Origin of the sequence: Parapedobacter brassicae (assembly GCF_051400755.1) — a bacterium.
GTDB lineage: Bacteria > Bacteroidota > Bacteroidia > Sphingobacteriales > Sphingobacteriaceae > Parapedobacter.
Genome location: NZ_JBLFFL010000003.1, coordinates 601,774 through 659,444 on the forward strand (window position 1 = coordinate 601,774; position 57,671 = coordinate 659,444).

The 57,671-nt window shown below is 53.2% G+C and carries 48 protein-coding genes and 1 riboswitch (2 of these 49 only partly in view); of the genes, 25 read left to right on the forward strand and 23 right to left on the reverse strand.

The window, feature by feature from the left end; all coding sequences use genetic code 11:
- Positions 1-1,489, reverse strand: the 5' portion of a protein-coding gene (uvrB, locus tag ACMGDE_RS11870) for an excinuclease ABC subunit UvrB (RefSeq protein ID WP_436833000.1). Its footprint begins 548 nt before the window's first position; only the first 1,489 of its 2,037 coding nucleotides appear in the window; its start codon is at positions 1,487-1,489; the stop codon falls past the left edge of the window.
- A 111-nt stretch (positions 1,490-1,600) separates the two neighbouring features.
- On the opposite strand from uvrB, the gene upp reads away from it, so the two are divergent.
- The 6 genes from upp (at position 1,601) to ACMGDE_RS11900 (ending at position 4,632) form a co-directional block, all read left to right on the forward strand.
- Positions 1,601-2,248, forward strand: coding sequence for a uracil phosphoribosyltransferase (gene upp, locus ACMGDE_RS11875; protein ID WP_436833001.1), 648 nt, complete (start codon positions 1,601-1,603; stop codon positions 2,246-2,248).
- 2 nt (positions 2,249-2,250) lie between these two features.
- Complete coding sequence (locus ACMGDE_RS11880; RefSeq protein WP_436833002.1) at positions 2,251-2,664, forward strand: hypothetical protein; 414 nt, start codon at positions 2,251-2,253, stop codon at positions 2,662-2,664.
- Positions 2,661-3,281, forward strand: a complete 621-nt coding sequence (locus tag ACMGDE_RS11885) for an outer membrane beta-barrel protein (RefSeq protein ID WP_436833003.1) — start codon at positions 2,661-2,663, stop codon at positions 3,279-3,281. The genes ACMGDE_RS11880 and ACMGDE_RS11885 overlap by 4 nt, the downstream gene beginning before the upstream one ends.
- A 167-nt stretch (positions 3,282-3,448) precedes the next feature.
- Complete coding sequence (locus tag ACMGDE_RS11890; protein ID WP_436833004.1) at positions 3,449-3,922, forward strand: ribonuclease H-like YkuK family protein; 474 nt, start codon at positions 3,449-3,451, stop codon at positions 3,920-3,922.
- Positions 3,923-4,085: 163 nt separating this feature from the next.
- Positions 4,086-4,307 carry a hypothetical protein gene (locus ACMGDE_RS11895; protein ID WP_436833005.1) on the forward strand — a complete coding sequence of 74 codons (222 nt, stop codon included), beginning with the start codon at positions 4,086-4,088 and terminating at the stop codon, positions 4,305-4,307.
- Positions 4,297-4,632 (forward strand): hypothetical protein, encoded by a 336-nt coding sequence (locus tag ACMGDE_RS11900; protein WP_436833006.1) that lies wholly within the window; start codon positions 4,297-4,299, stop codon positions 4,630-4,632. The genes ACMGDE_RS11895 and ACMGDE_RS11900 overlap by 11 nt, the downstream gene beginning before the upstream one ends.
- Positions 4,633-4,636: 4 nt before the next feature.
- Here the strand turns inward: ACMGDE_RS11900 and ACMGDE_RS11905 are convergent, their stop codons facing one another.
- From ACMGDE_RS11905 to ACMGDE_RS11950, 10 genes are all read right to left on the reverse strand, one after another.
- Positions 4,637-6,031 (reverse strand): sulfatase family protein, encoded by a 1,395-nt coding sequence (locus ACMGDE_RS11905; RefSeq protein ID WP_436833007.1) that lies wholly within the window; start codon positions 6,029-6,031, stop codon positions 4,637-4,639.
- The gene (locus ACMGDE_RS11910) at positions 6,031-7,005 is read right to left on the reverse strand and encodes a sugar phosphate isomerase/epimerase family protein (protein WP_436833008.1); all 975 of its coding nucleotides are present in this window, start codon (positions 7,003-7,005) and stop codon (positions 6,031-6,033) included. The genes ACMGDE_RS11905 and ACMGDE_RS11910 overlap by 1 nt, the downstream gene beginning before the upstream one ends.
- A 39-nt stretch (positions 7,006-7,044) precedes the next feature.
- Complete coding sequence (locus ACMGDE_RS11915; RefSeq protein WP_436833009.1) at positions 7,045-8,652, reverse strand: sulfatase; 1,608 nt, start codon at positions 8,650-8,652, stop codon at positions 7,045-7,047.
- A gap of 103 nt (positions 8,653-8,755) precedes the next feature.
- Positions 8,756-10,273, reverse strand: a complete 1,518-nt coding sequence (locus ACMGDE_RS11920) for a sulfatase family protein (RefSeq protein ID WP_436833010.1) — start codon at positions 10,271-10,273, stop codon at positions 8,756-8,758.
- Positions 10,270-12,096, reverse strand: coding sequence for a sulfatase-like hydrolase/transferase (locus ACMGDE_RS11925; protein ID WP_436833011.1), 1,827 nt, complete (start codon positions 12,094-12,096; stop codon positions 10,270-10,272). The genes ACMGDE_RS11920 and ACMGDE_RS11925 overlap by 4 nt, the downstream gene beginning before the upstream one ends.
- A 45-nt stretch (positions 12,097-12,141) precedes the next feature.
- Positions 12,142-13,590: a RagB/SusD family nutrient uptake outer membrane protein gene (locus ACMGDE_RS11930; RefSeq protein WP_436833012.1), complete on the reverse strand. Its 1,449-nt coding sequence runs from the start codon at positions 13,588-13,590 to the stop codon at positions 12,142-12,144.
- A gap of 18 nt (positions 13,591-13,608) precedes the next feature.
- Positions 13,609-16,869: a TonB-dependent receptor gene (locus ACMGDE_RS11935; protein ID WP_436833013.1), complete on the reverse strand. Its 3,261-nt coding sequence runs from the start codon at positions 16,867-16,869 to the stop codon at positions 13,609-13,611.
- A gap of 355 nt (positions 16,870-17,224) precedes the next feature.
- Positions 17,225-18,370: a FecR family protein gene (locus ACMGDE_RS11940; RefSeq protein ID WP_436833014.1), complete on the reverse strand. Its 1,146-nt coding sequence runs from the start codon at positions 18,368-18,370 to the stop codon at positions 17,225-17,227.
- A gap of 85 nt (positions 18,371-18,455) precedes the next feature.
- Positions 18,456-19,055, reverse strand: coding sequence for an RNA polymerase sigma factor (locus tag ACMGDE_RS11945; protein WP_436833015.1), 600 nt, complete (start codon positions 19,053-19,055; stop codon positions 18,456-18,458).
- A gap of 72 nt (positions 19,056-19,127) precedes the next feature.
- The gene (locus ACMGDE_RS11950; protein ID WP_436833016.1) at positions 19,128-19,706 is read right to left on the reverse strand and encodes an RNA polymerase sigma factor; all 579 of its coding nucleotides are present in this window, start codon (positions 19,704-19,706) and stop codon (positions 19,128-19,130) included.
- A 194-nt stretch (positions 19,707-19,900) separates the two neighbouring features.
- Between ACMGDE_RS11950 and ACMGDE_RS11955 the strand changes: the two genes are divergently transcribed.
- From ACMGDE_RS11955 to ACMGDE_RS11975, 5 genes are all read left to right on the forward strand, one after another.
- Positions 19,901-21,049 carry a FecR family protein gene (locus ACMGDE_RS11955; protein WP_436833017.1) on the forward strand — a complete coding sequence of 383 codons (1,149 nt, stop codon included), beginning with the start codon at positions 19,901-19,903 and terminating at the stop codon, positions 21,047-21,049.
- 196 nt (positions 21,050-21,245) lie between these two features.
- Positions 21,246-24,548, forward strand: a complete 3,303-nt coding sequence (locus ACMGDE_RS11960) for a TonB-dependent receptor (RefSeq protein ID WP_436833018.1) — start codon at positions 21,246-21,248, stop codon at positions 24,546-24,548.
- Positions 24,549-24,576: 28 nt separating this feature from the next.
- Positions 24,577-26,220: a RagB/SusD family nutrient uptake outer membrane protein gene (locus ACMGDE_RS11965; protein WP_436833019.1), complete on the forward strand. Its 1,644-nt coding sequence runs from the start codon at positions 24,577-24,579 to the stop codon at positions 26,218-26,220.
- Positions 26,221-26,227: 7 nt separating this feature from the next.
- Entirely contained in the window at positions 26,228-27,724 is a 1,497-nt protein-coding gene (locus tag ACMGDE_RS11970) for an arylsulfatase (RefSeq protein WP_436833020.1), read from the forward strand.
- A gap of 20 nt (positions 27,725-27,744) precedes the next feature.
- Positions 27,745-28,644: a glycerophosphodiester phosphodiesterase family protein gene (locus tag ACMGDE_RS11975; RefSeq protein ID WP_436833021.1), complete on the forward strand. Its 900-nt coding sequence runs from the start codon at positions 27,745-27,747 to the stop codon at positions 28,642-28,644.
- Here the strand turns inward: ACMGDE_RS11975 and ACMGDE_RS11980 are convergent.
- Positions 28,641-30,908: a glycoside hydrolase family 20 protein gene (locus tag ACMGDE_RS11980; RefSeq protein ID WP_436833022.1), complete on the reverse strand. Its 2,268-nt coding sequence runs from the start codon at positions 30,906-30,908 to the stop codon at positions 28,641-28,643. The two genes, ACMGDE_RS11975 and ACMGDE_RS11980, sit on opposite strands and share 4 nt — an antisense overlap.
- 120 nt (positions 30,909-31,028) lie before the next feature.
- Here ACMGDE_RS11980 and ACMGDE_RS11985 point away from each other — a divergent pair, with 120 nt between their 5' ends.
- Together ACMGDE_RS11985 and lipA are read left to right on the forward strand one after the other, a co-directional pair.
- Positions 31,029-31,865, forward strand: coding sequence for a glycoside hydrolase family 16 protein (locus tag ACMGDE_RS11985; RefSeq protein ID WP_436833023.1), 837 nt, complete (start codon positions 31,029-31,031; stop codon positions 31,863-31,865).
- A 10-nt stretch (positions 31,866-31,875) separates the two neighbouring features.
- Positions 31,876-32,757, forward strand: a complete 882-nt coding sequence (gene lipA, locus ACMGDE_RS11990) for a lipoyl synthase (protein WP_436833024.1) — start codon at positions 31,876-31,878, stop codon at positions 32,755-32,757.
- A 26-nt stretch (positions 32,758-32,783) separates the two neighbouring features.
- On the opposite strand, the gene ACMGDE_RS11995 is transcribed toward lipA, so the two are convergent.
- Positions 32,784-33,665 (reverse strand): bestrophin family protein, encoded by an 882-nt coding sequence (locus ACMGDE_RS11995; protein ID WP_436833025.1) that lies wholly within the window; start codon positions 33,663-33,665, stop codon positions 32,784-32,786.
- Positions 33,666-33,794: 129 nt separating this feature from the next.
- On the opposite strand from ACMGDE_RS11995, the gene ACMGDE_RS12000 reads away from it, so the two are divergent.
- Positions 33,795-33,965, forward strand: coding sequence for a hypothetical protein (locus ACMGDE_RS12000; protein WP_436833026.1), 171 nt, complete (start codon positions 33,795-33,797; stop codon positions 33,963-33,965).
- 3 nt (positions 33,966-33,968) lie between these two features.
- Here ACMGDE_RS12000 and ACMGDE_RS12005 read toward each other — a convergent pair whose 3' ends face one another.
- Entirely contained in the window at positions 33,969-34,601 is a 633-nt protein-coding gene (locus ACMGDE_RS12005) for a DUF6266 family protein (RefSeq protein WP_436833027.1), read from the reverse strand.
- Between the two features lie 291 nt (positions 34,602-34,892).
- Between ACMGDE_RS12005 and ACMGDE_RS12010 the strand changes: the two genes are divergently transcribed.
- The 5 genes from ACMGDE_RS12010 to ACMGDE_RS12030 all read left to right on the forward strand — a co-directional run bounded on the left by ACMGDE_RS12010 (position 34,893) and on the right by ACMGDE_RS12030 (position 42,768).
- Positions 34,893-35,786 (forward strand): Fic family protein, encoded by an 894-nt coding sequence (locus tag ACMGDE_RS12010; RefSeq protein ID WP_436833028.1) that lies wholly within the window; start codon positions 34,893-34,895, stop codon positions 35,784-35,786.
- A gap of 13 nt (positions 35,787-35,799) precedes the next feature.
- A complete protein-coding gene (locus ACMGDE_RS12015; RefSeq protein WP_436833029.1) occupies positions 35,800-39,114 on the forward strand; it encodes a UvrD-helicase domain-containing protein in 3,315 nt (1,104 codons plus the stop codon).
- A gap of 75 nt (positions 39,115-39,189) precedes the next feature.
- Positions 39,190-39,438: a DUF6364 family protein gene (locus ACMGDE_RS12020; RefSeq protein WP_436833030.1), complete on the forward strand. Its 249-nt coding sequence runs from the start codon at positions 39,190-39,192 to the stop codon at positions 39,436-39,438.
- Entirely contained in the window at positions 39,438-39,854 is a 417-nt protein-coding gene (locus ACMGDE_RS12025) for a type II toxin-antitoxin system VapC family toxin (protein WP_436833031.1), read from the forward strand. The genes ACMGDE_RS12020 and ACMGDE_RS12025 overlap by 1 nt, the downstream gene beginning before the upstream one ends.
- Before the next feature lie 4 nt (positions 39,855-39,858).
- Entirely contained in the window at positions 39,859-42,768 is a 2,910-nt protein-coding gene (locus ACMGDE_RS12030; protein ID WP_436833032.1) for a PD-(D/E)XK nuclease family protein, read from the forward strand.
- A gap of 5 nt (positions 42,769-42,773) precedes the next feature.
- On the opposite strand, the gene ACMGDE_RS12035 is transcribed toward ACMGDE_RS12030, so the two are convergent.
- From ACMGDE_RS12035 to ACMGDE_RS12070, 8 genes are all read right to left on the reverse strand, one after another.
- Positions 42,774-43,808, reverse strand: a complete 1,035-nt coding sequence (locus ACMGDE_RS12035) for a ThiF family adenylyltransferase (RefSeq protein ID WP_436833033.1) — start codon at positions 43,806-43,808, stop codon at positions 42,774-42,776.
- A 70-nt stretch (positions 43,809-43,878) separates the two neighbouring features.
- A complete protein-coding gene (gene thiH, locus ACMGDE_RS12040) occupies positions 43,879-44,991 on the reverse strand; it encodes a 2-iminoacetate synthase ThiH (protein ID WP_436833034.1) in 1,113 nt (370 codons plus the stop codon).
- 45 nt (positions 44,992-45,036) lie between these two features.
- Positions 45,037-45,825, reverse strand: coding sequence for a thiazole synthase (locus ACMGDE_RS12045; RefSeq protein ID WP_436833035.1), 789 nt, complete (start codon positions 45,823-45,825; stop codon positions 45,037-45,039).
- Between the two features lies 1 nt (position 45,826).
- Positions 45,827-46,552: a thiamine phosphate synthase gene (locus ACMGDE_RS12050; RefSeq protein WP_436833036.1), complete on the reverse strand. Its 726-nt coding sequence runs from the start codon at positions 46,550-46,552 to the stop codon at positions 45,827-45,829.
- Positions 46,549-47,142 (reverse strand): thiamine phosphate synthase, encoded by a 594-nt coding sequence (locus ACMGDE_RS12055; RefSeq protein ID WP_436833037.1) that lies wholly within the window; start codon positions 47,140-47,142, stop codon positions 46,549-46,551. Before ACMGDE_RS12055 ends, ACMGDE_RS12050 begins: the two co-directional genes overlap by 4 nt.
- A 9-nt stretch (positions 47,143-47,151) precedes the next feature.
- The gene (gene thiC / locus ACMGDE_RS12060; protein WP_436833038.1) at positions 47,152-49,020 is read right to left on the reverse strand and encodes a phosphomethylpyrimidine synthase ThiC; all 1,869 of its coding nucleotides are present in this window, start codon (positions 49,018-49,020) and stop codon (positions 47,152-47,154) included.
- 68 nt (positions 49,021-49,088) lie between these two features.
- A complete protein-coding gene (thiS, locus tag ACMGDE_RS12065; RefSeq protein WP_436833039.1) occupies positions 49,089-49,292 on the reverse strand; it encodes a sulfur carrier protein ThiS in 204 nt (67 codons plus the stop codon).
- Positions 49,293-49,337: 45 nt separating this feature from the next.
- Positions 49,338-49,441: riboswitch (TPP riboswitch) on the reverse strand.
- A gap of 274 nt (positions 49,442-49,715) precedes the next feature.
- Positions 49,716-50,777: an Mrp/NBP35 family ATP-binding protein gene (locus ACMGDE_RS12070; RefSeq protein WP_436833040.1), complete on the reverse strand. Its 1,062-nt coding sequence runs from the start codon at positions 50,775-50,777 to the stop codon at positions 49,716-49,718.
- A 123-nt stretch (positions 50,778-50,900) separates the two neighbouring features.
- On the opposite strand from ACMGDE_RS12070, the gene ACMGDE_RS12075 reads away from it, so the two are divergent.
- Both ACMGDE_RS12075 and hpt read left to right on the forward strand, forming a co-directional pair.
- The gene (locus tag ACMGDE_RS12075; protein WP_436833041.1) at positions 50,901-52,988 is read left to right on the forward strand and encodes a transglycosylase domain-containing protein; all 2,088 of its coding nucleotides are present in this window, start codon (positions 50,901-50,903) and stop codon (positions 52,986-52,988) included.
- Positions 52,985-53,518, forward strand: coding sequence for a hypoxanthine phosphoribosyltransferase (gene hpt / locus ACMGDE_RS12080; protein WP_436833042.1), 534 nt, complete (start codon positions 52,985-52,987; stop codon positions 53,516-53,518). The genes ACMGDE_RS12075 and hpt overlap by 4 nt, the downstream gene beginning before the upstream one ends.
- Here hpt and ACMGDE_RS12085 read toward each other — a convergent pair.
- Positions 53,503-53,856: an MGMT family protein gene (locus ACMGDE_RS12085; protein ID WP_436833043.1), complete on the reverse strand. Its 354-nt coding sequence runs from the start codon at positions 53,854-53,856 to the stop codon at positions 53,503-53,505. The genes hpt and ACMGDE_RS12085 overlap by 16 nt on opposite strands.
- A gap of 135 nt (positions 53,857-53,991) precedes the next feature.
- On the opposite strand from ACMGDE_RS12085, the gene ACMGDE_RS12090 reads away from it, so the two are divergent.
- The 4 genes from ACMGDE_RS12090 to porK form a co-directional block, all read left to right on the forward strand.
- Entirely contained in the window at positions 53,992-55,389 is a 1,398-nt protein-coding gene (locus tag ACMGDE_RS12090; RefSeq protein WP_436833044.1) for a 3-keto-disaccharide hydrolase, read from the forward strand.
- Positions 55,390-55,438: 49 nt separating this feature from the next.
- Positions 55,439-56,455 (forward strand): DUF4271 domain-containing protein, encoded by a 1,017-nt coding sequence (locus ACMGDE_RS12095; RefSeq protein ID WP_436833045.1) that lies wholly within the window; start codon positions 55,439-55,441, stop codon positions 56,453-56,455.
- Positions 56,456-56,465: 10 nt separating this feature from the next.
- Positions 56,466-57,239 carry a uroporphyrinogen-III synthase gene (locus tag ACMGDE_RS12100; protein WP_436833046.1) on the forward strand — a complete coding sequence of 258 codons (774 nt, stop codon included), beginning with the start codon at positions 56,466-56,468 and terminating at the stop codon, positions 57,237-57,239.
- A 264-nt stretch (positions 57,240-57,503) separates the two neighbouring features.
- Positions 57,504-57,671, forward strand: the beginning of a protein-coding gene (gene porK / locus ACMGDE_RS12105; RefSeq protein WP_436833047.1) for a T9SS ring complex lipoprotein PorK/GldK. 1,140 nt of this gene lie beyond the right edge of the window; 168 of the gene's 1,308 nt are visible here — the first part of the coding sequence; the start codon lies at positions 57,504-57,506; its stop codon lies beyond the right edge, outside the window.

The window sequence follows — 57,671 nt, forward strand, 5'->3', positions numbered from 1 at the left end:
CATCAAATTCACCCAGACGAAGTCCGCGCAGGATCTCCACGCGGTCCAGGGTTTTGACCTCCGAATGGATATACCGCACACGGACACCCAATTTGCCCATATACTTGGTGAGCTCCTCGGCCATACGCTTGGTGAGCGTGGTGACCAACACCCTGCCCCCTTCCTTCGTCGCCCGGTCCACCTCATCCAATAGGTCGTCCACTTGGTTGATCACCGGACGGATTTCGATCACCGGATCGAGCAAACCCGTCGGACGGATGACCTGCTCGACCACCACTCCTTCCGTCCGTTGCAGCTCATAGTCCCCCGGCGTAGCACTTACGTAGACGGTCTGCGTGACCAACGATTCAAACTCCGGAAAATTCAAGGGCCGGTTATCCAGTGCCGCCGGTAGGCGAAAACCGTAGTCGACCAACGAAAGCTTGCGTGACCGGTCGCCCCCATACATCGCCCGGATCTGCGGGATGGTCACATGGCTCTCGTCGATGATCATCAGGTAGTCCTCGGGAAAATAATCCAGCAAGCAGAAGGGGCGCATACCCGGCTGCCTCCCATCGAAAAAGCGGGAATAATTCTCAATGCCATTGCAATAGCCCAATTCACGCATCATCTCCAAATCATAGTTGACACGCTCCTCCAGCCGCTTAGCCTCCAATGGTTTGCCATCCAACAATAGCTGCTCCTTACGTAATTCCAATTCCTCTCCGATCGCCCAAATGGAATTGACAAATTTTTCCCTCGGCGTCACAAACAGATTAGCCGGATACAACGCCATTGTTTCCATTTTTTCCAATGTCTTGCCCGAAATGGGATCGATCACACTGAGCTCATCGATTTCATCCCCGAAAAAGGAAACACGGTATGCCTCGTCCATATAGGCCGGGAAGATGTCCACGGTATCCCCTTTGACGCGAAACGTCCCCCGCTTAAAATCGGTCGTCGTACGGGCATATAAAATCTCCACCAGCCGGTGCAAAAAAGCATTGCGGCTCACGACCGTACCCACACCAAAACGGAAAACCGAACGGGAGAAGTCCTCCGGATTGCCCATACCATAGATACACGAAACCGACGACACCACGATGACATCACGCCGACCAGACATCAACGCCGAAGTGGTGCGCAGGCGCAGTTTTTCGATCTCGTCATTAATGGCAAGGTCCTTCTCGATATACGTGTTGGTCGACGCGATATATGCTTCCGGCTGGTAATAATCATAGTAAGACACAAAATAGTTGACCGCATTCTCCGGGAAGAACTGCTTGAACTCACCGTATAGCTGAGCAGCCAACGTTTTATTGTGGCTCAATATCAGGGCAGGGCGCTGCGTCTGTTGAATCAGGTTGGCGATGGTAAACGTCTTACCCGAACCGGTGACACCCAATAACGTTTGGTATAGTTCACCGGCGTTGACACCTTCAACCAATTGACGGATCGCCTCGGGCTGATCGCCCGTAGGGGTATATTCAGAAGTGAGCTTGAATTTCATAAAATAAAACTATACAGAAACAGTTTCCAGCATGCAATGTTTTGTAAGGAGGGTTCCATAACAAGAAAACAAAGATAACAAAAGCGCAGGGGAATTCATTATATTTGACTCATGGTTCATGTCTTAACCCAAGAAAATAGCGTTGCCAACCATTTTCTCGCCGAGCTGCGAAATGCCGCCGTCCAGCAAGACCGCCTGCGCTTCCGGTTCAATATGGAACGTTTGGGTGAGGTCTTCGCCTATGAGATCAGTAAGACTTTAGCCTTTGAACCCGTAGAAGTGGAAACCCCGCTGGGTATCGCTGAAACGGCAATGATGCCCGAACAACCCGTGCTGGCCACCATTCTCCGCGCAGGACTGCCCATGCATCAAGGCATGCTCCGGATGTTCGATCAAGCCGATTGCACATTCGTCGGCGCCTACCGTAAGACCAAGAAAAGCGGCGCGTTCGAAATCCGGAAAGAATATGTCAGCAGCGTCAATCTGGACAACCGAACCCTGATCTTGATTGATCCCATGCTGGCCACAGGAAAGACGGTCGTACTGACCTGCAAGGAGCTGCTGGACGACTTCGCCGTCAAATCGTTGATCATCGTGTCAGCTATTGCCAGCGAAGAGGGCATCACGCACGTTCGAGCCTTCCTTCCCCAGGCGCAGCTGTGGATAGGTGACATAGATAGCGAACTCACCAGCAAAGCCTACATCGTGCCCGGTCTGGGCGACGCCGGCGATTTGGCGTATGGAATCAAAGAAGGGTAACCATGAAACCGGCCGTCCTCATTCATTGCATTTTCTTTTTATTGATGTTCGCAAGCTGCGAAAAGCTGGAATTCTATGGCGATACATTCTATACCGTCACCGGGAAAATCACAGGCGAAGGTGGTCGTGCAATACTCCTCGCACCGTTACAATTGTATGCCACGAAAGCATACACGGCAGGGATATGGGATGGCACCAGACGCCAATTAACCGCCACCGGTAAAACAGGCCTAGATGGCACCTTCCAGATCACCTTCCCCAAATCGAACGGGCAGCATTATTTATTGATGGAAGGCTACCAAGTCGTTGATTCACTGGGTGGCTTTTCTGAATGCCCATCGTGCATCCAAGTTGACGTCAGCAACGCCATCGACTACGTTATCGACGTAGACCTCATCCACGTTACCGAGCCATGAAAGTTGTCTATGCCCTGTTGCTGGTTTGCCTGTTCCCCATACTGACCCAAGGCCAGGATACGGTTGCGCACGCCAACAAGTTCATGTATTTGGGGCCTACCGTTGGGTATCCTTGGTTCGGGGGCGACAATTTCTTACGTCACACGTACCGCCATCAGCCCTCCATTGCCTTTGAATTGGGCTTTAATATTTACCGGCGATTCGGTCTCGGTACGTACGCCAGGTACCACCGGGGTACCGTGCAAACCACCGAATATGTGGGCAATAGCATAGGGGGCGATATCAAAGAAGCCGGGATTTTGGCCCTATACCTTGTTCCCATAAACGAAAAATGGCTTTTCATACCGAAAATAGGCATCGGTTCCTTTTGGTTGACCAACCGATTGGAAAGTTCCAGCAGCGAAGACTACCGCTATACTTCGGAAGGCAAACTTTACTCGGTAAGGCCAACGATGAACTATTTCTTCAATGATCGCATCAGTATCTTTTCCGCCGTGGAATATGGATATGTCGATCTATCGCGCATCCGGGTAACCCGTGAGATGCGTCATGTATACCAAGGGTCGCATCAGTTCCATCTATCCGCCGGCGTGCGGCTGTGGATATTGAAACATTGAATAGCCGGTGTTGAAAACCATTTCAATGTTAATAAAAACATAACACTAAGTTATTGGGATTAAGCAAGTTTAACCCTTATCTTTATGTGATTTTTAAGTGCAGTGGAAAAACAGTGTGGAAAATTATTCTGTTCTTTACATTACATCATCCAGTTAATCCCATCATTATGACTTGGAAAAAATTCAGTGGCGAACCCATCCGCCAACCCATTCTCGATGAAGTCTCCACGACGATCACCCGCGAGTACGACTTGGGCAACAAGCTTAAAGTCTGCATCGGTACCGACTCACAAGTAAAGGGCGCCATTACGGAGTTTGCCACCGTCATCGTATTCGTCCGTGAAAAAAAAGGCGGCTTCATGTACATCCACCAGGATCGCACCACGCAAAAGATGAGCATCAAGGAACGCATGCTTGCCGAAGTACAACGTTCCATCGAGATCGCCTACTCACTCTGCGATATGCTCGACCGCTATGATGTGGACTTAGAGGTGCATGCCGACATCAATACCAACCCCATGTTCAAATCCAATCAGGCACTGCACGACGCGATGGGTTATATCCTCAGCATGGGCTTTGTGTTCAAGGCGAAGCCAGAGGCTTTTGCGAGTTCAGCGTGCGCGAATAAGGTGGTGCAATAGCTGTTTCCCGTTTAGTTGAGAAAACCATAGGGTCCTCCCGATGGTCAAATAGTTCTTCCGGTGGCTGCGCTTTTCGGAAATAACGCGTATAATACTATCGAGTCGTTCCAGCGCTCACTTTTTCAAATTTGCTAATCAGTGCTGTATTGCTTAACTTTGCGCTATGAGTGTTCAGTATTTAAGCGATGCTAAAGGCAAACGTACCAGCGTGTTGATATCACTAAAGGAGTGGGACGCGCTAAATAAGGAGCGAGAAAACCTCAGAAAGAAACTTCAAGAGGCCGAATTAACATTGCGTTTTAAAAAAACGCTTTCGGATGTACAGCGTTATAAAGCTAACAAGCTAAAAACCCGGACTGCACAGTCATTATTGGATGAGCTTTAGCATTGAGATCAGCGAAGCTTTTAGAAAAGCAGCTAAGAGTTTGGCGAAAAAGCATCCTTCACTCAAGAAAGACCTAACCTTATTCATTGAGCATTTAGTTGAGCATCCGACAGGCGGAACCCCGTTAGGTGGAGGGCTATACAAGGTCCGAATGGCCATTTCGAGCAAAGGAAAGGGAAAATCCGGCGGTGCTAGAGTTATTACCTGCCTTTTACTTGAAAAGGAAAAGATTTTATTAGCGGATATATACGACAAGGCTGACTTTGATACGGTTGATGAAAGGCAAGTCATTAGGAACCTCCGTGCAGAAGGATTTGACGTATAGTTTTTTAATGCACTGATTCCCACGCTTCCCCCGTTTCCCGGTCAAACTTATCCGGCGTAAGCCGTTCCGGCGTGCGATCCCCCGTCTCCGTCCGCCAATGTTCCATGATCGTCCTCAGGCGTTCCAGCTCCGCTGCATGCGCAGGGACCGATGCCACATTGACCAGTTGCTGAGGATCAGACCGGCAATCGAACAGTTCTTCCCTAGGGCGTGGCGTCACGAACACATCTGCCTGCGCCGCATTGAGCATCCCGCTGTCCCGCGCTTGTTTCAGGTCGGCAAACGCGGGGCTCCTAACCGCATCGGCAGGCCCTTGATTGGGCAATGCCGGACGCAAATTCAAGACATACAGGAAATCGTCCGTCCGTACCATCCGTTCCAACGCCTCGTAGTCGTGCCAGTTATGCTCCGTAAATACATGCTGGCGGTATGTGGCAGTCGGATCTTCAAACAGCCAGGCGAAGGACATCCCCTGAAAGCTCTTTGGGCTGTCGACACCCGCAAGTGCCAATACTGTCGGTGCGATGTCTACCGTGCTGAGGAGGCTATTGCTGACAGCACCGCCTTGCCTGATGCCTGCCGGCCAGCTGACGATAAAGGGTGTCTTAACGCCGCTGTCGTACAGACGGGTCTTGCCCCGGGGAAACGGACTGCCGTTATCTGACAGGATGATCAATACCGTATTTTCCAATACACCCTGCCGCTTGAGTTCCGCTTCCACCTCGCCAATAGCACGGTCGAAACGGCTGATTTCATCGTAGTAAGCCGCCAGATCACGGCGGGTGCCTTCCGCATCAACCAGATAAGGAGGCACGATGGTTTCTTCCGGCCGATGTCGACCACTTAAGTCATTCGGCCCCCAAGGACGGTGGGCGTCAAAAGCGGCAAACCAACAGAAAAAAGGCTTATCCTTAGGTCGTTCTTGCAGGGTGCTCACCCATCTTGCTTCCCCGCCGTCCCCGTTGAGCTTTCCCTTGTCCTGGACCAGATCAAAACCCCGCTTGGCCGGCTCGCCCATGTGCCACTTGCCCGCTTGGGCGGTGTAATAACCGGCCGTGCGCAACAATTCCGCAAAGGTCACAACGTCCGGTGGCAGGGGCATGTGCAGCTCCGCCGCACCCGTGTTATGCGGATACCGCCCCGATAGGATGCTGCAACGGCTAGGGCTGCATGAGCTGGTGGTCACATAAGCATTGGCGAATCGCATCCCCTCGGCCGCCATGCGATCGATGTGCGGGGTACGGACCGATGGGTTGCCGTAGCATCCGATGCCTTCCGCCCCGATGTCATCCGCAATGAACAGGATGATGTTTGGCCGTTTGTCTTGGCAATAGCCGCCAAACCCAAACAACAGCAAGAACATGCTGCTAGCGAGCAGCCCTTTTATCCCCCTAGTCATCACCCCATCAAACATTGCCGTGCATATTCCACGCAGCGGGCCACCTCTTTTACGGCATCGGATCCATCGGGCACCGGATATTCCAGCTCGACGGTAGCCGGAAATTTGTATTTCCGCTTGGCCATCAGCTGCAGCATCTCCTTAATGGGCGTATCCCCCTCCCCCCAGGGCAGGTTGGCTCCGCCATTTTCCTTTGATTTCCGGTCCTTGAAGTGGACGCTCACGATATGCTTGTGTTTTTCTTCGATGAATTTTATCGGATCAAATCCGGCAGCGACATAATGTCCCGCATCAAAATTGATCGCGTTGTAGTCGGATTGGGCGATGGCTTCGTCCCATAGGTCAAAGGTCTGCTGCAGGTGTCCATGGTATCCGACATAAACCTGATGCTTCGCCGCCAGTTTCCCCAATCGGATCGCTTGCTGCGGATCTTTCGGAAACTCTACATTGGCTTGGTTGGCGCCCAATGCCTTGGCCGCGCGGAAGGCGTACTCAATCTCCGCATCGGTATTGTTTACGCCCAATGCGCTGGGTTTATAGCCATAGATCGATACCCCCGCGGCATGAAATAGTTTTCTAAGTTCCGTGAACTTATCCATCGGAACGCGATCCCGCCATTCAGCCAACGCGGCGCGGTGCACCTGCTGGGCAGCAGCCTGCTGGTCTTTGTCATCGGAGCGCGGCGGTGCCTTGGGCGCTCCGGCGAAGGCCTCCGCAGCATCCCCCATCAATTCCACAGCACTCACGTTCGCCGCAATGCAATATTGCAGCAACTGTTCAGCGCTGCTGGGCATCGACCGAAACGAATAGGTGATTACGCCCACCTGAACACCCTTGAATACCGAATTCGGTTTACCCGGTTTATTCCAATCAGCGGGCATACCCAAGACGGTGTTGCCAAACGCGCTGGCCCCTAGCAACGCTACCGACGAGGCCCCTAAGAACCGTCGCCGGGAAATGTGTTTTTCATCCATATCAAACAATTAAAATCATATTCAACAAGTTTCAGCGGTTTAACCACCGCTTCCCCACCACCCATTACCGGGATCGAAATCTTCCGATAGGTATTCCTTCCGTTGCTGTTCCAGCTGGGGAAGTCGGGTATCGACTATTTTTTTTAGGTATGTTTTCTCTTGCTCCTCGTCATATGTCGGATCGGCCGTCGGATACCTTGCTCCCACGGCATTCAAATAGTCGAACAGCCTCGTATGCAATTCGCTAACCCTTCCCGGGTGATTGCCCGCCACATCATGCTGTTCCTCCAGATCTGTGCGGACATTGTAGAGTTCCTCATGCCCGTCCTCATAATAATGGATCAGTTTCCAGTCACCCTCCCGGATGATAGAAGAAGGCTCCCCTCCCTGGTTCCCATAATGCGGATAATGCCAGATCAGGGGCCGTTCGGTAAGGGTACCGCCCCGCAAAAGCGGTATCAGGCTCACCCCGTCGGTATGCGCATCCGGACGGAGCGGCGCATTCGCCAGCTCAAGCAGCGTGGGGTAGAAATCGGTTCCGGTGACCGGGACATCGCACCGCGCACCGCCATGGGTCATACCAGGCGCCTTAATGAAATAAGGTTCCCGTAATCCCCCCTCAAATTGGTACCCTTTGCCTCCCCGTAAGGGAAGATTCGAGGTGGAAAAGGCATCGCCGGCCGACACGCCACCATTATCCGATGTAAAGACGACTATCGTATTGCCCGCTAGGCCCAATTCATCCAATGCATCTAGCACCACACCAACCGCCTCGTCCATGCTTTCCACCAAGCCCGCGTAGATGGGGTTGTCCTGCACCTGACGAATGGGCAGGAAATGCCCCATCTCATATCCTTTTGGGGCAATCCCCCTGTTCGCCGCCTTGTTCCGGTATTTCTTCCATTTTTCTTGTGTGGTCTGTATGGGTGAATGGACGGCGTAGAACGAGAGGTAAGCGAATACCGGCTGACCGGTTTGTTCCGGATTGTTTTCCTTCAGAAACCTGGCGGTCTCCTGCGCCAGCCGCATCGACAGTTCTTCCCCTTCGGGGCCATCTTCGAGGTTTGGGTTTTCATAAGGAGAAAAATGTCCGCCCTTGGGACTGCCGTGCTCCCACCCCCCTATATTGACATCAAATCCATGATCTTCGGGCCAGGATCCTTTCCCGCCCAAGTGCCATTTTCCGGCAAAGAAGGTCTTGTATCCGGCTTCTTTCAATGCTTCAGGCAATGTCGTGTAGGCAGCAGGCAGTTTATGGGCATATTCGGCGGGCAACAGCTTGGTAAACCTGTTTAACGTCCTCCAGTCTTTCCCGGACTTGGCCCCGATATAGTCGGTGATGCCATGCCTTGCGGGAAACTTGCCAGTCATGATGCTCGCCCGCGATGGGCTGCACACCTGACAGGCAGCATAACCGTTGCTAAACATCATCCCTTCCCGCGCAATGCGATCAATGTTGGGCGTTTCATAGTAAACGCTTCCCATGCAGCTCAGGTCGTGGTAGCCCAGATCATCGGCTAGAATAAAGAGGATGTTGGGCCGTTGGTGTGCGCTGCTATCCTGAGTAAATGCACTTGATGCTAATGCCGTAAGCGGCAACAAACCGCAGAGCAATACGACATTCCTAGCATACGTTTTGAAATCCATTTAAATGGTTTTATAATTTCGGTCGCGCGATGTACGTTACGTCGGTTTTAATATCCGGCTTATTTCCGATGGGAAATTACGAATTATTCGACTTCTACACAACCTAAGGATGCGGAAATTGTCTGATCGGCCCCGAAAGCCGGGGATATCGTTCAAACACAGCCTCTCCATTTCCGATTACCCGCGGATCTGATGTTTGCATCAAATACCCTCCCAAGCGGTGTCGGAGCTCAAGTAGTTCCTCAGTAAAGGTAGTATCGCCTGCAATATTGACCAGACATGCTGGGTCTGTTGTAATGTCGTACAACTCTTCGGCTGGTCGCTTTCCCACAGCCAGTCTGAACAGATCGGCGTACAGCGAATCGTTTCCTTCCCGAATCAAAAAGTTGGCTGCCGCATCATCGATATCATGATAGGCACCATGGGGCTTCCCTAACTGCCCGGTTTCATCATATTGCCGGGGATCGCCGGCCGGCCATCGTTCGGGAGCAAAATTGCGTATATAGAGATACTGTTTGGTACGGATACATCGCTGCGGGTATCCCAAGTTATTCCACCTGGATGAGGAGTGCCGTTCCCTGGATGCGTACACCGCATCGCGAGGGAAAGGAGATACACCGGTCAATCCATCCAAAAGACTCTTCCCCTCGATCCGATAATTGGGATAGTCAGCCTGGGCGACATCAAGGAATGTCGGGAAAAGATCCATCAAACTCACTAAATCATCCGAAACACGTCCGCCCGTTACCTGATTTCCCCACCGGATGGCCAGCGGCACATGAATGCCATACTCATATACATTGGCCTTAGCACGGGGGAACGGCATCCCGTTGTCAGATGTATACACAATCAGTGTATTATCCAGTTCTCCACGTTCGTCTAACACCTTCAGGATACGTTGCAAGTGGACATCGGCCCATTGGATCTCAAATCCATAGTCCAGCAAGTCGCTTCTCACTTCTGCTACATCGGGCAGGAAATCAGGCACGATGACTTCATCGGGCCGCATCCCCGAAGACCTTCCGATCCCCTTTTCATAGGCGCGATGGGGCTCATGCGTCCCAACCCAAAAGAAGAACGGTCGATCGTCGTCTCGCTGTTCCAAGAATTCGATGAAGTTCGCCGTATAGTCAACCGCAGAAATACCTTTCGGGCTATCCATTTCCCTGCTGGAAAATGCGGGGCCTGCGGGGTTGCGTTTTCTGCCGGAAGTCCGATAATCACCCGGTGCCCAACCCTTGCCTGTGAAACCAATAGCGTAGCCCGCAGCTTCTAACAGATCGGGAAAAGCCTTGAACGCCGTGGGAAAACTACTTGCGTGCGTACCCGCCTCCTCGAGTTGCCAACAATTCAACCCCGTAAGCAACGATGCCCGTGAGGGGCTGCAGCCTGGAGAAGCCGCGAAAGCATGGTTAAACAATACCCCCTCCCCGGCGATCCGATCAAACCCCGGGGTCGATATAGCGTTATCGCCATAGGCAGACGTGTGGGGCCACGATTGGTCATCGGCAATAAAGAGTAAAATATTGGGTCGTTCACGCTTTTCACGCTTATTTTTCCAAGCGTTTCCGCCGCAGCTCAAAAAAAGGAATAGCGGCAGTGCTATGAGCAGTGGTCTCATTGTTCCAAGGTTTTAATGAGTCCTCTGGCTGCCCGGATGTCATAATCATTCCCTTTGGGATGGGAAGCCACCAACCGTTGGGCTGCTTCCAACGCAGGCAGCGCATCGTGCTGTACCGTCTGCAGCACATTCAGCGCTTGTACGCGTGCCATCCGATTCCGGTCAGCGAGCGCATCCGTCAGCGCGCTCACTGCCCGTTCTTTTTCACCGAGGTAATACAACGCTTCAGCCACCGCAATCCGCACAGCCGCCACCGAATCCTCCAGCAACGATACTAAATCGGGTTTTGCCGCCGCTGCATCACCCCCCAAGATCCGGCAACCTGTCGCGGCCCAATAGCGGACAACCGGATTCTTATCTTGCAGTTTGGTCGTCAGAGCCGGTAGATTTCCGGTTTGCCCGGAAGCCGCCATGCTGGCCGTTTCCAGTATGCGTTCCAATGGATAATCCCCGTCTCTGGCAAACGCATATAGGGGGGTCGTCTCGGAGATATCGGCCATCATGGATTCGGGGATGAAGCCCACGTCCTTAGCTGCGAGAATCCAAGTCTCCATTGCTTCACGCAGGCTATCCACCACCTGCCGGTAAGCAGGATTCAAAGCTAGGTTATGGATGTTGTGCGGGTCCGCCTCGGTGTCGTACAGTTCCTCAAACGGTTTGGGTTCCCAAAATGCCGACTGCACGGCATTCAATCTACCCTCCTGGTAAGCATGCTCCCAAGAAGGCATCGATGGGGCCTGCCAGAGGTACTCAATATATTGTCCATAAATCTTGTGGGGCATGAAGTTGCGGGTATAGCGATACCGGGCATCCCGCACCGTGCGGCTCAGGTCGATCCGCTCATCCATGCGCCCTCTGAATGCAAAGGCGTAAGCAGGAGGGGCTTCGGCACGCTCCCCGAGAAACGCGTGACCCTGCATATATTCAGGGACCGGCACTCCAGCGAGCCCGAGTACGGTAGGGGCAAAATCAACAAACGAAACGACGCGGTCTGCATGTGTACCCGCGCCACCCGGGGCCAAATGGGCATATTTTTTCGGGAATCGGATGATCAATGGGATATGCAACCCCGAGTCGTACAAAAACCGCTTGCTCCTCCCCAACACCCCGCCGTGGTCACTGTAATAAAAGACGATTGTATTTTCTGCAAGTCCCTCCTGCTCCAATGCATCCAAGATACCACCCACCCAGGTATCCATCTGCGTGATGCGGTCATAATACTGTGCCCAATCATGTTCCATCTCGGCGGTCCGTGGGTGGTAGGGGGGAATGGGTGCCTTCCTGGGGTCATGCATCAGCGTATCCAGCGGCTTATGAATAGAACTCTCATGAGAAATGTTCGTATTGAAAACAGCGAAGAAGGGTTGTCCGGGCTTCCGGTTTTTGTAGGTAGCCGTATTGGACGACTCGTCCCATGCCGCGTCCATCCGCCCTGCTAACGGAGACAGGTTGTAGTCGGTTTTGGCATTGTTCGTCGTATAGTATCCGGCTTTCCGCAGGTATTCCGGAAACAGCCTGATCAGCTCCGGGATCGGGTACTGGCTGCGCATGTGCTCGGTGCCCATAGCGGTCGGATACACGCCTGTGATCAGCGTCGAACGGGAAGGTGCACATACCGGGGCCGCAGAAAATGCCCGCTCATACAGCACCCCTTCGGATGCCAACCGATCCAATCGGGGCGTCGCCGCAAACGTATCGCCATAGCAACCCAAGAACGGACTGTTATCTTCGCTGACGATCCACAGAATATTGGGTCGATCCGGTTGAGAATAAGCCAGTGCGGATGGTCCGACAAGGGCAGTCAAGATTAAAAGACATTTCATGATGATCTGTGTTTAATTAAAACGTTCACGCATATAAGCATTTATTCAGTACCCCGGATTCTGGGTGATCGCTGGGTTAACATCAATCACATTGAGCGGGATCGGAAACAATAGCTTCGTTTCATCGATCGCATACCCCTTGCTTCCCATGACGGCGATGGCGCGATTGGTGCGCACCAGATCGAAGAACCGATGAAACTCAAAGCACAATTCCATCCTCCTTTCATGCTCGATGGCCAGCGCAAGCGTTGGATACGCACTTGGATAGCCCGGCTCCCCGAACCCCGGTAACCCAGCCCGCGCCCGCACGGCATTGAGGTATATCGGATCACCCGTGACTTCGGCATACATGAGCAGGATGTCCGCGTAACGGATAATTTCTACATTTTGCCCCGGGTAACGCCAGTCGGGATCGTAAAATTTCATGGTAAATGGATAATCGACGAACTGTCCGGTCGCCGGGTTGTCAAAGCCGGGTTGTGCCGAAATCCGTTTTCGGACAGCGTCCGCCGTTTCAAATTCGTTCATCAGGTCATCGGTGGGCGTATTAAGCCCCAATGGCCTGAATACCTCGGTCTGCCCAGGAAGGTGAAATGCAAAATGCCAGGGCAAATAAGTCATCTGATGAGTGCTGTTTACCTGGTTTTGGCCGGCCAGATACTGGATTTCCAAGATCGACTCCTTGCAATTCTTGGTCGCTGGATGGAAAACATGTAGATAATCCGATGTATCAATGACCCCATTACCGTTTGCATCCAACGAGTACTTTCCGCTGCCGATGATTGCTTCCAGCTCCGCCCGCGCATTATCCGCTTCTCCAATGGTCAGGAACACCTTGGCCAGCACCGCACGGGCTGCATACCGCGTAACCCGCCCAACATCCGACCCCGTGTAGGATTCCGGCAGGGTCTCTTTGCAATAGGTCAGATCGCTTACGAGCTGCGCATAAACCGTCGCCTTGTCTTCGCGGAGGTATTCATAGCTCTCTTCCTGAGACAGGACTTTCAAGACCAAGGGTATATTGCCCCAGGCCCTCACCATGTTGAAATAGATCAACGAACGGACGAACAGTGCCTCGGCCTTCAACCGCTCTTTCAATGTGGGGTCACTGAAAACCACTTCGGTGGCTTCCAACTGTTCAATGACGTGATTGCAGATAAAGATGCCATTGTAACTGGTTTCCCAGATGCTTTGGATCCGCGCATTATTGGACGTAATGCGGAAGTTGCTGATATCGTCGGATACCAACTCCGTCCCAGCCGCGATCTGGATGAATGTGTTATCCGAGGCCAGTTCGCCGTATTGATCGGCAACGCCCTTTGCCTCGTATGTCCGCCGAAGTTGGCGATACACGTCATTGGCGGCTTGCCTAAATTGTTCTTCCGTCTGATAGAAATCGCCTTCCGTCAATGAGGTCGTCGGACGGAGATCTAGCTCGTTGCTACAACCGATGGATAGCAGCGTGATATAAAGTGTATATGTTAATTTTTTCATGGTTTATCGGAATTGGAATTAAAGACCAATATTTATACCTAGTGTATACGTCTTCGACGAGGGATAAGGGGAGTGCGAAACACCCCTGACGGTCGCATCCGTGATATTGCCATTGAAATTTTCCGGATCGAATAGTGGACTCTTTTTTTCCGTGAAGAGGTTTTGTCCATTGAAATAGATTCGCAACGATGTCAGGTGTAGCCGTTTGAGTACTGAAGGCCTCAGCGTATAGCCTAGCGTGAGGCTCTTCACTCGCAAAAACGACCCATCGGCCACCCAGTAACTTGATGCCGCTTGATTATATGGCCCCAGGTCTACATTCAGTTTATAATGGTATCCATCACCGGGTTCGTCTTCCGATCGCCAGCGATTGCTAACCTCAGCGAAGTAATTCCGGCCTTCATGGTAAAATTTTGACCGCCGGAAATTGACATCGAACACTTCATTGCCTTGAACACCCTGCACCAATACACTCAAATCAAACTGTTTGTACCGAAAGTCGTTGGTAAATCCATAAGTGAAGTCCGGCGTACTATTTCCGATGATGGTCCGATCGTCACCCGTGATCCGCCCATCGCCATTGACGTCTCGGTACTTGCCATCCCCGGGCGTGGCGCCCGCATAACTTGCCGGATCGGCATCGATTTCGGCCTGGCTCTGGTATACCCCCAAGTATTCATACGCAAAAAAGTTATAAATAGGCTCGCCTATCCGGTTCAGCAATTGCATGCCGTTTCCGATGTCAATGACCATCGGCGCCCCGTCCCTTCCCAATTCGAGGACCTCACTCCGATTCATGGAGAAGTTCAGCTGCGTGGACCAGGAAAATTCACCTATCAGATTTCGCGTGTTGAGGTTCAATTCCAAGCCGCGGTTCTCCAACTTTCCAATATTTTGGAAGACACCGGTAAATCCAATGATAGAGGGCGCCGGTACGTTGAGCAGCAGCCCATCTGAGGTGGACCGGTAAACATCCGCCTCCAGCGCAATCCGGTTATCGAAAAAGCCACCTTCCAATCCTACATTCACCTGCTGGGTTCGCTCCCATGCCAAGTCTGTGTTCGCGAGGTTAGCAGGATAATAGGAAAGATCCAAATTATCACCAAATGCCGCACGTTCCCAATTCATGGCGCGGAGATAGAGATAATCACTGAACCGGTCGTTTCCGGTGTAGCCGAAACTTGCGCGCAACTTCAAATGATTGATGAAACTAACGGGCAGCATAAAAGACTCATCGCTGATCACCCATCCCGCGGACACCGAGGGGAAATACCCCCATTTATTTTGGGGCGCAAACCGCGAAGATCCATCACGCCGCACGCTTGCGCTGAGCAGGTACCTGCTCTTAAACGAATAGTTGACCCGGCCGAAATAGGAAATCAATGTCGTTTCTGTCGCATTGTCCAACGCCTGAAACACCGTGCTACCCATACTGAGGGACGGCGTGAGGTCGTTTTCATAACCCCTTCGTTCTTGGGTGGTACCGTAAAATTCGTTCTTGTTAAACTCAAATCCCAATAAACCAGACACATGATGGCCTCCAATATGTTTATCGTAATTCAAAAGTTGTTGCGCCGTATAGTTCACTACGTTATCCTGCCTGACCGTCATGATGCCTTCCGTGTAATTATCGGGACCTAGATAATGATCGATTGCCTGGTAATTGCGGTCATCCGAACGCCGATAGTAGTAGTTGAAGGCCGATTTAAACGTCAGCTCCGGAAGCAGTGTGACCTGGGCAAAAACATTGCCTAAATTGTTGAACCGCTTGTGGATGATGAGGTCATTGATCCGGTAAAAGGGATGGCCATTGATCGGCCGGAAAAGAATGTTATCATAATTTTCATAGCCCGATGTATTCGCCGGAGCGCCGAGATATCCGTCCGATCCGAATACTGGATATATCGAAGGATATTGGACGGCCCATTCCACCGTTCGGTTGAACGGTTCCCGCTCACGGTCGCTGTTCATATTCAGTCCACCTCCGATTTCCAACCAATCGGTCACGTTGGAATTGACTTTGAGGTTCAATGCATATTTCTTGTAGGCTGACGTTATCACGATTCCCTCCTGATCAACAAACGCTCCCGAAAGCAGGTAGGTCGTCCGCTCATTCCCTCCTGTCACATTCAGATCTACTTTTTGCATGGGCGCGGTACGGAAGATCACATCCTGCCAATCCGTACTAGGCAAACTTTCGGGATGTTCAAATGCCGCTGGCCAGGTATATTTATACTGTCCGCGGGCTTCGACTGTATTGGGAGCATTGGGGTCTCCGCCAGAACCTATCCAACCGTTTTGCGCAGCGTCGATGGCCGCTTGCGCATATTCCGCAGCATTCATTACATCCACCTTATTGATGACCTGCTGGAGACTGGAAGCATAGCCTACTGTTACACGGGGTGTGCCGGATTTGCCTTTCTTGGTCGTCACGAGAATAACGCCGTTGGCCCCCCTTGAACCATAAATAGACGCCGACGCGGCATCCTTCAATATATCGATGGACTCGATATCGGCACTGTTTACCATGTTGAGGTCATAACTCGACAAAGGCATCCCGTCGACGACGATCAGCGGCGAGCTTCCTGCAGAAATCGAATTGATACCCCGCACCTGTACCGTGCTGGATGTCCCTGGACGACCATTTGCACTAATCACCTGCACACCAGGCACCTTGCCATAGAGCGCTTGGCCGAATTCAACCATGGGTCTACTACTCATTTCCACATCCATTTTCACACCAGCAACCGCCCCCGTTAAATCCCGCTTTTGCTGCGTCCCATACCCCACCACCACCACTTCATCCAAATCACTGACGGAAGTCTTCATAACAATATTGATGGTATTTTGACTTCCTACTGGTCGTTCTATCGCTTCAAAGCCGATAATAGTAAATGTCAATATATTTCCACTATCGGGAATACCGATTCGGTAGCCCCCTTCCCCATCAGTGGTAACCGCTGATGAAGAACCTTTCACTGATACGGTCACACCTTCCAGCGGATTGCCTTTTTCATCGGTGACCCGCCCACTGACAGTCCGTTGTTGCAATTCATTCGCTTTCCGTATTGTTTCCTTGCTTACCTGCATCGGCAATTTGGTGATCACGATGGTGTTTTCTGTAATGTGATAAGTCAACGATACGGGCTTCAACAACGATTCTAAGGCCTTGTTTAATGGCGTGTTGTTTATGCTAATGGATACCGCAATAGATGGGTCCACGAAACGGTCGTTGTAAACCACCATGAGATCGGTTTGTTTCTCAATGGTTTCGAACACCTTCCCTATTGGTTGGTTTTTTACATTCAAAGAAACCGTTTGCGATCGAGTTGTCGCACTCAAATGTACGCAACCGATTACCAGTAACAACGACGTTAATTTCATGATTCGAAATACCTGATGAATACCGTCAATGGGTATTTTTTCTTTCCCCAATAGAGGAAAAACATAATTTTTTATCATTACGTTTGTGTGTTTAGATAGCTTAACTAGCTGCTTTTAACTTTCGGTTTTAAATGGCGCTGTCTGACAATAGGGGAAGTGTTGGTCGCACTCCCCTTATTCGTTTTGGAATGTCACGTCTGTCTTTTCATATTACGTTGTTAAGTTTTTAATTGGTTATGGTTATTCAACACTAATTCACAATCAAGGTTCTGCCTTCTAGTTTGATATTAATAGCGGAAACTTGCAGGATGTCGAGTAAGCCCATTAACGAAACGCTCCGTTTAACTTTTCCGCTGAACGTTTTTTTTGGAATCCCGTTGTTATAGACAACTTCCACATCATACCACCTCGATATTTGACGCATCATTTCTTCAAACTGCGTTTTCTTGAAGTAAAACCGACCATCTTTCCATGCGGTATACTGTGCTACATCTACGGCCTGAACATCCATGGCGCCTGCGCGTAGAATGGATTGTTCCCCTGGTTTTAGGGCGACTGCTGATGAGTGTCCGGTAGTTGGCAGCCGATCGGGCGACACCTCAACGCTTCCCGCTACCAGCGTGGTTTTTATCACCTTTTCATCTTGGTAACCGGTGATATTGAATTCAGTCCCCAATACCGCCACTTCCTGTCCATCACTCTTCACCTTGAACGGCCGTCTCTCATCTTTCATTACCGAGAAATAACCCTCTCCACTCAATTCCACCACCCGTTCATTCCCCGTGAATCGGCTGGGATACTTCAATGTAGAGGCGGAGTTAAGCCAGACGTTCGTGCCGTCAGGCAATGTGATTTGATAGGTTCCTCCTTTCGGGGTCGTAAGTTGCAAGTCATAGGATGCGAGACCTTTTTCCAATACGGCACTTCCGTCTAGGTAACTAATTCCGTCTCCTATGACAATGCCCGTTTGGGTCTCACTTAAATCCACGACCCGGCCATCTGCAAGGGTGAGCGTGGCACGATTCCCACCAGGCGCAATATCTCCCGCATTTACGATTTCAGGTGGACGATCGACGATTGCATCATCAAAGAAAATCCACATACCGGCTAACACCGCTATAAGAACTGCGGTCGCGGCATAAGCGCCCCACCTCTTATAAATAGGCCGCCTGGTGAATCTACCTGTCCCATGTTGATAGATATGGGTCAATAACTGCTGTTGTTGATCATCATCCAAGCGGATACGTCCATGCGTATTCTCGAACGATCTCGATAGCATATATTTGATATCCGTTTCGAATGCAGGGTCCTGGATATATCCCCAAAGTTCCCGTTTATCCAATTCAGATATACTACCTTCTAGGTACTGCGATATCAATTGTTCCAGACGCTCCAAAATGAACTTACCTTTATGAACATTGACACACTTCCGGAAAAAGACGGGGTAATTCGGAACACCTATTTTTTTAAGATACTGATAGTCAGTTGTATTTTTTGAGAATCATCGAAAAAAAAGCGACATAAGAAAACGCATATTTCTTGAAATGTGCTCGGATTTTCCGAAGTGCGTCCTTCATATAGGCATGTACTGTTTGTGGAGAAATATTGAGCCGCTGGGCTACTTCCTCATATTTCAGTCCCTCTTGGTGGCAAAACTGATATACCTGCTTTTGCTGTACAGACAGTTTGTTGATTGCTTCGTCGAGGATTTGTTTGACGTCCTGGTAATCGAGACGCTCAATTGTAGAGTAATCTTCCCCATCGCTATTTGCCATTAACACCAATGCGGCTTTATTTTCATTGGCCAATTTACGAAGCACATTGAAACAATAGTTACGCACCAGCCTGTTGAGGTAGGCGGGAAAACGATCCACTTGGGTCAATCGACGCCGATCGAGCCAAATCTTAAGGAACACATCCTGAACAATTTCCACTGCCAAATCTTCCGAGTGCGTAATCTTCTGGCCAAAGGAAAACACAAAGGAGTGATAGTGCTGGAAAAGCACAGTAAAGGCTTTTTGATCCCCTGCTGCGATTTCAGCTAGTAACTCACGTTCGTTATACGGTGTTTGTCTAGCCACGTGTCGGATTTTAGACCTGAAAATTGGTTAGTGATTTACAAAAGTAAGGGATTATTCGGTTCCTGCAAGCGCTTACAGCAGCGCAAAAACCAATGGTACCAGTACCGTCAGTACCTTGCGGAGACGAAGCACACAATTGCGGAGCTGGTTTTGCACCGTTTTGCGCGAGATACCGAGTTGCTCCGCAATTTGGCCGGTGTTTAGGTCTTCCTGATACCGGAGCCGGTAGATCACCTGCTGCGAGGGTGTAAACGACGACACCACCCGCTCGTGCAATTGCATCAGTTCCCTGTACCGAAGGAGATGATCCGCCGGCAATCCTTCTGATTTCAACCCGGAAATGATATCGGACGTCAAATATTTCCGATGCTCCGTTTTGATCCAGTTCAGCACGCGATTCCGTACAGACATAAACAGGTAGGCACGCAAGTCGTCGATCCTCCGGAGTTGCCGGTTTTCCCATAAATCGAGAAATAGGCTCTGGGTGATGTCTTGAGCAATGCCGGTCTCCCCCGTTCTCGCCACGGCCAGGTGATAGACATAATGCCAATGGCGCTCATAGAGTTCAGTGAACGCGTCATAACAGACCCCTTCCCTCAATCGATGAAGCAATTCCCGGTCGCTCAAACGTTGCGTATGTAGCCTATCCATCGTAACAAATGTGAACACTCAACTTATCCACTAAGTTAACTGTGTATTAACTTTCCGCTCTACACGTGTAGGTGGCCACCGGGTAACCGGCTTACAACTGGCTTTTTGTATCACAAGTATACGCCATCGCTAAATAAAATCAAAAAAGTCACGGGACTTTTTCCGCGTTCATTGTCTTTATACCAAAAGGACACATGGGGTTCCAGCAGAAACGTTTCATCCGCATGCTATCGCAGTTCCTCCGGGACGATCACCTGGATGCCGAGGCTTTTGATCGGGAATACCCCATTGATCCGACGGGAGGCGATCCGGGTATCCACCCGGATAAGCAGCGGGTATATGAAGAAATGAATCAGTTTCTCGATACCCGCATCCGGCCAGCGGCGAGACCGTGGTTTCGCCGCGTTACATGGCTCGCCGTAGCGGCCTCATTGACCGTTGCATGTATTACCGGCACGTACTTATGGATGCATCGGCAGCAACATCCTATAGATCCGACGCTTGCTGACCTCCGGCACGACATTGATCCCGGAGGTCAGCGTGCACGCCTGGTACTCGGCAATGGCCGGGCCGTACAACTAGACGATCAACAGGCAGGGACAATCGCTGAACAATCCGGGCTTCGGATCGTCAAGGATGCGGATGGAAATGTGATCTATGAGGACCTTGGGGAATCCAATATTTCCACGAAATCTCCCGTAGAGAACCAACTCATCGTGCCTAGGGGAGGGCACTATACCGTATCCTTGCCAGATGGCACCCGCGTACAGCTGAATTCGGAATCGCGTTTAGTATACCCAACGCGCTTCACAGGAAAAACCCGGACCGTCCGCCTGTGGGGAGAGGCATACTTTGATGTGGCGCACGATGCATCCATGCCCTTCGAAGTGTTCAGCGGCGCGACCAAGACCACTGTGCTGGGGACGCGCTTCAATATCCGCGCATATGGAGCGGGTGCGGTGGAGACGACACTCATCGAGGGCTCGGTGAATTTCCAAACCGGCCGACAGGCGCATGTGCTGCAACCGGGAGAAACCGCCATCAATGCCGCAGATGGTGTCATCAACGTCGGTCGGGCCCACACCGAAAGGATACTGGCGTGGACGCAGGGGTATTTCTATTTCGAAGACAATACCATCACCGAAATCATGGAAATGCTGGCTCGCTGGTATGACATGGAGGTGCAGTACCAAGAGGGGTTGTCCGACCTCCGTTTCAGCGGCATGGTGTCCATGAATAAGCCCATTTCCACCATCCTGAACATCATCGAGCGGACAGAAGCCATCTCATTTGATATCAAGAATAACATGCAGGAAAGGAGGGTCGTCGTCATGCGGAAATAATCATACCACATCAACCGGCGACACCTTAAAAAAGTGACCCGGGACGCAGCAACGTCCCGGGCCAGTCTTGGAAATCGCCTTTAAAATCGTTTCGAACTAACTTTAATGAACTCCAAAACATCACAAAGATATGTTTTTCCATTCGTTTGGAAAATGGATTGCACAGTCGTCCGTTTTTTCAAAATTTCTTCTGATCATGAAACTGGTTCACATCATGCTCTTGCTCTCCGCCATGCACGTGAGTGCCCGTATGGTTGCGCAACCCGTTACGCTTAGCGAACAGCACATACCTATTGGCAAACTTTTCGAAAAAGTCCGGGAACAAACCGGCTATGATTTTTTCTACGACTCGCGCCTGCTGAGGTCGGTTAAGCCGCTTTCGGTAAATTTTCGTAACACGAGCCTCGAGGAAGTAATGAAAACCTGCCTGGCTGGTACAAATCTCACCTTTTCCATCGCCGATCGTGCTGTGGTCATCAAGGCAACATTTCCGGGCACCCAGGGGGAGTCGGCCTCATCAATTCAGCAAACCATTACGGGTACCGTGCGTGATGAGGAGGGGCATCCGCTATCCGGCGCGACTGTCCGCCTGAAGGGCACGTCTACCCTGACCGTGACGGATGCCGATGGCCGCTATCGCCTATCCAACGTCGGTGACGACGCCACCATCTCCGTCTCCTTCACCGGGTTTCTGGAGCAGGACCTGGCCATTGCGGGACGGAATACGATTGACATTGTACTTCGCCACCAGATCATCGAAATGGACGATGTGGTCGTGGTCGGCTATGGTACCCAACGCAAAGCGGACGTGACCGGTGCGATCGCCGCTGTGGAAGGTAGCGAACTTGCCCGCGCCCCGGTAGCGACGGTAAGCGGTACCTTGGGCGGGCGCGTGGCGGGTGTAATCGCTCGCAATAACTCGGGCCGTCCAGGCGCCGATGCCTCCACCGTCCGCATCCGCGGCATCAGCACCACCGGAAACGCCGCTCCGCTGGTCTTGGTAGATGGGATTCCGATGGATTATAACTTGGTGAATGTTGACGACATCGAGAACCTGACCGTGCTGAAGGATGCCGCCGCCGTTGCGCCATACGGTCTCGCAGGGGCTAACGGGGTTATCCTCGTGACGACCAAACGCGGGAAAGAAGGCCGTTTTTCATTTACCTATAATGGGTACTATGGCGTGCAGACCCCTACGGCTGTCCCGGATTACCTCGATGCGTACCAATACGCGACGACGCAGAACCTGGCGAACGCCAACGTCGGAAATCCCGAGCCGTATAGCGAAGACGTCCTCGAACGCTACCGCTCGGGCTCGGATCCTGACCGGTACCCCGATACCGACTGGGCAGGGCGTCTCATCGAAAGGCATACGCCGATGACCAAGCATACACTCTCTTTCACCGGCGGCAGTGATAAAATCCGCTTTTTCGGCAGCGGAGGTTACCTGGGCCAAGAAGGTGTAGCCAGCACCATCACCTTCAAACGCTACAACGTGACCACCAATGTAGATGCTGACGTCACGAAAACCACTAAGTTCCTGATTGACTTCAATGCTGCGGCGACCAACGAAAACGCCCCGGCGGCGATTTCGCCGGACGGGATCTTCAACTATGCCAAGGAAACCCCGCCCATCAATCCCATGGAATTCAGCAATGGCCTGCCCGCCCACTCCATTTTACCCGCTATCTATGAAAGCGGTTATAATCGCCAGCGCGATTACCTGCTGAATTTCCGTAGCGAAATCGCCCAGACGGTGCCCTTCCTGCCGGGACTGACGCTCAGGGGGGTGTTTGCCTACCGCAAGGGATTCGACACGAACAAAACCTGGTCCCTCCCCCTTACCTTTTACGGACTCGACAGTGAAAACAATTTCACCGAACAACGCGCTGGCCCCAACCTGCCTACGTTGAATCAGGAAGTAGACGAGTATCATGCCCAGACCATACAGCTTTATGCGACGTATAAAAAGGTCATCGGCCAACATGGCATCGACGGCTTGGTGGTCTATGAAAACCGCACGGGACGGGATGCTTCCCTGATGGCGGGCCGTATCAACTATGTGGTAAGGCTCGACGAAATCTCCCAAGGGAGCAGCAATCGCGCCGATTATAACAACAGTGGCTCTTCGGCCAAATGGGCGCAGGAGGGTTGGGTATACCGGCTGAACTACGCCTTCAAAGACCGTTATCTCCTCGGCGTATCGGGCCGGTACGATGGTCACTATTACTTTGCCCCGGGCAAACGATATGCCTTCTTCCCGGCAGTATCTGTGGGATGGCGGCTTTCAGAAGAGAATTTCCTGCATGAACGCGTGGATTGGTTGAACGAACTGAAAATCCGCGCTTCGCATGGCAAATCGGGCAACCTAGCCGGTTCGGCCTTCCAATACCTTACTGCCTATGGCCTGCGATCCGGGTATGTGTTCGGCGGTGCGTCGCCGACCCAGGTACAGGGCATCTATGAGCAGGCACAGGCCAACCCCAATATCACGTGGGAAACCGCGATCAAGACCGATGTGGGGGTAGACGCGACCTTCCTCGGCAACCGGCTGACCGCCGCCTTCGATGTTTTCTACGAAAGGCGCTCGGGCATGTTATTGAACCCTACCACCGCCGTGCCCGCAGAATATGGCATCGGCATCTCACAGATCAACGCGGGTGAGATGAAAAACAGGGGACTGGAATTTTCGCTCGACTTCAAGCACCAGACACGGGGTGGGTTTACCGTGAACCTCGGAGGCAATTTCTCCTATGCCTCCAACGAACTCGTCCAGACCTTCGAAACGGCGGCCACGTACAACAGTCCCAATCGGCGACGCACCGGAATGCCCTGGAATACGCGCTTCGGGTTAGCAGCGGAAGGCCTGTATCAGGTGGATGATTTCGACGGGGAGGGCAACCTCCTGCCGGGACTTCCCGTGCCGACCTATGGGAAAGTATATCCCGGTGACATCCGATACCACGACGTTAACGGCGATAGCGTGATCAACATCAGTGATGAAACGGCTATCGGAAAACCGCAGTTTCCTGAAATCATCTTCGGGCTCAATACGCATTTTGCTTGGAAAGGGTTTGATCTGAATGCACTGTTTCAGGGAGCAGGCAACACGAGTTTACTGCTCGAAGGGGAACTTGCCCACCCGTTTTACAACGGGGCGACCATGGCGGTCTATCAGCTCGACTATTGGACGCCAGCCAATCCCGATGCGCCCTTCCCGCGGCTCACCCCTGCACCGGTCACCAACAACCAAGAAATATCATCATTCTGGATCCGGAACGGCACCTACCTGCGGTTGAAGACGCTGGAGCTGGGCTATTCGATCCCCCCTTCCGCCTTGGCAAAATTATCCATCAGGCAGGCCAGGATCGCGCTGTCCGGACAGAACCTGCTGACATTCTCCGCCTTTAAACAGGTAGACCCCGAACTGAGCCAGAATAGGGCGCGCTACTATTTCCAGCAGAAAGTGTATACGGTAGGAATCACATTGGGCTTTTAATTGATTTTTCAACATCAGTAACTACGTCATGAAACAGAAAACATACCGCTACATCATCTTAATGACCGCTGCATGCCTCGCCGCGTGCAGCGAGCGGGAACTGGAAATAACACCCACGGACCGGCTCAGCGACGCCGTAATATGGGAATCGGCCGAAACGGCTACCCTCGTGCTGAATGATATTTATGATGCCTTGAATGCAGGGCCTATCGTGTCTACCTGGCTGTACTTGCCGAGCCAGATCAGCAACGACCCACTGGAAAACTTCACAGACAACACCCTATCCGGTCCCGTAGCGGGTATACCATCGCGCGAGAAATTCGAAAACAACAGCTACGGCCCTTCCAATGCGCTTTTTGACCGGACGTGGGAGCGCATGTATGCCAACATCCGGAAATGCAATCTCTTCCTGGAGAAAATGGAAACCGCCAAGATCGACGAAGCGCAAAAGAAGCCGCTTATCGCCCAAGCTCGCTTCCTTCGGGCGCATTTCTACAAGACCCTGATCGATCTCTACGGCGGTGTGCCGCTCATTACCGATGTCCTCGATAACAACACGCAGGGAGACAGCATCTACCGCGCGCGCAACACCTACGAGGAATGCATCGCGTTTCTGGAAACGGAAGCCGACCTCGCGGCCGCTGAGTTGCCGGACACCTGGGGTGGGCCTGATATCGGCCGTGCCACCAAGGGTGCTGCCCTGACGATGAAGGGAGAATCCCAGTTGTATGCCGGATACTGGGAAAAAGCCGCGGCGACCAACCGAGCCATCATCGAATCTGGCGTTTATAGTCTGTTTCCTGACATCAACACCCTGTTTGCTCCGGAGAATGAAAACAACTCGGAAATCATCTTCGATGTGCAGTACGCTCCCGTGATCCGCTCCATCCGCACCCACCAGTACTGGGGGGCCATCTGGGTGCAAAAGGGATCGGGCTGGGGAGCCATGGCCCCTACGCAAAACCTCGTCGACGACTATGAGTTTCTCGACGGAAAAACGGCTTCCGAGGGTTCGGCGCATTATGACCCCGCACAACCCTATAAAAACCGCAGCAAGCGCTTCTATGCGAACATCCTATACGATGGCTGCACCTGGCATGACCGAACCTATTACACCCGCCTGGGCATCCCGAACAACTTCAATGAGTTTACACCGTCGGTCACCGGAAATGGAAATCCTTCGGGGTACGGCATGCGGAAATTGCTGGATGCTACCCTGATGCCCCTGCCGGATAACCTGAACGGCAGCAACGCCGTCATCTACCGTTATGCGGAGGTCCTGCTCAACTACGCCGAGGCACAAAATGAGGCGGTAGGACCGGACGCGTCCGTATACGCAGCTATCGACGCCATCCGGGAGCGTGCGGGACTTCCTAAATTGCCCGTCGGGCTTTCCCAGGCAGAAATGCGTAGCCGCATACGCCGGGAAAGACGGGTCGAACTGGCCTTCGAAGGCAAGCGCTTCTTCGATCTCCTTCGCTGGAGAATCGCGGAATCCGTGTTTTCGAAACCCATCAATGGCATGAAAATCACCGGAACAACGGGCAACCTCAACTATGAGGTGACACGCATCAGGCAGGTGGTCTTTGACCCGAGCAAAAACTACCTGATGCCCATCCCGCAGACGGCCATCGACAGAAATCCGAAACTGATACAAAATCCAAACTACTGATTACCCCATGAACAGGAAAAAAAATAGGATCACCTGGATGCTGGCCGGAATGGCCAGCATCATCCTGCACACCGCCGCCGCACAACCCGCTACACCGCCGAATATCGTATTCATCCTCGCGGATGATCTCGGATATGGAAGTCTCGGTGCATACGGCCAACAGCTCATCCAAACGCCAAACCTCGATAAGTTGGCGAAACGGGGCATGGTATGGACCGATTTCTACGTGGGTCCGGTATGTGCCCCCACCCGGGGCGCCCTCATCTCCGGGATGCACCTCGGCCATGCCTATGTACGAAATAACCTGGAATTGGGCGGATTCAGCGATGACGAGGAATTCGGGCAGCTGCCCCTGCCGCCGAATGGATATACCTTGGGGAAGGTGCTTCAGACCGCAGGATACACCACGGCCCTCTTCGGCAAATGGGGCCTCGGCGGACCGGGAAGCGCTGGTGTGCCCACACAACAGGGATTCGACCTGTTCTATGGTTACCTCGATCAAAAGCAGGCCCATAACTATTACCCCACCCATCTTTGGCGGAACAACGTGCGGGAAGCCCTGCCCAACCGGCCTTTTGCCTCGCATCAGCCGTTTCCCGAAGGTGGTGATCCGAACGATCCGCACGCATATGATGCCTACCGGGGCGAGGTATACTCCGGGGATACGCTTACGGGCGAAGGCATCCGCTTCATCGAGAACCATCGGTCAAAGCCGTTCTTTCTCTACATGGCCTACACCATACCCCATATGGCATTGCAGGTGCCCGAGCGGGCACTTGACCCCTACCTGGGCAAATTCGAGGATAAGCCTTACCTGGGACCGGGATACCTGCCCAACCGCACACCTCGCGCCACGTATGCGGCGATGATTTCCTTACTGGATACCTATGTCGGGCAACTCATGGAAACGCTGGATCGGTGCGGGCTGACGGAAAACACCTTGGTCATCTTCACATCCGATAATGGCGCAGCCACAGGAGGGGGCGCGGATCCCGATTACTTTAATTGCTCCGCACACCTAAGAGGGCGCAAGGCATCACTTTATGAAGGGGGAATCCGCGTTCCTTTCATCGCCGCCATGCCCGGCACCATCCCCGCAGGCACACGCACCGCGCAGGTCGGTGCCATTTGGGACATGCTGCCCACATTTGCCGAGCTGGCCGGTCAGTCCGTCACCGGCGAGGTGGATGGGGTATCGTTATGGCCGACGCTGCGGGACAAGGCCGACGAGCAGGTGCAGCATCCGTACCTCTATTGGGAGTCCCACGGCCGAAATGGCAAACAAGCCGTCCGTTTCGGGCGCTGGAAAGTGCTCCGCAAAGGCACCAAACAAGCCGACGGCAGCCATGTATATGAAGTTTATGACCTAGAAAACGATGAGAGCGAACAGGTCAACGTGGCAGAACGCCATCCCGAGATCATCAGCCGGGCGGCGGCGTATATGGAATCCCGCACGAGGGGCGTATTGCCCGAATGGAACTATGACTCACCCGTAAAACGATAACGCATTAACAACCCATGAATATGAACAAGATCACCGTGGCCTGCATCGCCATCACCGCACTGCTGCTGCCTCCCGCCTTACACGCCCAGCAATCGCTGCATACCCTTAGCTTCGCCTCTGCGGACGAATTGAAAGCATTCTTCCGCTACGACCCTCAACACGCACCGCTGATCAGTGCCCACCGGGGTGGCGGCGGTGTGGGTTTTCCCGAAAATTCGGTCGTGACCTTCGAGCATACGCTCCGCCATACACCGGCCATCATCGAGATCGATCCCCGCTACACGAAGGACAGCGCTATTGTGCTGCTCCATGACGATACGCTCACCCGCATGACCACCGGTTCCGGCCGGGTGGCCGACCATACCCTGGCGGAGCTGCAACGGCTGTATCTCTTGGACAGAACTGGCAAAACGACCCCCTTCCGCGTGACAACGCTTGATGAGGCATTTGAATGGGCTAAGGGGAAAACCGTGCTCGTACTCGACCAAAAGGGTATCCCCGCCGTCGAAAGGGCCAAACTGATTGCCGCACACCGCGCGCACGCATACGCCATGCTTATTGCCTATACCCTAGCGGATGCCAAGGCCGTATATGCGTATGATCCCGATATCGTGATGGAAGTGTTTATCCCCGACAGGAAGGCGTTGGAAGCCTACCTCTCCAGTGGCATCCCCACGGAAAACCTGGTTGCTTTTGTGACGCAAACAGAACCCAAGGACCCATCCATCTTCGAGGCGCTCCACCAGCGGGGGATACGGGCCATGCGAGGTACATCCTTCGCACTCGATCGGTTGTATAAGGCTGGGAAACTCAATCGGGGACAGCTGCATAAAGGCTACCGCGATCTGATCGGCTCCGGGGCGGACATCCAGGAAACGGATCTGCCCATCGAAGCGGGGCATGCGCTGGTCACGGACTAATACACCACCACTTCATCCGTGAGCAACAACGCATTTTGCACATTGTTCGCCACGATGCGTACGTAACGCGCCGTTTGTGTAGTATCGAACTTAACTTCGTAGGTTTTCGCGATCGGGAACCGTTCCTGTGGCGACACGTCGTTGATCACGGTGCCCGCCTCGCGGAAATTTTGGCCATTGTCGGACAGCAATACATTCACTTCGCCCGGCTGGTAGGCCTTGACGCCCGGATCTTGGAGAAACGTGATGGACACGGTATTCAGCGCCTCCCGCCTTTCAAAATCCACCGTGACGTCAACATTGTTGGCAAAACCCTGCCATTGGCCATCGTCAGGATGTTCCCCTCCTTTTTGCCCATTCAATAGGGTACTGTCTTGCTTGGCGACAAAGGCGCTATCCCATTTCGTTTGATAGGCGATGCTTTTGCCGATGGCCTTGTGCACATCTGCCTTCGCCTCGGCGATGGGTCCCACCCGCGTCGAATCGATGAAATAAGCCGCTTTGACCACCGAAGGCACGGCCAATTCGATGGGCTTGGCGTATAAGGGCGATTCAGCATTTGGCTCCTGGCCGTCGGTAGTATACCGGATACCCGGTTCAACCTGTTCCGTGGCCATGGAGATGGTATTGGTCAACGTATCAGCATTGAAGCCGACCGTGATATTCACCTCATAAGCCGGCCGGTAATAGTTGATGCCCAAGCGCTGAAATAATTGATAGTGTTGCTGTAGCCGCGCCGAGAAATCCTCCCAATCGCGGTCGGCAGGCGCCGACCATACCACCTCTGCCAAGGCCAGTGCTCGGGGAAAAGCCATGTATTCCACCTGATCCGTGGTGGGCATGTATTCCGTCCAGACATTGCCCTGCGCACCCAAGACATGCTTCGTCTTGTCACCCGCAATGCCGCTGGGTATGGGCTCGTATGCGTACACCTTGCTGAGCGGTATGTACCCGCCGATGGCCTCGGGTTCCGTGCGGGGATTGCCCTGATAATAGTCGAAATACAGGTAGGAGTTGGGTGTCATGATCACGTCGTGCCCGGCATTGGCCGCGTCGATACCGCCTTGCTCCCCACGCCAGCTCATCACCGTCGCCCCCGGTGACAGTCCGCCCGCCAATATTTCATCCCAGCCGATCAGCTTCCGTCCGTACGACTGCAAAAGGCTATCCATGCGCTTTACCACATAGCTCTGCAGTTCGTCCACGTCCTTTAACCCTTCTTTTTCCATCAGCGCCCCGCATTTCGGACAGGTCTTCCATGCTTCCTTATTGGCCTCGTCACCGCCGATGTGAATGTATGCGGACGGAAAAATGGCAACGACCTCGTTTAACACGTTGGAGAGGAAGGTAAACGTTTCCTCGTTGCCGATGCAAAATTCGCCCTGTTTATGGGATGTACCTGTGCAGGACAAGTGGGGATAAACCGCCAGCACTTCATCCGAATGCCCCGGCATCTCGATCTCAGGAATGATCGTGATCCCCTTTCGCGCCGCATAGGCCACCAATTCCTTTGCTTCTTCCTGTGTATAATATCCGCCACTGGCATTGGGGTGGCCTTCGTCCAGGTACTGCTTTCCATTCTGCCACCAATCCTTCCATGCGGTATGCGTGCGCCAGGCCGCCGTTCGGGTCAGCTGGGGATACCGCTTGATCTCCAGCCGCCATCCCGGTCCATCGGTCAGGTGCCAATGGAACGTGTTGAACTTATAAAGCGCCATGACATCGATGAATTTCTTCAGGAAGGATACCGGATAAAAGTGTCTGGAGACATCGAGGTGCATCCCCCGATAACCGAAACGCGGTCTATCCTCGATCAGTAGGGCAGGGAGCTTCCCGCCATCGGGTTGGGTGTATGCCAATTGCAGGAGTGTCAACACCCCATTCAGCATCGCAGCAGGTTCATGCGCGGTGATCGTGATACCACTGGTGTCGACCACCAATCGGTAGGCATCTGCTGCCAATCGGTCAATGTCTTGCGCTTGAACCAACCGCACCCCTGTCTCCGGAATGCGCTTATGTGATTTGATGCGCTCGACTGGGGCAAACGTAGCGTAGGGATGATCGTCTAGCAACTCGGCGACCGCTAAAAATGGCTCAAAGGCAGCGCGGGAAGTCAATGTGGGAAATGCATAAGTTCCTTCGTGAAGTTCCACCATATTAGGCTGGGGGATGATGGAAACCTGGTGCTGGCCATGGGCGGGCACCGCCGTGATGAACGGCACAACCAAGAAACCCAATATCGCCCAATGTGCATATTGAGTCATACGAATTTGTTTGTTTCTAAAGTATCTGTCACAAACATATTGAAAATGCTTAACTAATGCAATTATCTTTACCTTTGTGTAGCAAAAAATATGAACCGATACCTGACGATCCGCGCAACGATGAAACGAACCCTATTGATCTATGGCTTTTTTCTGACGGTCTTTCCAAGCATCGCTCAGCACGAGTATAGCTTTGAAAGCACCCCTTCCTGGTCTGACGAGTTTGATTACGAAGGGCTGCCTGACAAGAACAAGTGGGGTTACGACGTAGGCACCAAAAACGGCTGGGGCAACAACGAGTTGCAGTATTATACCGAAAACCGGCTCGATAATGCCCGCGTGAGCAACGGCATGCTGACCATCACCGCGATCGATGAGCAATATGAAGGATCTGACTACACCTCCGCCCGGCTAGTCAGCCGGGGCAAAGGCGATTTCCGGTATGGCCGATTTGAGGTAAGGGCCAAAGTTCCCCCAGGTCGCGGTACCTGGCCAGCGGTATGGATGCTGCCGACTGACTGGACTTACGGCGGCTGGCCGGCCTCGGGCGAAATCGATGTTCTCGAACATGTAGGCCATGATCAGGATGTCGTGCACATCAGCGTACATACAGAAGCCTACCATCACACCATCGGCACCCAGAAAACCGCCACGAAGGATATCGGCAATGCAACGACTGAATTTCACCTGTATCGCGTGGATTGGACCCCAAGGTATATCCGCGGGTACGTAGATGGCGTGCAGCTCTTCAACTTCCCGAACGAAGGCACGGGATTCCGCGAGTGGCCTTTTGACCAAAAATTCCACTGGCTCATCAACATTGCCGTAGGCGGGAATTGGGGTGGACAGCAGGGGGTGGACGACGAGGCTTTCCCGGCCCGCATGGACGTCGATTACGTACGGGTGTATGACCTCATCACACCATCGGATAGCTTGAATTTCCAGATTAATCCCTAACTTTGCCCTTATGATTGAACTCCCCGTGATCCCGGCGAACCAATTGCAGCGCAAGCCCGATTGGTTGCGCGTAAAGCTCCCCGTAGGCAAAGAATACCGGCATGTACGCGGACTGGTGGATGAGCATAAGCTCCACACCATCTGCGAGAGCGGCAACTGCCCCAACATGGGCGAATGCTGGGGAGCCGGCACGGCCACGTTCATGATCTTGGGCAACATCTGCACGCGCTCCTGCTCATTCTGCGCCGTCGCCACCGGACGGCCGCTGGCAGTCGATTGGGATGAGCCCAACCGCGTAGCTCAGTCGGTGAAACTCATGCAGGTCAAACACTGCGTGATCACCTCGGTAGACCGGGACGACCTGAAAGACGGCGGTTCGACCGTCTGGGCCGAGACCGTGAATGCCATCCGCCGCGAAAGCCCGGATACCACACTGGAAACCCTCATCCCTGACTTCAAAGGCAATTGGGAAAACCTGGAACGGGTACTGGCCGTACGGCCGGAAGTCGTGTCGCATAACCTCGAAACCGTACGTCGCCTCACCCGCGAAGTGCGCATACAGGCCAAGTACGACCGCAGCCTCGAATGCCTGCGCCGCATCTCCGCAGCTGGCCTACGCACGAAATCGGGCATCATGCTCGGTTTCGGGGAGACCGAGGCAGACGTCATCGAAGCCATGACCGATCTGTATGAAGCAGGCGTGCACATCCTGACATTGGGTCAATACCTGCAACCCACCAAGGCGCACCATCCCGTGGTCGAATGGATCACCCCCGACCAGTTCAAGTACTACCAGGAAATCGGCCTGCGGATGGGCTTCAAATACGTCGAAAGCGGACCGTTGGTCCGCTCGTCCTACCATGCCGAAAAGCATTTGTTTGACATGCAGTAGCCGCCTCTTCCGGAATAGGCCATCCCTCAGCGGATGATTTCTTCAATGTGCTTCCGGATATTCTCGCCGATTTTCTCGATCGGTAAATCATCCGGATCTTCACCAAACGGATCCTCAATAGATTCCGCGATCAGCTCCAATGAAGCCATCACATAAAACACAAACGGCACCGCGGCCACCACGAAATACCCCATGGAAAACACATATCCCAATGGCAGCGTGAGCACATAAATGATGATGAATTTCTTGATAAACGAACTGTACGACCACGGTATCGGCGTATTCTTGATCCGCTCACACGCCCCGCAGATGTCCGTCAATGCCAGCAGCTCATTATTGATCACGATCAATTGATCGCCCGTAAGCACCCCATCCTTATACAATCGGTTGGTACGGCTGTACATCAGGGCAGCCACCTGATTGGGCCCATGTTTTTTAGCATCGAGCTGTTCAAATTCAGGATGATCTTTTTCATCCAGCATAAACCGCGTTTTATTCGAACGCAAGTGTTCAAACAGCGTGTGCGCATACATGGGGATGGTCTTCTCGAAAAAATCCCGGTTAGCCTCATCCTGCGGCGTGAGGAATGCATTCACCTTGATGGCCAGGTTGCGGCTCACATTCGTCAGCGCACCCCATTGCTTTCGGGCTTCCCACCAGCGGTCGTAGGCGGTATTCGTGCGAAACACCAATAGGATGGACATCACGAAGCCCAGCAGGTTATGCAGCATGGCAATGTTCTTGATCCAGCTCCGCTCGGAAAGTTTCAGGTATTCAAGCTCCCAATAAGCGATGCCCCAGGAGTACAATGCCACGAGCAGCAATAACGGGAACAACTTGCGTATCGTATCCGACTTTTGCAGCGTGAAGGCCGCATGAAACCAATCCTTTGAATTATAGACGATCATACTGCAAACATAGCGAAATATCGTTCAACTGGCGGGTTCCGACATTTCAAGATATCATCTTTTGCAAACATCACCTGTTTCTGGCTGTTATGCTTCTTGCGGCATATCCCGCACATAAAACACATGATCATGGACAGGCAAAAAAAAACAACGCCACCCGAGCGCGTGAAAAATGAGAAGCAGAAAAAAAATGAAAAGAAGCAGCAGGAACGCAAAATAGATGAGGAACTCGAACAGACGTTCCCAGCCAGCGACCCACCCTCCTATTCACAGCCGGGGAATGATAAAAGCGGCAAATAACGCTTACTCGATGACGCCGCAATACACGCTATCGGAGATTTCATCAAACATCGTATTCCGGAAAGCGGCGTAGACGTGGATAGGGTTTGTCTTCGCACGCAGCTGTTGCACCTCCAAGATGTCAACGCCTTCACGCCGTTCCGCTCCCAACTCCTGGAAATAACGGAACATGTTGCCGTCGTACAATAACACCACCAGTCGATCGGTCAACCCCCCACGGCCGGATTGCTCCCAGCGGATGGTCAGTTGGTTCCCCTCGCGTTCCACCGTACTATTCAGCGGCGGCTCTAATTTTCCCTTGGTAACCAACACTTTTTCGGGATTGACGAACGGTATCCGTTCATCGTCCAGGTCCACCGCATTTTTCCGGACGTAGGACTGCGCCAGCTGGAATGGGCCCACGCGGCTGCCCGGAGGAGCCTCACGCTGGTACCCGAATTTCACAAAGGGTTGGATAGGCCCGAGGAACTTGGAAACCACTTTCATCTTGGCCTGGTTTAACAGTTCGAGCTCGCTAAACGGTCTTTTACGCCTCCCCACAGACCGCATCACCGGCTGCCCGTTGAGCTCATACCCTACGACTGAACCTATTTTTCCGCTGAATGGACCGTTAATGCCTTGCTTCGCTATTGCCATATTGTGCTTTAGTTAATATTAATCCGAGAATGCCTTGCATCAAAGATAGGAATAAAAAAGTAAAAACAAAGTTTTTATAGTGAGTTAATGAAGGTATACCTTTATTAACCCTATGTAAATACACTATAAATACTTTGTATAACCTTCATTACTATTGGAGAGGGGTCAAGTTTGAATCGGGGAAGGGTCGGCTGACGCATGATGGGGTTAGGCTATTGCTGTTATCGGCAAAAAATTAAACTTTAAGGTATTTTTGTCGTATGTTTGCCGATAACGATCTGTAGAAAATGTATGACGTATATTTCAGTAAGTGAATTTGCGAAAAAATGGAACGTACCCGAAAGAACGATACGCCATTACTGTGCCACGGGCAAACTAAATGGGGCGTTCTTGACCGGGAAAACGTGGAATATCCCAGAAGATGCTACATTGCCTGAAAAAGGAAATAATAAAAAATTCAGCAACAATATATTGCTCAATCAGCTGAAAGAGCAAAAGGATATGAGACTGAAAGGTGGTATTTATCACCGTACGCAGATTGATTTGACTTTTAATTCCAATCGCATAGAAGGCAGTAAACTTACACAGGAGCAAACCCGTTTTATTTTTGAAACCAATACGATCGGCGCTTCCAAAGAAAGTGTGAATATAGATGACATTATTGAAACCTCCAATCACTTTCGTTGTATTGATTTAATCATTGATAAAGCAAAAGCAAAACTAACTGAATCATTAATTAAAGAGCTGCATTACCTATTGAAATCCAGCACATCCGATAGTAGAAAAGATTGGTTCAATGTGGGCGAATATAAAAAACTTCCTAATGAGGTTGGCGGTAATGAAACTTGTCCGCCTAAAGAAGTGGCAGCGAAAATGAACACATTACTTTCTCATTATCATAGCCTCGAAAAGAAAACCGTTGAGGATATCATGGACTTCCATTATCAGTTTGAAATTATACACCCTTTTCAAGACGGCAATGGCCGTGTCGGCAGGTTGATCATGTTTAAAGAATGTCTTGCTAACAATATTGTTCCGTTCATCATTGATGAAGATCTAAAGCTGTTCTATTACAGAGGTTTGCAGGAATGGAATCGGGTAAGGGAATATTTATTAGACACCTGTCTTACAGCTCAAGACAATTACAAAGCTATTCTTACGTATTTCGAAATAGATTTTGAGTAGAGAAACTAGCATGATGCCTACCATTCCTCCATTAACGATGTTGAAAGCCTCCGCGGGGTCCGGCAAGACCTTCAGCCTCACGGTGCATTACCTCACGCTATTGTTTTCGGGAGAAAACAAGTATCGTGAGATATTGGCCATTACCTTCACGAACAAGGCCACCGCCGAGATGAAGGGTCGCATCATGGAGGTGCTGGAGGCCCTGGCGACGGGCAATGGGCAACACCGGGATAAAGCGCGCGGCTATCGCGAGATCCTCCTGGAGGCTTACCCGCAGTGGGATGCGCTCACGTTGCAGCAACGGGCGGCAGAAGTGTACCGCAAAATTTTGCACGACTACAGCCGTTTCGCGGTGAGTACCATCGATGGCTTTACGCAAAAGGTGATCCGTGGCTTTACCTTCGAACTGGGCATCGACGCAGGGTATAAGCTGGAGATGAACATCCGCAAGGTGAAGGCGGATCTGGTGCTGCGTCTCAACCGCCTGCTCGACGAACGGCCCGACCTGCTGCAGTGGATCATGGACTATGCGCAGGCGAAAATAGACCGGGACGAAAATTGGAATTATCGTTGGGCGCTGAGCGACCTGGCATCGGAGATCTTCAAAGAGGATTTTCAGGACTTTGATAAAGCGATCGCCAACATGCCGGCTCAGGAACTGTTCGACAGTCTCGATAGTTACTGCAAGGCAGCCATCAAGCAATTTGAAGAGTCTTTTGAGCAACTGCTCAAAACGGCTGCGGATACTTTTGCCGCCTCGGGGGTGGATGTGATGGATCTGTCGGGAAAATCGCGCAACCAGCTGGGTAAGCTGCAAAGCTTATCTGCCCAAAATCCGCATGATGTGGTCAAAAAACTGGAAAAATACATCCACACGCCGGATGAATGGCAAAAGGGTAGCCTTACGGGCCAGGTAGCGGTGCTATACCAAGCGTTGAATCCCCTGCTCGAACAGCTTGTTGAGCACAATATCGAACGGGGTCCGGACTACTACCTTGCCAAGGCGGTCGATGAAAACCTGTACTACCTGCGCCTGCTCAAGGAGATGAGTGCATTGCTGGCCGAATGGCGCAGGGATAATGGGGCGCAGCTCATCAGCGATGCGCAGATCTTGCTGAACAACATCGGCATCAACGAGTCGGGCGACCCGACCTTCATCTGGGAGAAAACGGGTAGCCGCTTCCGGCATTTCCTCTTTGACGAGTTTCAGGATACGTCGCGGAAGCAATGGGACAACCTGCGCCCCCTGCTCATCAATGCGATGGGCAATGCCACGGGCCAGCGGAGCGAACACCTGATCGTGGGCGATGTGAAGCAGAGCATCTATCGCTGGCGCAATGGGGACTGGCGCATCCTGCTGGACCGCGCCGAACGGGAGCTTGCGAAAGCATTCAACGTGGTGGATACCTCGCCGCTCGTCAGGCATGAGACGCTGGAGACCAACTACCGCAGCGATGAGCATATTGTGGCGTTCAACAACCTGCTTTTCAAACAGGCCCCCGAATGGTTGCAACGCCGCTTGAATGACCGGATATTGAGCGAGTTGGGCGAAGAACAGTATGAACGCTGGTGGTTGCCCTCCGGCAATCACGATACGATCATCCGGGCGTATCAGGACAGCCTCCAGCAATTGCCCCCGGCGATGCACAAAGCGGGCGGCACGGTGCAGGTGGATTTCATCGACGTGGAAAGCAACAACCACCGCGGCAGCGCGGCGAAGGACGAAGCGCTAAACCGCTTGGCCGATACGCTGATCGGATGGATGGCTTCGGGTACCTACCGCCCCGGACAGATCGGCATTCTCGTGCGCACGAACAATGAGGCGCGCGAGGTCATCCAATACCTGCTCGATAAGCAGCGCGAATCCGGCCTGGCTTTCGATGTCATCTCCGGTGATGCGCTGGCGTTGGCCAACCATCCGGCCGTCCGCCTACTGATCGACACCCTGCGGGCACTGGTGGGCAGGATGCCCGCGGATGCCCTGTATGTGGCTAACTGCATGCATCTGTATAACCAACTGCTGCATGGCGAAGCGGTGCTGCCCGATGACTGGGTACGGATGAGCACCTGTAAGCCGGCGCAACTGGTCGGGCTGCTGCCCGAACCGCTTTGCCGAAACTGGGAAATGTGGTCGCAGCTTCCGCTGGCCGAGCTTATCGAATCGCTCATCATGGCCTACGGGCTTCAGACGCATGCAGAAAGTCTTCCCTACCTGCTGGCTTTTCGCGACCTCGTTGCCGCCTTCACGGCTGGCGGCGAACGGGGCATACCGGCATTTCTCCGCTATTGGGAAGAGGAAGGCATCGACCGCGCACTACCTGCCACTGGCCGGGCCGACGCGGTGGAGGTGATCACCATCCACAAGTCCAAGGGGCTCGCTTTTGATGTGGTGATGATCCCGTTTTGCAGTTGGCCGATCGATGGACGCACCAATGGCAATTTCTGGGTGGACACGGAAGATACTCCCTATGCGCTTCTGAGCAAAACGCCTGTGAAGTACAAAAGCGACCTCGGCAAGTCGAGCCTTTTTCAAGCGTATTTCGAGGAGATGCTGTTCAACTACATGGACGCACTCAACACGTTATATGTGGCCACTACGCGGACACGTAAGCACCTTTACATCACTGCTCCGGGCAAGAAGGGCGATGGAGAGATCAACGCCTTGATTGCAGGCGACCTGCTGCTGGAGGTACTGCCCGACATGGCCCCTGACCTGGGCGTGGTGTTCCACGGGGGCATACGGCTGGAAAGCGCAGTGGCAGCCGGAGCATCGAAGATATCCCAGGCGGAGATAATGGCGGCCCCGGGCTGGTCATTTGATCATTACCCCGCTTCCGAACGGATGAAAGAAGAGTTGGCCCGACCGGAAATACAGGCCGAATTGGACATCGTAAGGCTGGATGCCGCCAAGCGCCATGGACAGCTGCTGCATGAGTTGATGGCGGAGGCCACTTCTTCGATCGACCTGGAGATCCGCCTGGATGCCTTGCAGGCGCAGGGCATGCTCCAGGTGGAAGATCGGGCGGACGTACGGGCCCTGGCTTTGGAAACCTGGAACCATCCGCAACTGGTACGGTGGTTCAGCGGCGATTATGAGCACTGGAATGAACGGAGCATTATCCTGTCCAACGGCCGGACTGTGCGGCCGGACAAGGTGTTGGTGAAGCGCGATGAGACCATCGTGCTGGATTTTAAATTCACCCAGCATGAGGACGAGTCGCACAGGAAGCAGGTGATGGATTATCAATTGATACTCCGGGAGATGGGCATGCCGGACGTAAAGGGGTATGTGTATTATGGTGAACTGAAGAAATTGGTACAGGTATAGGGATTACAGCCAATAATGGTCGCTTGGCTATACGGACCATTTTTATTATATTTGTACGTACAACAACAGATTGCAATGGACACGAAATTGACATTGAAATTGGACCAAGGGGTAATAGAAAGAGCAAAAAAATATGCTTCCAAGCAAAATATTAGCCTTTCCAAGCTTATCGAAATATACTTACAAGCGGTAACAACTGATTCAAATCGGGATGATATTCAGATTTCGCCGTTTATAAAAAGCTTATCCACAGGAACTAAAATCCCCCATGACCTGGATTACAAAAAGGAGTACCATGACCATGTGGCAAAAAAATATTCGTGATGCAACGGCTTTTTATCGACACCAACATCATCCTGGATTTGCTTGGAGAAAGACATCCGTTTTATGAAGCAATAGCTAAACTGGCTACGCTCGCGGATAAGGGAAAAGTAACGTTGTTCGTTTCTCCGATTTCGTTCACTACGGTGGATTATATCCTTTCCAAGTTTGATACGCCCAAAACAGCGAGGGAAAAACTGCGAAAATTCAAGGTATTGGCGGAAGTATGCGATATTGGGGAAGCCGTTATTGAAAAAGCGTTGAACTCGTCTTTTACTGATTTTGAGGATGCCGTACAATACTTCTGTGCAACTGCATCTGATTGCGAAATAATTATTACGCGCGACAACAAAGATTTCAAACAGGCTTTAATTCCTGTGATGACGGCGGATGCGTACTTGAAAAGTATAATACATTAATGCCGTGACTACTTATCCTGCACTTCCATTCCTCCGACGAGTTGCGGCGGATCTGCTGTCTCGCTTTGGTGATGAACTGAAGGATGTGGCCGTGGTGCTGACCAACAAACGGCCTATCGTCTTCCTGCGGAAGCATTTGGCCGATCTGGCGGGCAAGCCCCTGTGGAGCCCGTCCTTTTTCACCGTACAGGAGTTTATCCGCCAATCAGCCACCACGCCCGAAGCCGCACCACTGGCCCAGTTCTTCATCCTCCACCAGCTGCACAATGCGCTGCTTCGCGAAGAGGGCCGCCCGGAAGAAATGCCGGACGAGTTTTACCCGCTGGCCGAAACCATCCTGAGCGACTTCGCCCAGCTGGATTACGACCTGGTAGACCCCACCGCGGTCTTTGCCGAATTGCGCGACATTGCGTTGCTCCAGCAGCGCTTTCCGCATCTTTCTGCTGAACAGCAACGGTTTATGCGCCAGTTTTGGGAATCCTTCTCCGCAGGCAAGCAAACTGCCATCCAGCAGAAATTCCTACAGTTGTGGGGGCGCCTCCCCCGGCTGTATCAACGGTTTAAGGAAGAACTGGCCGAGCAGAAACTGGCAACCACGGCGGGTATCTACCGCGACCTCGTCGAAGGCCGCGCTGCCCGTCCTGATTTTTTGCAGGCATATACGCAGGTGGCGTTCGTGGGCTTCAACGCACTCAACCAATGCGAAGTGCACTTGTTCACCCGTTGGCAGGCCGCGGGCAATGCCCTTTTTTATTTCGATGCCGATCGGTATTACCTCGATGACGACCTGCAGGAAGCGGGCCTGTTCTTGCGAAAAAACATCCATCAATACGGACTGAAAAACGCCTTGGGCGAATTGCCCGCGGTATTGGCGACCAAAACCAACCGCATAGATCTCCGCTCGGCTTCGGGCAAGGTAGCCCAAACCAAGTTGCTCGCAACGCTGCTTGCCGACAAACCGATCGACCGGCGAGCACCAACCAACACAGCCATCATTCTGGCCGACGAGAGCTTGCTGATCCCGGTGCTGCGAAGCCTGCCCGAGCACATCGACTTCAATGTGACGATGGGTTATCCCCTGACGCAGTCTACGCTCTTCGGGTTCATCGATGGGTGGCTGGGCATCCAGCAGCAGCTTGCGGCTAATCAAGGGCGCACGTTGCATCACCTCGATGTGGAGGCAGCGATCACCCATCCCTTGAGCGGCATATCGCTTGACGAGCGGGAGGCGCTCCGGGAGAAAATCACCGCCAACCAATGGCTGGAAGTGCCGGTGGGTGAGTTGCAACTGAAAACGGGCAGCTATCCGGGGTTTTTCATGCCGAGGAAGGGCAATGATGCCTTGCTCCAAGCCCTGCATGCACTGCTGGAGGGCGTACTGGAGCACCGCCAGCGCACCCATAGCCTGCGGCATATCGAGGCCGTCCTTATCCTAGCCGCAAAAAAGGCGCTTAACCTGCTGCAAGAAGGGCTTGCGCACCACCCCGCGCTGCCTATCCCGTTTCTGTGCGCACTCATCCGCAAAGCGCTTCAAAGCCTGTCGGCGCCTATTGAGGGCGAACCCCTCAAAGGCATTCAGATCATGGGACTGTTGGAAAGCCGCTGCCTCGATTTTGACGAGGTCTATATCATCGGTGCCAATGAGGGCACCCTGCCCAAGATGACGGCAGCGCCCACCTTCATTCCCGACTCCATCCGCCGTGCTCACGGCCTGCCCGTGCTCGAAAATCAGGATGCACTATCCGCGTACTTGTTTTACCGCCTATTGCAGCACCCTGAGCACATCACCATGGTATACAATGCCGTGGTGGATGACAGCAATACCGGAGAGGTTAGCCGGTTTGTCCGCCAGCTCGCCTTTGAGAGCCGGTTTACCTTCGAGCACCGCGGGCAGCAGCAACCCATCAGCACCCTCCCCGCGGCACCATCCATGAGCGTGCCCAAGACGGGAGCGGTATGGGACAAACTGAGCCGTTACCTGGATGAGGACGACCCCGATCGACCGAAATTATCGGCATCGGCGCTGACGACCTATTTGCAGTCGCCATTATTGTTTTTCCTCCGATACGTGGCTGGTATCAAGGAACCGCCGAAGATGACCGAAGAATTTGAGATGAACCGCCTAGGCAGGGTGGTCCATCAGGCCATGCAAGATGTTTATGAGCAACTGAAAGCGGAGAGCGATACCATCACCCCCCAACGCATCCGGCAGCAGATCAACGCGCTCCCCGAGCGCTGCTTGCAGGCCTTGTCCAGGGAACTGTATGGCGAAAGCGGCCGGATCACCACGCCCAGCAGCATGCAGCGCATCCTGCTCAAGGTGGCCGAGGAATATGCGGCCGTATTCCTGCATTACGATGCCAACCATGTAGCCCCGCTGCGCATCGTGGAATTGGAGAACGAACGCGATTATTCCCTTGCATTCCCGATAACGGTACAGGGGCAATCCCGGACGGTCCGCCTATGGGGCATCATCGACCGTGTAGACGAAGTAAATGGCAAAACCCGCATCGTGGACTATAAGACGGGGCGTGATGAGCTGAAGTTCAGCGGACTGGATACGCTATTTGCACCGGCGTCGGCCAAGAGCAACAAAGCCATGATCCAAACCCTCTTTTATACCTTTGTATACGAACAGGTCACCGGAAAAAGGGAAGTGGAGCCCAACCTATACATCGCCCGCAAGCTACGCCAGGAAGGACCGTTGTTTTATTTTGGAGGCCGCGGCAGTTTCAAGGCAGCGGGGGAGGCATTGGAAGATATCAAGGCGCAGTTCGTAGCATTCCTGCGGCAAACGCTGGAGACGTTATTTGATCCGGATATCCCCTTCCGGCACAATCCGGATGCGGTGCTGTATCCCGAAGATCCCTACCGGGAATTCATCGGACAGCCGCTGCCCACGGAAGACGAATAGCTGTGCTATTGCAGCCCCTGCGCTTGCGCCGCTATCCCGTGCTGCTTGGCCAGCTTCACAGCCATGCGGCTCCGCTCGCCGGAAACGCAGAAAAACACGACCGGACGCCCCGAGACCGCCCATTCGTCCACACGGGCGGGCAATTCATACAGGGGGATGTTGATATGGGATTCCACATGCCCTTCCTCATATTCCCAAGGTTCACGCACATCCACCAGCAAGGCATCGGCTGGCAGGGCCGTGGTTTTGGTGGCCGCGACCTCTTCTCGGGCCGATCGATACGATGGCTGCAATGTCTGAATGTGCCTATTCTCCTCGATGGCCGAAAACGTGAACAACTGGTAGCCATTGCCGCTAATATCCACCAGAAGCAATTTGCCCGACAGCACCTCGCCATAGCCCCCCAGCACTTTGAGCGCCTCGTTGGCCATGAGCGTCCCCACGATGCCCGGCAAGATATTGAGCACACCATCGATGGCGCACGAGCCGCACATCGTCGGCGGCTCGGGGTACAGGCAACGGTAGGTCGGTCCGCCGCGGTAGTTGAATACCGAAATCTGTCCCGTATAGCGGTCGATCGCACCCGACACGAAGGGCAGGTTCATGATCACACAGGCATCGTTGACCACGTAGCGTGTTTCGAAATTATCGGTACCATCGATGACCAGATCATAGCCATCCAGGAGTTCTAATGCATTGCGTTCACAAAACGCTTCCGTGTAGGCAACGACACGCCCCAGAGGCTGCTGTATCCACAGCTTCCGCACGGCCGTTTCCGCTTTGCCTTTTCCCACATCTTCGGGTGTGTACAGCACCTGCCGGTGCAAATTGTGATAGCTTACCGTGTCGGGGTCGACGATGCCGATATGCCCTACCCCTGCCGTAGCCAGGTACTGCAGCACCGGGCAGCCTAACCCTCCGGCACCGACCACCAACACACGGGCATCCCTGAGCCGCTGCTGCCCCGCCCTACCAAAGCCAGCCAATTTCAGGTGGCGGTCAAAATAATGTTCCTCCACCTTGGAGAGCCGTTGCGTCATTTGATACTCCTTCCGATCAAGCCTACCGTTTTTTCGAGCGCCTAGGTCTTACAAACTTAAGAGATTTTGCTTACAATTGCAACGCCCGATCCCAGTCTTTCCAAACCGGTTCATATCCCGCATCCTTGATCGCCTGTGCCACCGCTGCGGGACTGCGCCGGTCGTCGATCTCAAACTGCTCCAAGCTCTGCGGTTCCACGGTATACCCGCCCGGATTGGTCTTCGATCCGGCGCTGATGGAGGTGATGCCCAGTTTGATGATGTTGTCACGGAAGGTCTGGCTTTCGCGGGTTGACATGGACAGTTCCACCTCGCCGTTGAATAGCCGCCATGCACAGATCAGCTGCACCAGTTCCCGATCCGTGATGACCGACTTGGGTTGCAGGCCGCCAACATGCGGGCGCAGGCGAGGGAATGAAACCGAAAACTTACTCTGCCAATACGTCTTTTCGAGGTATTGCAGGTGCAGCGCCGCAAAGAAGCTATCTGTCCGCCAATCATCCAAACCGAGCAGGGCGCCGATGCCCATTTTATGGATGCCTGCCCTGCCGATGCGATCAGGGCATTCCAGCCGGTAATCAAAATTGGCTTTCTTCCCTTTGGGGTGATGCTTGCGGTAGTCGTCCCGGTGATACGTTTCCTGATAAACGAGCACCGTATTCACACCCAAGGCATGCAACTCGGCATAGTCCGCCTCATCCAACGGCTGCACCTCCATGGCGACCTGCTGGAAATGCTGCCGCACCAAGGGCAGTATCCTGCGGAAATAAGGCATCCCCACCAGTTGCTGCGCCTCGCCCGTGACCAGCAGGATGTGCTGGTAGCCCATTGCCTTCACCGCGAGCAGTTCCGCCACGAGCTCCACGGTCGTCAACGTCTTCCTCGGGATCTGGTTATCCAAGCTGAATCCGCAATAAGTGCAGATGTTTTGACATTCGTTTGAGAGATACAGGGGCGCATACAGCTGGATAGTCTTGCCGAAGCGCTGCTGCGTCGCCCGCTGGCTCATGGCCGCCATTTGCTCCAAGTACGGTGCCGCAGCCGGTGAAACCAGCGCTTTAAAATCGGCCAAACTGCGCGACCCCCGGTTCGCCAACGCACGCCGCACATCCCCATCAGTCATCCCATAGATGGACTGTAGCTCCTCATCCCAGTGGTATTGATTGAATATCGGCGTAAACATATCTCCTGTCTAATGTCTCATGTCTGATGTCTCCTGTCTCTTGTCTCACGTCTGTTGTCTCACGTCTCCCTCCAGAAACGCCGTCAGCGGACTGGTAGGTGCCGCCGCGGCCTGTTGTCCCGCTAATCCCGCTACAAAAGCCTGCCGCCCCGCCTGCACAGCCCATTTGAATGCCTCGGCCATCGCCACCGGATCGCCCGCGGTAGCCATGGCTGTATTGACCAGTACAGCATCCGCCCCGAGCTCCATCGCCTCCGCCGCATGGCTGGGTGCGCCGATGCCCGCGTCTACGATCACCGGCACATTGGCCTGATCGACAATGATCTGCAGCATCTCCCGCATGGCCAGTCCTTTGTTGCTGCCGATAGGCGCTCCCAGCGGCATCACCGCGGCCACGCCCACCTCTTCCAAGCGTTTGCACAGCACCGGGTCGGCATGGCAATAAGGCATTACCACAAATCCCAGCTTCACCAGTTGCTCCGCCGCGGCCAAGGTCGCTATGGGATCGGGCATGAGGTATTTCGGATCGGGGTGGATCTCCAATTTCAGCCAGTTGGTTTCCAGCGCCTCCCGCGCCAGCTGGGCCGCAAATACCGCTTCCCTAGCATGACGCACGCCCGATGTATTGGGCAGCAGGCGGATGTGTCGGTGGTTTAAGTGCCCCAGCAGGGTATCTTCTTCAGCGGCATGGTGCACGCGTTTCAGCGCGACAGTCACCAGCTCGGTGCCCGACGCCAGCAGGGCCTCTTCCATCGTCTGATGGTTACCGAATTTACCCGTTCCCGCAAACAAGCGGGATGAAAAAACCCGATCGGCTATTTTCAGTGTATCCATTTTATGGGTGGTTAGTGGTCTGTGACCGGTGATGGGTGACCGGTGATGGGTGGTCTGTGACCGGTGATGGGTGGTCTGTGACCGGTGATGGGTGGTTGGCGGTCAGTTGCGCGAGGATGGCTCGGCATGCTGCCGACCGGTCTATGGCCGCGTGTATGGCGTTGGAAACCGCAACGCCGGCTATTCCCGTATTCATCAGCCTGCTGACGTCTCCGGACGTAATCCCGCCAATGGCGATGATGGGGATGCGGATACCCTGTACCTTCGCCGCAGCAACAATCCGGTGAATGCCCTCGCCACCCAATACGGGGCGGAGCTTTTCCTTCGTCGCGGTGAAGCGAAAAGGGCCCAACCCGATATAGTTGATATCATACTCGCTCAGCCGCAATACGTCATCCAGCGTATTGGCGGTGCAGCCGATGATCTTATCAGGACCCAGTAACTTTCTGGCCTCCAAGGGATGCATATCTTCCGCCCCCAGGTGCACGCCGTCGGCATCCACTTCATTAAGCACGGCGACATCATCGTTGATGATCAGCTTCGCACCGTATCGCCTCAGCACCGGCAGCATCTCCTGCGCATCGGCCGTCCGTTCCCCGGTGCTGGCCTGTTTCATGCGCAGCTGTACCCAGCGGCAGCCGCCCCGGCAGACATCTTCTGCCTGCTGGACGACCGGGTAACCATCCCGCGGGTCCGTAATGTAGTGAAAGGATTCTATCGCGTTCATATCGTGTTATTTAAATGTGTCGCCACCGCTTGGCAAGTGCTGAACGATTTCAGCGGACGCCCGTCCTCCCAGATATAGCCCATCAGGGCGGCGGCCTTAAAGCCATGCTGATGTACGGTAAGCAATCGTTCGGGCGTGATCCCGCCCAGTGCTACCAACGCCAGCTTGCCCATCGGCTTAGGGATATCGAGCAACAGCGCATTGCCCAGGTAGCCCCTTTTGGAGATGCTGTCAAACACCGGGCTCACAAACGCCCGGTCGGCTACCTGCGCAGCAGCGGAGGCTTCGGCACCAGTGTGCGTCGAGCAGGAAACCTGCCCCACATCGGCCCGCTTCCCCTGTTCAAGCAGTAGCCCCAGCGGGAGGTGCACGCCCAGCAGATCAAACTCCCCGCGCAATGCGGCGTGACCGTGGACGATGATGCGCCGATGGAAACCGGCATCAACCTTCCGCAGCAGGGCACGTATCGCATGGGCGCTTGCCTGCGGCTTGCGGAGGTGGAGTATCGGCAACTCCGCTTCGAACAGGCAGTTCAGCACCGCGGCTTCGCCGTCAAAAAAATTGTGCCGTGTAATGACCACCAATTGCATGTCTTCCGATCAGGAGTACAGTTCAAAATTATTTTCCCTGAACTCCCGCGCTTTCTCATCCATCCCCTTTGCCAGCGCATCAGTGCCCTCCACCCCTTTCGCCTGCGCATAGTCCCGCACATCCTGCGTGATCTTCATGCTGCAGAAATGCGGACCGCACATGCTGCAAAAGTGGGCCGTCTTAGCCCCTTCAGCGGGCAGTGTCTCGTCGTGGTACTCCCGCGCTGTATCCGGGTCGAGCGCCAGGTTGAACTGATCTTCCCAGCGAAACTCAAACCGTGCCTTGCTCATGGCATTGTCCCGGTGCTGCGCCCCGGGATGCCCTTTGGCCAGGTCCGCAGCATGCGCCGCGATCTTATAGGTGATCACCCCATCTTTGACGTCCTTCTTGTTGGGCAGCCCCAGGTGCTCCTTGGGCGTCACATAGCACAGCATAGCGGTGCCAAACCAGCCGATCATGGCAGCGCCGATGGCCGAGGTGATGTGGTCATAGCCCGGCGCGATATCCGTGGTCAGCGGACCCAACGTATAGAAGGGCGCCTCCTTGCACACGGCCAGTTGCTTGTCCATATTGGCTTTGATCATGTGCATAGGCACATGGCCCGGTCCCTCGATCATCACCTGCACATCGTGCTGCCACGCGATATCGGTAAGCTCGCCGAGGGTTTCCAGCTCAGCAAACTGCGCTTCGTCATTCGCATCGGCGATGGAGCCGGGGCGCAAGCCATCGCCGAGCGAGAAGGCCACATCATATTGCTTCATGAGCTCGCAGATTTCCGCAAAGTGGGTATACAGGAAGCTTTCCTGATGATGCGCCAGGCACCATTTGGCCATGATAGATCCCCCGCGGGAGACAATGCCTGTGACCCGTTTGGCGGTCAGCGGTATATAGGGCAGGCGCACGCCCGCATGGATGGTGAAATAATCAACCCCTTGCTCGGCCTGCTCGATGAGCGTATCCCTGAAAATCTCCCATGTCAATTCTTCTGCTTTGCCATTTACTTTCTCCAGTGCCTGGTAGATGGGCACTGTGCCGATGGGCACCGGGGCGTTGCGGATGATCCACTCACGGGTCTCGTGTATGTTCTTCCCGGTAGAGAGGTCCATCACCGTATCGGCCCCCCAGCGGATGGCCCATACCATCTTTTCGACCTCCTCTTCGATGCTCGACGTCACCGCCGAGTTGCCGATATTGGCATTGATTTTCACGAGGAAATTGCGGCCGATGATCATGGGCTCGGTTTCCGGGTGATTGATATTGGCCGGCAACACCGCCCGGCCCGATGCGATCTCTTGCCTGACAAACTCGGGCGTAATCCATCCCTGATGCGCATAAGCCCCAAAATTGAGTCCCTTGTGCTGCTGCCACATCGCATTATCCTTGCGGTAACACGCTTCCAATCGCTGGTTTTCGCGGATAGCGACAAACTCCATCTCCGGCGTGATGATCCCCTGACGCGCATAATGCATCTGCGATACATTTTTCCCAGCCTTGGCCCGCAGCGGCTTGGCCGCGTGGGCAAACCGGAGGTCCGTCAATGCCGGGTCGGCAAGCCGCGATCGGCCGTACACGGAGGTGATCTCCGGCAGCTCCTCCGTATCCTGCCGTGCGGCGATCCACGGGGTGCGGATACGGGATAGACCCCGCCTGACCTCGATGTCCGCCGTGGGGTCGGTATACGGCCCACTGGTATCATACACCGTCACCGGCGGATTTTCTTCCACCGCATTTCGGAAGCGGTCCGTGGTTTTTGAAAGCGCAATCTCCCGCATGGGCACGCGGATATCATGCAGGTTTCCCTTTACATAGATTTTCGTCGAATTCGGGAAAGGCGTACGGGTGATGGACGCTTCGTTGGGCAATTTTTCAGTTTTCATTCGTCATCTATTTTTTTAATGGCTTCATTCATCGGGTTTTACCATATCGTCTCCGGGCGGATGGACGATCAGCCGCCTTGCGCGGCTTTGATGATGATCATGCGATCATTGGGATGCAACACCGTCGTGTCCCACTGTCGTTGGGGGATGACGGCGTCATTTACGGCGATCGCGATACCCCTGATATGCGATACGCCATAGTCCTGCAACGCTTGTGCAAGCGTACTTTGCGGATTGAGTGTAATGAGTTGCTGATTGATCGTTACTTCCATGGCATATTGTACAGTTTATGCCTTAGGGAAGTCACGATGAAGTGTGAGGATTCCGTTACTTTTCCCTTCGCAGGTATTATCCTGAGCAGGTTATGAGGGTTATTCTCAGCCTCCCGCCTTTATGGCGGGGAGCACCCCTAAAGCATTGTAGTCAAAGGTAAGGTTTTTGTGTTATTGCTGCAAGCGTTTTTTCCGTCGCTGGCCGCGACTGGGCCTTGGTACTTTTTTCGGCAATTGTTTGTTTTCAATGGCCCTCAAGCTTGCTGCGCAGGTTGACCGCAAAAGTACCACAAAAGGGAGATTCCCTGCGGGCACGTTGAAAGGAGGTGGCTTCGGTTCGCTGCCAGGCATACGGCAACGGATTGCAACGGAGTAGGCAGCCGAAAACCGGAGCGGCTTAACTTACCTATCGGCAGCGACTCATCAAACTATAGCTTGCGCAATCGCCAATTGCTGCGCCACCTTGCCAGCAATCTCCAGGAATGCTTCGGCAGCGGGGTTATCCTCATCCATCATCACTGGCAGGCCGCTATCACCCGAGTCGCTGATGCTCTTCACCAAGGGGATCTCCCCCAGAAACGGGGCGTTGAACCGCTCGGCCAGGCGCTTGCCACCATCCTTGCCGAAGATATAGTACCTGTGGTCGGGCAGTTCCGCAGGTGTGAAATATGCCATGTTTTCCACTACGCCGAGCAGCGGGATGTTGATCGAATCCATCAGGAACATGCCGATGCCCCGCACGGCATCCGCCAGCGCCACATTTTGCGGGGTGGTTACGATCACCGCCCCGGACACCGGGAAGCTCTGTGCCACGGTGATGTGCACATCACCCGTCCCGGGAGGCAGGTCTACCACCAGGTAGTCCAGCTCACCCCAATCGGCATCATTAAATAGTTGCTTGACGGCCGTACTGACCATCGGGCCGCGCCAGGGCACCGGCTGGTTGGGGTCGGTAAAAAATCCGATCGACAGCAATTTCAATCCATATTTCTCGATCGGCTCAATTTTCGTCTTGCCATCGGCGGTCTTGGACGCCTGAGGGCGCGCGCCCTCTAAGCCGAACATCATCGGCAGCGATGGTCCGTAAATATCCGCGTCGATGAGTCCGGTTTTAGCCCCTTTGGCCTGCAAGGCCAATGCCAGGTTGGCAGCCACCGTCGATTTGCCTACGCCGCCCTTGCCCGATGCAACGAGTATGATGTTTTTGATATTATGCAGCTGGTTGCCCGCTTTACCCACCACGTTTGATGTCATGTTGATATCTACCGCTATGGATTTATCGACAAAAAGGGCAATGGCATTGCGGCACGCGTGCTCGATATGGCCCTTCATCGGGCAAGCAGGCGTGGTCAGCACGACATCAAAGCGGATCTTCGACGGCGTGATTTCCATATTCCTGATCATATTCAGTGTCACCAGATCCTTCTTGAGATCGGGGTCTTCGACATGGCTCAGTGCATGCAATACTTGTTCCTTCGTGATCATCGCTTTATCGCTGTTTAGCGGTACAAAACTAAGGAAAGCGAAACACAAACTTGTCATATCTTTGTTTTTAATGATATTTATCCCGTATTTAGGTGCCGGATAATCCGCTTTGTCAGGAATCGTATGTTTGCGCAATTTATAAACAGTATCGTCAGTTTTTTTACTAAAATCACCAAAAAACAATTGATCATTGGCGGTGCCATCGTCGGCGCGTTACTCGTGATCGGGGCGATTGCGTTTGCCGTAGCATACCACAAGCGCGAGTCGCTGCTCGCCTCAACGATTGCGCGGATCCAATCCAAGATGGCGGATGACTATCAAATAGACCTATCCATCGGAAAGGCCTATTTTTCGGGGCTTACGACGGTCACCATGGAAAATGTCAAGGCGACGCCCCGCGGCCGGGACCAGCTGGCGGGTGTCGACAACATATCCATTAGCGTACGCCTCCTTCCGCTGATCACCGGTGATGTGAAGTTCGGTCGCTTGCGCGCCCACGATGCCTTCATCCAGCTCGTCAAAAAGGACAGCATCAGCAATTATGATTTTGTTTTCAAGGGGAGAGACACCCTTCAGCGGAAGGAGCCGGATCTTGGAGAAGAAAAACCGGGCATCAACATGGCCCAAGCCGTCAACCGCATGCTCAATAATGTGCTCTACAAGATCCCCAAAGACATGGAGCTCCGCAACTTCGTGGTCACCTACCGCGATGACAGCACCCGCCAGCGCATCAGTGTACCCAAAGCCGACATCGACGACGGCGACCTCACCTCGGCGGTATTCCTCAACGACAACAAAGCCGCTTGGCAGGTTTCGGGAAAACTGAATCCCAACAAGCGCCAGCTATACGTAAAAGTACATGCCAACGGGCAGCAGATCGCACTGCCCCTGCTGGAACGGAAGTTTGGATTGAAGCTCAGCTTCGACACAATTGAAGCCCGCTTGCGCGAAGTGTTTTGGACCAACAACGAATTTTTGCACATCAAAGGAGAGTGGGCCGTCAAAAACCTGACCGTCAATCATTGGCGTATCGCGCAAAAAGACGTAGTGGTGCCCGATGCCCATATTGATGCCGAGCTGGTGGTGGGCGATCAGGACGTGGAGCTCTCCAAGACATCGACCGTCACCGTCAAAAAATTACAGTTCCATCCGTACATCCGCTATACCGCTGGCCCCAAGAAGACGTATGCATTTGCCGTGGAAACCCCTGAAATGGCAGCCCAGGACTTGTTCGACGCGTTTCCCCGAGGCCTTTTCGAATCGCTGGAAGGCCTACGGGTTTCCGGTAATATTCAGTACCAGCTGGAAGCCTTTCTGGATACCGAAAATCCGGATAGTGTGCAGTTCAACTCCAATATGAAGGAGACCGACTTCAAGGTCAACGCCTGGGGCAAGGCCAATGTCCCCAAACTCAACACCTCGTTTGTCTATACGCCCTACGAAGATGAAAAACCCGTGCGCGACATCGTCGTCGGTCCGGAAAACCCAACATACGTTCCCCTTAGTCAGATATCGCCCAACATCAAAAACGCCGTCCTCACCACGGAAGACCCCTCGTTTTTCACACACAATGGGTTTGTAGAAGAAGCCATCCGGACGTCCATCGCCATCAACTACAAGGAAAAGGCCTTCAAACGCGGGGGCAGCACCATCTCCATGCAATTAGTGAAGAACGTTTTCCTCAACCGTAACAAAACCGTCGTACGGAAACTGGAAGAAATCCTCATCGTGTGGCTGATGGAAAGCACCCGGGCTGTCAGCAAAGACCGGATGTTTGAGGTATACCTCAACGTCATCGAATGGGGTCGCAACGTCTACGGCATCGGCGAAGCGGCGCGCCATTATTTCGGCAAGCACCCCTCGCAGCTCAGCATCGGGGAGGGCATCTACCTGGCCAGCATCGTGCCTCGTCCCAAGACGGGCCTATATTCGTTCACTTACGACGGTAGCCTCAAGCCGTACATCGTGCGTTATTTCAACTATATCGGCGACATCATGGCCCGGCGAGGCCTCACACAGCCGGATACCGCGGGCAGCTATGGCTTTTATGCAGTAAGCCTACGCGAACCCCTGCGTCCGGCCCGGCCAGCTGCTATCGACACCCTGCAATTGCGGACACCGCCGACAGACTTCGAAACCGAGCTGGAGCAAGTGCGGGGCCTGCTGGAGCGGGTCTTCGGAAAGGAGAAAAAACAGGAAGAAAATCCATGAAGGTAATGATAAACGATCGCGAATTTGAACGCATCATCGATTATAACCAAATCAAGAAACGGATCCGGCTCATTGGCATACAGCTCAACGTAACCTATGAGCACCAGCATCCGGTCTTCTTGGGGGTACTCAATGGCTGCTTCATGTTTATGGCTGATCTCATGAAGGAAATCAACATCCCCTGCGAACTCTCTTTCATCAAGCTATCGTCTTACGACGGCAGCACCCGGCGCGAGCAGGTAGACGAGCTTATGGGGCTGGATGTTGACCTCCGGGGGCGTGAAGTCGTCATCGTGGAAGATATCGTGGACACCGGCCATTCGCTGAAGCATACCCTCGACCTCGTGCATGCGCAGCAGCCGGCCGCTGTCGCCGTATGTACCTTGCTGCTTAAGCCCGATGCGATGACGCACCGGTTTGACAACATTGCCTACGTCGGATTCGAGATAGGCAATGACTTCGTCGTCGGGTATGGGTTGGATTTCAGCGGCATGGGACGCACGCTGCCGGATATCTACCGGGCGGTATGAGGTGGCGTGGGATCCCAGAACACCCGCTCAAAATCGACCACCTGATCATCGCGTACTTCCACCCCTTCGTTTTCAAGCAACTGCTGCATCAATGTGGGGCTGCCGAATGCGCGCTTGCCGCTGAGCACACCTGCGCGGTTGACCACCCGGTGCGCCGGTATGGGCGGATATGCCGTGTGCGCCGCACGCATGGCGTAGCCCACCATGCGGGATGATCCCGCCGTGCCCAGCGCGCGGGCAATGGCACCGTAAGAGGTAACCCGCCCCTCGGGAATCTGGCGGACGAGTTGGTACACCCGTTCAAAAAAATTGGCTGTCTGATCTGCTTGCTTACCCATGTTTACGACATCGTTTTCGTAAAAAAAGCAGGATATATGTCCAGCTTCGTTGAAAAATCCCTATAATTGAGCAAGAAATCAATTATAATTACGTACCACAAAGCTAAGGCTTTTGGTCACTTAACCAATAGGTTTATGGACACATCATTTCGCAGCAGCCAACGGAAACTTCGTGCATTGCTTGTTTATTGCTTGGCGGGCACTGCCCTCATCGCCTGCACCACCACGGCCAACGATGGCTGGGTGTCTCTTTTTGACGGCAAAACCCTCAACGGATGGAAACGCATGGGCGGCGAGGCACCCTATGCGGTCGAAAACGACGCCATCGTCGGCACCATGACCGCTGGCACCCCCAATTCGTTTCTCATCACCGAAAAGGAGTATGGCGACTTCATCCTGGAGCTCGACGTGAAGCTGGAGGGCGAGACCACCAACTCGGGTATCCAGACCCGCAGCCACCTGGACCAAGCGGCTAACGATGGCAAGGGGCGTATCTTCGGCAGGCAGGTGGAGATCGATCCCGCACCCCGGGCGTGGACCGGCGGCATCTATGATGAAGCCCGCAGGGGGTGGCTGTATCCGCTCGATCTGAATGAGCAAGCCAAGACCGCTTATAAAAAGGATGACTTTAATCACATCCGCATCGAAGCCATCGGCAACGAAACCAAAACCTGGGTAAACGGCGTTCCCACAGCCCATGTGATCGACACCATTGATGCAACGGGATTCATCGGATTGCAGGTACACAGCATTGGCGACGAATCGTTGGCCGGCAAAAAAGTGTATTTTAAAAACATCCGGATACAAACCGAAAACCTGCAGCCGCAGGCATTTCCGGCGGACGTCTATACCGTTAACTTGGTGCCCAACAACCTCTCGGACAGCGAGGCAAAAAATGGCTACAAGCTGTTGTTCGACGGGCAGAGCAACGCCGGATGGGTAGGCGCCTACCAAGATGCCTTCCCCGAAAAGGGCTGGCAGATCAGCGATGGGGCCATTACCGTATTGCCTTCCGATGGGAGTGAATCTACCCATGGCGGGGATATCGTCACGGTGGGGGAATATGCCGCATTTGATCTATCGTTTGAATTCAAGCTCACCGAAGGGGCCAACAGCGGCCTCAAGTACTTCGTCACCCTCGCCGAAAACAATACCGGATCGGCCATCGGCCTGGAATATCAGGTACTGGACGATGAACGGCACCCCGATGCGAAAATGGGTCGGGACGGCAACCGTACGCTGGCCTCGCTCTATGACCTCATCCCTGCAAAAAAGACAGGCCGTATGCTGCGCAAGATCGGCGAGTGGAATAAGGGCCGGGTGGTCGTCCGGCCAGATAATACCGTGACCCACTACCTCAACGGCGAACAGGTCGTGCAGTATGTCCGCGGTTCAGACGACTATAAAAAACTCGTTGCGGGCAGCAAGTATAAAGATTGGGACAACTTCGGGCAAGCCGAACGCGGGCATATCCTCTTGCAAGATCATGGCAACAAGGTGAGTTTCAGGAATATCAAGATCAAGGAATTGTAAAGACTAAATTCTTCATTTTTCCCTACCTTTGCCGAATATGCGTGGGCCAATGAAGTTTCTTTTTGCATTATTGATTATCCTCCCCGTGTGGTTATCCTCAGGAAGAGCGTCGGCGGCCCCGCGACAGGAACAAGAACAACCGCAACAAGAACAGCCGCAGCAGGTCCAACCCCGAAGGGTTTCCGCTCAGGTGGCGCGCGATTCGATTCGGCAAGCGCGGCTGGCCGAAAAACGACGGCTTGCCGATTCCATCAAGCATGTACAGGATTCGCTGACCATGCAGTTTATCGGATTGCCCGATCCCGGCAGGCCAAACCGGTTTGCCGACAGCCTGCGCAAGATCGTGGTCGTCGAAAATGGCGATTTCATCAGCTGGCTGGCGTTTGCCGGCACCTTGCAAGCGCAACTAACGCCCGACGCAGCGAAAGCCTCCCGGGAGCGGTGGATCTTGATCACCATCGGCGTGTTGCTGCTGTTTCTCGGCATCGTACGGGCAGCCTTCTCCAACGAGGTGCTATCCATCATTCAGGCATTTTTTAGTGACCGCATGCTGCTGCAGATCAACAAGGAAGATACGCTGTACAGTTCATGGCCCTTTGTCTTTCTGTATATCCTGTTCGGATTTGCGCTGGGGATGTTTATCTATTTGACCAACCGTTACTACCTGGGAACCGCGTATAGCGGCATGGAAACTTTTTTTGGCACATCGATTTTCGTGATGTTGCTATTCATCCTCAAGATCCTGGTCACCCGGTTCCTGGGTTTTGTTTTTGACATACAACGCATCGTACGCGAATACGTATCGATATTGTACCTCAGCTATTTCAACGCAGCACTGGTATTTCTGCCCATTATACTGGCGCTTAGCTTGGTTCCCCAACACCATATGGCCTGGCTTATCCCGATGGCATTGGCCGTTGTGCTCGGATTGTTCATTTTCCGCTTTGCCAAAACCGCCAACAACCTATTGACCAGCCATCGATTTTCGAAATTTTATTTATTTATGTATCTTTGCTGCCTCGAAATCGCCCCGGTACTTATTTTAATTAAAGTGCTCGATAAATAACGTAAAAAACATGCAAGTGTCAGAAGCTGATAGAGCAAAGAAAGTAAAAAGCATTTTAGTAACGTTGCCTAAGCCCGAAAATGAAAAATCGCCGTACTTCGCTTTGGCACAAAAGTACAACCTGAAATTGGACTTTAGGGCGTTCATCCATGTCGAAGGCGTGCCTGCCCGTGACGTGCGCAAAGAGCAGCGGGTCAATCTCGCCGATTTCACAGCGGTCATCTTCACCAGCCGCAATGCGGCCGATCATTTCTTCCGTATCTGTGAGGAAATGCGCTACGAAGTTCCCGCCGACATGAAGTATTTCTGCCTGTCGGAAACCATTGCCCTTTACCTTCAAAAGTACATCCAATACCGCAAGCGCAAGATCTTTTTCGGCAAGCAGACCGCCAAGGACCTGGCTGATGTACTGAAGAAACATGCCAAAGAGAAATTTCTATACCCCTGTTCCGATGTTGCCAATGAAGAAACCTTTAATTGGTTACAGGAAAACGGCTATAACGTCACCCCGGCTGTGCTCTTCCGCACGGTGGTCAGCGATCTTTCTGACCTGAAAGATGTTTTCTACGACATCATCGTCTTTTTCAGTCCCTCCAGCGTGCAGTCGTTATTCGAGAATTTCCCCGATTTCAAACAAAACAGCACCCGCCTTGCCGCCTTCGGACCCAGCACCCATCAGGCGATCGTCGACCGGGAGCTTATCCTCGATATCGCGGCTCCTACACCGGAAGCCCCCAGCATGACAATGGCGGTGGAGCAGTACATCAAAATAGTAAACAAATAACTTTTTTAAAATTTCTTTTCGTTCGTCAAGAAAATCCCATTTCTTTTAATAAATTTATGGCCGCTATCCCACTTGGGGCAGCACGTGTTCATCTACTGGAAACGCTATTTTGACGATGTCAGAAAGATAAGTACTTTTGTGCGACAAGCACAAACTGCCGACGTTGCAGGGCTTTGGTTTGCACGTACGGTTGTTAATGAGTTATAATCATGGGGTTTTTTATCAAATGCGATGTGTTCCTGTCATACCGATAAATACAGCTAAATGAATAAACGATTTTTACCTATACTATCCATTGTCATGCTCGCTGCGATGGCCGCTGGTTGCAGCCGGTCGGGAGGGGGAGAGCTTGTCGGTGTGAAACGTGAACGGCTGAAGACCAACAAGACACCACATGGCATGGTGCTTGTTCCCGGCGGCACCTTCATCATG

Excerpts from the sequence above, each read along its gene's own strand:
- upp (WP_436833001.1), top strand. The coding sequence starts at position 1,601 with ATGGTTCATGTCTTAACCCAAGAAAATAGCGTTGCCAACCATTTTCTC.
- ACMGDE_RS11880 (WP_436833002.1), top strand. The coding sequence starts at position 2,251 with ATGAAACCGGCCGTCCTCATTCATTGCATTTTCTTTTTATTGATGTTC.
- ACMGDE_RS11885 (WP_436833003.1), top strand. The coding sequence starts at position 2,661 with ATGAAAGTTGTCTATGCCCTGTTGCTGGTTTGCCTGTTCCCCATACTG.
- ACMGDE_RS11890 (WP_436833004.1), top strand. The coding sequence starts at position 3,449 with ATGACTTGGAAAAAATTCAGTGGCGAACCCATCCGCCAACCCATTCTC.
- ACMGDE_RS11895 (WP_436833005.1), top strand. The coding sequence starts at position 4,086 with ATGAGTGTTCAGTATTTAAGCGATGCTAAAGGCAAACGTACCAGCGTG.
- ACMGDE_RS11900 (WP_436833006.1), top strand. The coding sequence starts at position 4,297 with ATGAGCTTTAGCATTGAGATCAGCGAAGCTTTTAGAAAAGCAGCTAAG.
- ACMGDE_RS11905 (WP_436833007.1), bottom strand. The coding sequence starts at position 6,031 with ATGACTAGGGGGATAAAAGGGCTGCTCGCTAGCAGCATGTTCTTGCTG.
- ACMGDE_RS11910 (WP_436833008.1), bottom strand. The coding sequence starts at position 7,005 with ATGGATGAAAAACACATTTCCCGGCGACGGTTCTTAGGGGCCTCGTCG.
- ACMGDE_RS11915 (WP_436833009.1), bottom strand. The coding sequence starts at position 8,652 with ATGGATTTCAAAACGTATGCTAGGAATGTCGTATTGCTCTGCGGTTTG.
- ACMGDE_RS11920 (WP_436833010.1), bottom strand. The coding sequence starts at position 10,273 with ATGAGACCACTGCTCATAGCACTGCCGCTATTCCTTTTTTTGAGCTGC.
- ACMGDE_RS11925 (WP_436833011.1), bottom strand. The coding sequence starts at position 12,096 with ATGAAATGTCTTTTAATCTTGACTGCCCTTGTCGGACCATCCGCACTG.
- ACMGDE_RS11930 (WP_436833012.1), bottom strand. The coding sequence starts at position 13,590 with ATGAAAAAATTAACATATACACTTTATATCACGCTGCTATCCATCGGT.
- ACMGDE_RS11950 (WP_436833016.1), bottom strand. The coding sequence starts at position 19,706 with ATGGATAGGCTACATACGCAACGTTTGAGCGACCGGGAATTGCTTCAT.
- ACMGDE_RS11955 (WP_436833017.1), top strand. The coding sequence starts at position 19,901 with ATGGGGTTCCAGCAGAAACGTTTCATCCGCATGCTATCGCAGTTCCTC.
- ACMGDE_RS11960 (WP_436833018.1), top strand. The coding sequence starts at position 21,246 with ATGAAACTGGTTCACATCATGCTCTTGCTCTCCGCCATGCACGTGAGT.
- ACMGDE_RS11965 (WP_436833019.1), top strand. The coding sequence starts at position 24,577 with ATGAAACAGAAAACATACCGCTACATCATCTTAATGACCGCTGCATGC.
- ACMGDE_RS11970 (WP_436833020.1), top strand. The coding sequence starts at position 26,228 with ATGAACAGGAAAAAAAATAGGATCACCTGGATGCTGGCCGGAATGGCC.
- ACMGDE_RS11975 (WP_436833021.1), top strand. The coding sequence starts at position 27,745 with ATGAACAAGATCACCGTGGCCTGCATCGCCATCACCGCACTGCTGCTG.
- ACMGDE_RS11980 (WP_436833022.1), bottom strand. The coding sequence starts at position 30,908 with ATGACTCAATATGCACATTGGGCGATATTGGGTTTCTTGGTTGTGCCG.
- ACMGDE_RS11985 (WP_436833023.1), top strand. The coding sequence starts at position 31,029 with ATGAAACGAACCCTATTGATCTATGGCTTTTTTCTGACGGTCTTTCCA.
- lipA (WP_436833024.1), top strand. The coding sequence starts at position 31,876 with ATGATTGAACTCCCCGTGATCCCGGCGAACCAATTGCAGCGCAAGCCC.
- ACMGDE_RS11995 (WP_436833025.1), bottom strand. The coding sequence starts at position 33,665 with ATGATCGTCTATAATTCAAAGGATTGGTTTCATGCGGCCTTCACGCTG.
- ACMGDE_RS12000 (WP_436833026.1), top strand. The coding sequence starts at position 33,795 with ATGGACAGGCAAAAAAAAACAACGCCACCCGAGCGCGTGAAAAATGAG.
- ACMGDE_RS12005 (WP_436833027.1), bottom strand. The coding sequence starts at position 34,601 with ATGGCAATAGCGAAGCAAGGCATTAACGGTCCATTCAGCGGAAAAATA.
- ACMGDE_RS12010 (WP_436833028.1), top strand. The coding sequence starts at position 34,893 with ATGACGTATATTTCAGTAAGTGAATTTGCGAAAAAATGGAACGTACCC.
- ACMGDE_RS12015 (WP_436833029.1), top strand. The coding sequence starts at position 35,800 with ATGCCTACCATTCCTCCATTAACGATGTTGAAAGCCTCCGCGGGGTCC.
- ACMGDE_RS12020 (WP_436833030.1), top strand. The coding sequence starts at position 39,190 with ATGGACACGAAATTGACATTGAAATTGGACCAAGGGGTAATAGAAAGA.
- ACMGDE_RS12025 (WP_436833031.1), top strand. The coding sequence starts at position 39,438 with ATGCAACGGCTTTTTATCGACACCAACATCATCCTGGATTTGCTTGGA.
- ACMGDE_RS12035 (WP_436833033.1), bottom strand. The coding sequence starts at position 43,808 with ATGACGCAACGGCTCTCCAAGGTGGAGGAACATTATTTTGACCGCCAC.
- thiH (WP_436833034.1), bottom strand. The coding sequence starts at position 44,991 with ATGTTTACGCCGATATTCAATCAATACCACTGGGATGAGGAGCTACAG.
- ACMGDE_RS12045 (WP_436833035.1), bottom strand. The coding sequence starts at position 45,825 with ATGGATACACTGAAAATAGCCGATCGGGTTTTTTCATCCCGCTTGTTT.
- ACMGDE_RS12050 (WP_436833036.1), bottom strand. The coding sequence starts at position 46,552 with ATGAACGCGATAGAATCCTTTCACTACATTACGGACCCGCGGGATGGT.
- ACMGDE_RS12055 (WP_436833037.1), bottom strand. The coding sequence starts at position 47,142 with ATGCAATTGGTGGTCATTACACGGCACAATTTTTTTGACGGCGAAGCC.
- thiC (WP_436833038.1), bottom strand. The coding sequence starts at position 49,020 with ATGAAAACTGAAAAATTGCCCAACGAAGCGTCCATCACCCGTACGCCT.
- thiS (WP_436833039.1), bottom strand. The coding sequence starts at position 49,292 with ATGGAAGTAACGATCAATCAGCAACTCATTACACTCAATCCGCAAAGT.
- ACMGDE_RS12070 (WP_436833040.1), bottom strand. The coding sequence starts at position 50,777 with ATGATCACGAAGGAACAAGTATTGCATGCACTGAGCCATGTCGAAGAC.
- ACMGDE_RS12075 (WP_436833041.1), top strand. The coding sequence starts at position 50,901 with ATGTTTGCGCAATTTATAAACAGTATCGTCAGTTTTTTTACTAAAATC.
- hpt (WP_436833042.1), top strand. The coding sequence starts at position 52,985 with ATGAAGGTAATGATAAACGATCGCGAATTTGAACGCATCATCGATTAT.
- ACMGDE_RS12085 (WP_436833043.1), bottom strand. The coding sequence starts at position 53,856 with ATGGGTAAGCAAGCAGATCAGACAGCCAATTTTTTTGAACGGGTGTAC.
- ACMGDE_RS12090 (WP_436833044.1), top strand. The coding sequence starts at position 53,992 with ATGGACACATCATTTCGCAGCAGCCAACGGAAACTTCGTGCATTGCTT.
- ACMGDE_RS12095 (WP_436833045.1), top strand. The coding sequence starts at position 55,439 with ATGAAGTTTCTTTTTGCATTATTGATTATCCTCCCCGTGTGGTTATCC.
- ACMGDE_RS12100 (WP_436833046.1), top strand. The coding sequence starts at position 56,466 with ATGCAAGTGTCAGAAGCTGATAGAGCAAAGAAAGTAAAAAGCATTTTA.